Genomic DNA, 57,671 nt, shown 5'->3' on the forward strand with positions numbered 1-57,671 from the left:
AAACCCTGTCGCTGGACTCGGGGTTGAAGAAATTACAGCAACGGTATACCGATATGATATTGGTTTACTGAGTTTTCTGGGGATCCCTCAGGGGAAACCCGCCCTTTTCTTTCGCAAGACAGGACACTTTCATGGCTTACACCACTTTTTCACAGACGAAAAACAATCAGCTACTGGAGCCGATGTTCTTTGGCCAGCCGGTTAACGTGGCGCGCTACGATCAGCAAAAATATGACATCTTTGAAAAGCTGATTGAAAAACAACTCTCCTTCTTCTGGCGTCCGGAAGAAGTTGATGTTTCCCGCGACCGTATCGATTTCCAGGCGCTGCCGGAACACGAAAAACATATTTTTATCAGCAACCTGAAATACCAGACGCTGCTGGATTCCATCCAGGGCCGCAGCCCAAACGTCGCGCTGCTGCCGCTGATTTCCATTCCAGAACTGGAAACCTGGGTCGAGACGTGGGCGTTTTCCGAAACCATCCACTCGCGCTCTTACACCCACATCATCCGCAACATCGTTAACGATCCGGCGGTGGTGTTTGACGATATCGTCACCAACGAGCAGATCCTCAAGCGTGCGGAAGGCATCTCGCATTTCTATGATGAACTGATTGAGATGACCAGCTACTGGCACCTGCTGGGAGAAGGCACACACACCGTAAACGGCAAAACCGTTACCGTGAACCTGCGCGAGCTGAAAAAGAAACTTTACCTGTGCCTGATGAGCGTTAACGCGCTGGAAGCGATTCGCTTCTATGTCAGCTTCGCCTGCTCCTTTGCCTTTGCCGAACGCGAACTGATGGAAGGCAACGCCAAAATCATCCGCCTGATTGCCCGCGATGAAGCGCTGCACCTGACCGGCACTCAGCATATGCTGAACCTGCTGCGCTCTGGCGCTGACGATCCAGAAATGGCAGAGATTGCCGAAGAGTGCAAACAGGAATGCTATGATCTGTTCGTGCAGGCGGCATTACAGGAAAAAGAGTGGGCAGAATACCTGTTCCAGGGCGGTTCGATGATCGGCCTGAACAAAGACATTCTCTGCCAGTACGTCGAGTACATCACTAACATCCGCATGCAAGCGGTTGGCCTCGATCTGCCGTTCCAGACGCGTTCAAACCCGATTCCGTGGATCAACACCTGGCTGGTTTCCGATAACGTGCAGGTGGCGCCGCAGGAAGTGGAAGTCAGCTCCTACCTTGTCGGTCAGATCGATTCTGAAGTCGATACCGACGATCTGAGCAGCTTCCAGCTTTGATGAGCCGTGTAACGCTGCGCCTTTCCGGTACCGAGGTGTTGTGCCGGGATGAGCACCCTTCCCTGCTGGTGGCACTGGAGGCACAACAGGTGGAGGTGGAGTACCAGTGTCGCGAAGGCTACTGCGGTTCCTGCCGCTGTCGTCTGGTAGCAGGCCAGGTTGACTGGATTGCCAAGCCACTGGCCTTCGTTAACGAAGGGGAAATTTTGCCCTGCTGCTGTCGGGCGAAAGGCGATATTGAGATTGAGATGTAAAAAAGGGCCTTTACAGGCCCTTTCAGACTGCTGACTGTTTTATTTTTTCTTCAAAAACTGCACCGCTTTATCCGGAAAATCGGTGAACAGACCATCCACGTCCGCCTGTTTGTACAACACGTTATAGAGCTGATTAACATCGCTGGCGTACGGCGGAAGCTGATCCGCACGGACGGTAAACGGATGCACCTGCAAATGATTTTCATGCGCCTCTTTTACCATCTGCGTAAGCTTCACGTTGCCTGGAATTGAGCCATTAGCCACTAGCATATGGTAATCCGGGCCAATCCCGTCGGCATACTGCGCAATCTGCCGCATCGCGCCAGGTTGCAACATCCAGTCATAGTTGTAATTCACCCATTGACCATCCGGTTGTTTTTGCTGGGTTTCATGCCATTTGGTGTAGGCAATCAGTTGCACCAGATTGAGATCCATCCCCATCTTCGGCTCCAGCTCATGTTTAATGCGTTTCAGCTCGTCGGCATCAAAACATTGCAGGTAGACTTTGTCTTTTTTGCTGGTGTAACCGTACTTTTTCAGCACTTCCAGCGTCTTCGCGGCAATGTCCTTGCCTTCCTGATGATGAAACCACGGCGCTTTGATTTCCGGGTAGATACCGACATTTTTGCCAGTGGAGAGGTTCAATCCCTGCACAAACTCAATCTCTTCGGCAAAGGTATGAATGTGGAATTCCGATTTTCCCATCGGGAAGCGCCCCGGAAAGAGCTGCACTTTCTTGCCGTTTTCCACATCGAAGCCTTCGGTAAACTTCAGCGAACGAATTTCGTCCAGCGTAAAGTCGATGGCGTAAAAGCGGCCATCTTTACGGGCGCGCTGCGGAAAACGCTCCGCCACATCGGTCACGCGATCCAGATAGTGATCATGCAGGACAACCAACTGGTCGTCTTTGGTCATCACCAGATCCTGCTCGAGATAATCAGCACCCTGCGCGTAGGCCATCGCTTTGGCCGGTAATGTATGCTCCGGCAGATAGCCACTTGCGCCACGATGGGCAATCACGATTTTCTCTGCCGCCAGCGCCTGGCTGGCAAATAAACCGGCCAGCAGCAGGCCGGTTGTGATGCGGGTAAATGTGTTTTTCATCCGTTCTCCCTTTTACTGATGGCGCGCCAGTATCTCAGCATGGTGACGTTTTTCGCCCAGCATCACGATAATCAGCAACAAAACGGCGAGAATACTGCCGCCGATCATCACCATAAAACCGCCATCCCAGCCGAAGAAATCAACGGTATAACCAACAATTGCGCTGGCGGCGACAGAACCGCCGAGGTAGCCAAACAACCCGGTAAATCCGGCTGCCGTACCCGCCGCTTTTTTCGGCGCCAGCTCCAGCGCATGCAGGCCAATCAGCATCACCGGACCATAAATCAGGAAACCAATGACGATCATACAGGCCATATCTACCGTCGGATTGCCTGCCGGGTTCAGCCAGTAAACGATAGTCGCGATCGTCACCAAAGTCATAAAGAACACGCCGGTCGCACCGCGATTGCCACGGAATACTTTGTCCGACATCCAGCCGCAGAGCAGCGTGCCGGGAATACCCGCGTACTCATACAGAAAATAGGCCCACGAGGATTTATCCAGCGCGAAGTGCTTCACTTCTTTCAGGTAGGTTGGCGACCAGTCGAGAATACCGTAGCGCAGCAGGTATACGAACACATTAGCCACGGCGATGTACCACAGCAGCTTGTTCGGCAGAATGTACTGCATAAAAATCTGCTTCGCCGACAGCTCTTCTTCGTGCTTGTCGCTGTAATCGTCCGGATAGTCGTTTTTGTACTCTTCAATCGGTGGCAAACCACAGGATTGCGGGGTATCACGCATCAGAGCAAAGGCGATAATCGCCACCAGAATCGCGCCAAAGGCAGGCATATACAGCGCCGCATGCCAGTCGTTAAACCAGGCCATACCCAATAAAAACAGCAGTGGCGGAACGCCGCCGCCAACGTTATGCGCACAGTTCCACACAGAAACAACGCCGCCACGTTCCTTTTGCGACCACCAGTGCACCATCGTACGTCCGCACGGCGGCCACCCCATACCCTGGAACCAGCCGCATAGAAAAAGCAGCGCAAACATGATCATAATGCTTGAGGTAGCCCAGGGTACAAAGCCCATAAACAGCATCACGGCAGAAGCCAGGATCAGCCCGGCAGGCAGAAACATGCGCGGATTCGAACGATCCGATACCGAGCCCATGATAAATTTTGAAAAGCCGTAGGCAATCGAGATACCCGACAGCGCGAATCCCAGATCGCCACGGGAGAAGCCCTGTTCAACGAGGTATGGCATGGCCAGGGCAAAGTTTTTACGCACCAGATAGTAGGCAGCGTAACCAAAAAAAATGCCAAGGAAAATTTGCCAGCGCAGCCGCCGGTAAAGCGGGTCGATTTGCGCGTCCGGCAGACGCGAAAGATGGGGTGCGGGTTTAAAAATACTCAACATAGCGGCCTCCGTGGCGCGGTGAGACTCATTTCGTTCAGTCATGAGTGAAAACGAACATGACAAAAGTTATTCGCGGCGGATTGTAGAGAAAGTTTTACGTAGAGAAAACGTGTTGTCGCAATTAGTGTTACAGAAATATGACAATGGTCTAATTTCACGCATGGAAGCGCGTTTCACTTTCGTTATTTGCTCGAATATGCGCGATATCAAACAAACCATGCTTATAGTGTGGCTAAATGGTTGCATCTGAAAGTCAGCCACAGGGACACCAGGATGCATAACTCTCCTGATTACGATGTGATCATTATTGGCGGCGGAGCCACCGGTGCCGGGATAGCCCGTGATTGTGCCCTGCGCGGACTGCGCGCGGTACTGATAGAACGTCACGATATCGCCACCGGTGCAACCGGCCGCAATCATGGGCTACTGCATAGCGGCGCACGCTATGCGGTCACCGATAATGAATCTGCGCGCGAATGCATCGCAGAGAACCAAATCCTCAAACGCATTGCCCGCCACTGTGTTGAACCCACCGATGGTTTGTTCATTACGCTGCCGGAAGATAATTTGGTCTATCAAAGCCAGTTTATCGATTGCTGCAAGCAAGCAGGCATTCCGGCGCAGGCGATTTCGCCGCAGGAAGCGCTGCAGTTAGAACCGAGCGTTAACCCAACACTGCTCGGCGCCGTGCGCGTGCCGGATGGGACGGTTGATCCTTTCCGTCTGACCGCCAGCAATATGCTGGATGCGCGTGAGCATGGGGCAAAAATCCTTACCGGTCACGAAGTGTGCGGGTTGATTCGCCATGGTGATCGCGTGAGCGGTGTTAATCTCTGGCATCCGGCCAGCGGCGAAAACCTGCAACTTTACGCGCCAGTGGTGGTGAATGCTGCCGGGATCTGGGGCCAGCGCATCGCGGAATATGCCGATCTGCACATTCGCATGTTCCCGGCCAAAGGCGCGCTATTAATTCTCGATCACCGAATCAATCAGCGCGTTATTAACCGCTGCCGCAAACCTGCCGATGCCGATATTCTGGTGCCTGGCGACACCATTTCGCTGATCGGCACCACCTCCACGCACATTGATTACGCCGATATCGATAACGTCCGCGTGACGCCGGAAGAGGTGGATATTTTACTGCGCGAAGGGGAAAAACTGGCGCCGGTAATGGCGCAAACGCGCATTCTGCGCGCCTATGCAGGCGTACGTCCACTGGTAGCCAGCGACGACGACCCGAGCGGCCGCAATGTCAGCCGGGGCATTGTGCTGCTGGATCACGCACAGCGCGACGGGCTGGAAGGGTTTATCACTATTACTGGCGGTAAACTGATGACCTACCGCCTGATGGCCGAATGGGCAACGGACACTGTCTGCAGAAAACTGAACCACAGCGCGACCTGCACCACCGCCTCCACACCGCTGCCTGGCTCCCGGGAATCAACTGAGCAGACGCTGAAAAAAATCATCTCGCTGCCAACGCCGCTGCGCGGTTCTGCGGTCTATCGTCACGGCGATCGTACGCCTGGCTGGCTCGGCAGCGATCGCCACAACCGCAGCCTGGTCTGCGAATGTGAAGCCGTGACGGCGGGTGAAGTGCAGTACGCAGTGGAAAACATGAATGTCCATTCGCTGCTCGATTTGCGCCGCCGCACACGTGTCGGCATGGGCACCTGCCAGGGTGAGTTATGCGCCTGTCGCGCCGCCGGGCTGTTAAACCGTCTGCATGTTACCAGCGAAACCGAATCTCTCAGCCAGTTGAGTGATTTCCTTAATGAGCGCTGGAAAGGCGTGAAACCGGTGGCCTGGGGCGATGCCCTGCGCGAAAGCGAGTTTACTCGTTGGGTCTACCAGGGATTATGTGGTCTGGAAAAGGAGGCCGAAGATGAGATTTGATACGGTCATCATAGGTGGTGGGCTGGCAGGATTGCTGTGCGGCATTCGCCTGAGTGAAAGCGGGCAACGCTGCGCGATTATCAGCCGGGGCCAGAGCGCACTGAGTTTCTCTTCCGGCTCGCTGGATCTGTTCTCTTTTCTGCCTGACGGACAACCCGTTACCGACATCGACAGCGCGATTGCCTTGCTGGAGCAACAGCATGGTGCGCATCCTTACGCACTACTGGGTGCGAAAGCGGTGCGCCGCTACGCGCAGCAGGCGCAAACCCTGCTCGCCAACTGTAAACTGGCGTTGCAGGGGGAGATCGAGACACCGCACCAACGTGTGACGCCACTGGGCACGTTTCGCCGCGCCTGGCTTAGCCCGCAGGAAGTGCCGAGCAAAACGGATGCGCAGCAGCGAACTGCAGTGGTCGGCATTAGTGGGTTTCTTGATTTTCAGCCGCAACTGGCAGCAGGTGCGTTGCGTAAACGCGGCATCGATGCCCACGCCGAAGAGATTGAACTGCCGACGCTGAACAGGCTGCGCGATAACTCTAGCGAGTTCCGCTCGGTGAATATTGCCCGCGTGCTGGATGCGCCGGAAAATTATAGCGAGCTGTATGACGCGCTGCTGCCACTCAGCCAACAATACGGGATGCTCTGGCTACCCGCCTGCTTCGGCCTGACGGACAACCACGTATTTACGCAACTGAATAAACAATTAGCATGCCCGCTGCGCCTACTGCCGACGCTGCCGCCATCCGTACCGGGAATGCGCATGCAGTTATTATTGCAGCAGCGTTTTATTCAACAAGGTGGGAACTGGATGCCAGGCGACGAGGTGTTGCGTGCCGACATCAGCCACAACCATGTCACACAGATCTGGACCCGTAAGCATGAAGACATCCCTCTGCGCGCTCGCCACGTCGTGCTTGCCAGCGGCAGCTTCTTCAGCAATGGCCTGATCGCCGGGCGCGATCGCGTGCGGGAGGCGGTTTTTGATCTTGATGTAATGCAGAGCGACAAGCGCAGCGACTGGTATCGTGACGATGTGTTTGACAGCCAGCCATGGCAACAATTTGGCGTCCGGACCGACGCGCAACTGCGCGGCCTGTATCAGGGCGCTATCGTGGATAATCTTTATATCATTGGTTCGGTGCTGGGCGGGTTCGATGCGGTCGCCCAGGGATGCGGCGGCGGGGTTTGTGCCGTAACGGCGCTGCATGCCGCGCAGCAGATCATTGCACAGGGAGGAGAACAATGAACAGCACGCAGTTCGAAAGCTGTATTAAATGCACTGCATGCACCACTGCATGCCCGGTCAGCCGGGTCAACCCCAATTATCCCGGTCCGAAACAAGCCGGCCCCGATGGTGAACGGCTGCGTCTGAAAGATGCTGCGCTGTATGACGATGCGCTGAAGTATTGCACCAACTGTAAACGCTGTGAAACCGCCTGCCCTTCCGGGGTGAAGATTGGCGACATTATTCAGCGCGCCCGTGTCCAGTACGCAGCAAAACCGTTCTCACTGCGTAATGCCATCCTCAGCCATACGGATTTGATGGGCTCGCTGTCAACACCCTTTGCTCCGATCGTCAACACCGCTACGGCGTTAAAACCGGTACGTCAGTTGCTTGATAAGACGCTGAAAATCGATCACCACCGCACGCTGCCCAAATACTCTCACGGTACCTTTCGCCGCTGGTATCGTAGCATCGCCGCGCAACAGCGGGCATTTTCTCAACAGGTGGCGTTTTTCCACGGCTGCTATGTCAATTACAACCATCCACAGTTGGGTAAAGATCTGATCCGCCTGCTGAACGATATGGGGATTGGCGTACAGTTATTACAGCGGGAGAAATGTTGCGGTGTGCCGTTGATTGCCAATGGCTTCTACGCAAAAGCGAAAAAACAGGCGCAATTCAATGTGCACTCGCTGACGCAGACCATTGACCAGCAAGGCTTACCGGTAATCGCCACCTCTTCTACCTGCGCTTTCACCCTGCGAGATGAGTATCCGCACCTGCTGGATGTGGATAACAGCCACGTACGCTCACACATCGATCTGGCGACGCGCTGGATCTGGCGCATGCTGGATGAAGGGAAAAAACTGACGCTGCGCGAGACACCGTTGAAGGTGGTCTATCACACCCCATGTCATATGGAAAAAATGGGCTGGACGCACTATACGCTGGAGCTGCTGCGGCGCATTCCCGGGCTGGAACTGACGGTGCTGGACTCCCGCTGTTGCGGTATCGCTGGCACGTACGGTTTTAAAAGCGAGAACTACACAACTTCGCAGGCCATCGGCGCGCCACTGTTTGCCCAGATTGAGGCCAGCGGCGCCGACCTGGTGGTGACGGATTGTGAAACCTGTAAATGGCAGATAGAGATGTCCACCAGCAAGCGCTGCGAACATCCCATCACACTGCTGGCGCAAGCATTAGGGTAACGGCAAGCCGTTACCCTTTCTTTCAGAATTACACCGACAGGATTTCGACGACATTGATCCAGCCGTGATCGCTGGCCAAATCTTTACCTTCCAGCCAGCGACGCAGGATATTGAGCGCCATCATCGAGCACACTTCCTGACGCACAACCAGACCATGGCGATTGGTGTTGAATTTCACCCGTAGCGCCTGCGTCCCTTCCGGCGTCGCAAGCGCAAAGTTGAGGTGCTCCTCTTCCAGACCAGTGACAGTCAGCGCCAACCCGGCAAGATGCCGGTTGCGTAGTTCGGTCGTCCAGCGTGCGCTTTGCGCCAGTGCTTCCGCCTGCGACGGCAATACTTCACTGGCCAGCAGTGGCGCATCGGCGCGGGAAAGTTGCAGCGCGACCAGACCACCGGTGAACTGCTCGCTCAGGGTCAGACTGAGCTGGCGTTCGCGTAGCCGCGCGGCAAGCAGCGCCGGTAAGCCGATGGTGCCTTCAAAAATCAGGCTCTCTCCGGCGACACGTTTCACTTGCGTCCATACGGCTTCCATTGCCGCGCGATGCTCCGCCGGACCGGTCAGTTTCAGTTCAATAATCGGCATCGATGAGCGGTAACCCATCACCACGCCTTCAGGCAATTCGAGGTGCTCCAGGCTTTGCGCCAGATCGCTTTCTGAGCGACCAAAGGTGGTCAGGCGCAGACAAACTGGCGGCTCTGGCAGCGTAAAGCGCACACGCAGACGCGGCAGGATTTCGTGCTCGACCATCACCTTGAACTCAGACGGCACGCCGGGGGTAAAGAACATCAGACAACGGTTGAGCTGTACGGCAAAACCGCATGCGGTGCCGACCGGGTTATCCACCAGTTCCGCGCTGGCCGGGATTTCCGCCTGTTTGCGGTTGCTGGGCGTCATCACGCGGCCACGTTCACTAAAGAAACGCTCCATTTGCGCCAGCCAGGCTTCGTGCAGCACCAGCGCTTCACCTTTGGCCGTTGCCGCCGCCAGCGCACTCAGATCGTCGCTGGTTGGCCCAAGACCGCCGTTTACAATCAGTACATCCGCGTGTTCACTGCGTTCACGCAGAATAGCAACCAGATCATTGAGATTATCGCCGACGGTGTTGCGGCGCGTTAACGGCAGTCCCTGATTAAAGAAAAAGTCCGCCAGCCATGCCGCATTGGTATCCACAATCTGACCATGCAGCACTTCATCGCCGGTGGACAGCATCTCCACGTTTAACATTCTTATCTCCAGCAATCGAGGTTGAAACACTATAACGCATGTGCGGGGTAAAAAAGGCAATAACCTGGCACGCCGGGGAATCAGAAGCTGGCGCTTACGCCGACGTACGGACCATCAGCGACAGCGTTATTACGATGACCTTCTTTACAGGTCATATCGATATAGCGATAACCGGCTTCAACGGTCAGTGGGCGCATAATGGTGTAACGCGCACCAGCGTTCGCTTCCTGGTACTCTTTCACACCGCTGGAGAGCGAATCCGGTGAGTAATAATATTCGCCAAACAGGCTGAAGCTGCTGGCAATTTTCCATTGCAGGCCACCGCCGACCGCAATGGCATAACCGTCGCTGCCAGAATCCGGGCTGATATAAAGGCCTTTACCGCCGACCGTCGCCAGGAACGGCCCCAACGGAAGGTTATAGCCCAGCCCCAGACCGGCGACTTCACCATCATCTTCGCTATGCGCCCAGTTGCCGGTCACGGCAATACCGCTGGTTTCAGTACCCAAACCGAAACCTAAGTTGCTGTAATTTTTACCAAGCTGACCATTTAAACTCACAGCCTGTGCGCCGGCAGATGCCAGCAGCAGACTGGCTAACCCTAATAAAGCCACTTTTTTCATTTTTGATATCCGCACATTTCAAGCCAATTTCCCAAAGCTGCTGATTATATGCCTATTTTTCTTTTCGCATAATCAATAAAAAAGGGAGGATGCGCTAAACCACTCACTTTGCTAGCGCTTCGGCGTGCTATACCGTTGTGCTTATTTTTCATTATTATCAAGTAAATATCGATGCGGCAACGGACAATTGTCTGCCCGCTGATGCAAAATGACGGCGCGTACCTGATAACGCAGTGACCAGGGATAGGGCGTTGGAAAAGGCTACTGCACCGCACCATTAACGACGGCATTCGCCCACTGAAGCACCGCGCGCCGCGAGATTTTGATCCCTCCCTTTTTCAGCTCAGCAGGCATCGCCAGCCAGTGCAGCGGCTGCTGAAAACGAGCCAGTTTATCGCTCACCCATGCTGACAGTGCAGCCGCATCAACACCGCCTTCACACTCCACCACAGCCACCGGGCGCTGACCGAACTCGACATCATCAACCGGCACAACCATAACCTGCTGAACCTGTGGATGACGTGCGATCACGCGTTCCACCTCTTCCGGCTGAATCCCTTCCCCGCCGCTGAAGAAAAGGTTATCCAGCCGACCACGAATAGTGAGGCAACCGCCGTGGAGCATCCCGCGATCACGAGTGGCAAACCAGCCCTCTCTGTTCGTCAGCGGCAAAAGCTCGCCGTTACACCAGTACCCTGACGCCATGCTCTCCGCCCGCAGCCAGACCTCTTCATCAACGATTTTCACTTCGCGTCCGCGCAGGGCGTAACCGACATCTGGCGCGCCGTCGGCTTCTTTAGCGCAGACTGTCGAGGCAAACTCCGTCAGGCCATAGCCGCAAAAACAGCGAATACCGCGCTCACGCGCCTGCTGCGTCAGCGCTACCGGGATTGCTGCGCCGCCCAGTAGTACCGCTTTCAACGATACCGACGCATTGTCGTTGAGTAAGCGCCACAACTGCGTCGGCACCAACGAAGCGTGCGTGCAACCGACCAGCGCCTGTGACAAAGGTAATGCAGGCTGTACGGCGATCCGCGCCCCGGCCAGCAGCCAGCGCCACAAAATCCCCTGCCCGGAGACGTGAAACAGCGGCAGCGATAGCAGCCAGTCATCATTGTCAGCATAGGGAATCAACGCCAGTACTCCCTGGGCGCTGGCGAGGTGCGCATGAAACGTGTGAACGGCCGCTTTCGGCAGCCCGGTTGAGCCGGAAGTCAAAGTCATCGATGCCAGACGCTGCAGCTGCCACGCCACAGCATGCTCGCCAGCGAGTTCATGAAGCGCCAGTGCTTCCAGAGCAGGCCAGTCGCCGCCAGCATCTAAATCCAACGCAAAGCGCAACGTCAGTTGCGGTAAGAGTGCATCCAACAACACAGCAGGCAGTTGCGGGTTAACCGGCAAGACTCGTGCGCCGCACTGCAACAATGCCAGCCACGCCAGCAGCGTATCCGGATGATTACGCGCCCGCAGCATCACGCCATCACCGATGTTCACCCCCTGGCATGCAAAACCACTGGCCAGCGCATCAATACGTGCGCACAGTTCACACCAGTTCAGGGTTTGTTGTTCAAAGCGGGCCGCTATTTGATCGCCGCGAACCTTCCGCCAGTGCCGCCAGGGCCAGTCCGTAAAGGTCATAGTAGTGGTTCCAGTACCTCTGCCTGTAAACAGGGTAAGTCGCTCTCTGGCCAACTGCGCAGGAGCTGGCACTGCATCAGTTGTAAGGTATCCAGCCCGGGAATGGTGCCAGGCGTCAGCCAGGCGGCGATACGCGCGAGTTGCGTCAGGCCAAGGCTGGATTCAATGGACGAACTGATCACCACTGTCAGCCCGAGCGCTTTTGCTGCTGCGACCTGCTGTTGTACCCGCTGCAAACTGCCGGTCAGCGTAGGTTTAATCACCACCGCGCCCAATCCTTGCTGCGACGTAAGCTGAAAATCATCATCGCGCAGGCTTTCATCCCAGGCGATAGTGATCCCGCTTTCGCGGGCAAAGGCCAGCGACTCTGCGGAGGTTTTGCACGGCTCTTCGAGAAAGGCGATGCGCGAGCGATATTCCGGGTTTATATATTTGGCGAACTGCTGCGCTTTCAGCGGCGTCCAGGCGCGATTGGCGTCCAGGCGCAGGCGCAAATCAGGGATCGACTCCAGCAGCAAGTTAACCACCATGCCATCACGCACTGCTTCGTATAACCCGACCTTCACTTTCGCCACTTTCTCACCCGGTAAAGCAGCCAGTGCAGCAAAGAGATCGTCTGGATCGCCAGTACACAGCATGACAGCGCGAAAGTCCGCCTGTTGCGGTAATTCGCCGCGCAGTTCCGCCAGCGCACAACTCAAACCAAACGCCACCGACGGCAGTTCGGGCAGCGATAGCGTTTGATCTTCACGCCAGCCGCGCAGCCAACTGATTGCTGCTTGTTGCGCCTCGTCCAGCGTTTCATGGCTAAAGCCCGGCAGCGGGGAGATCTCTCCCCACCCTTCGCGCCCATCGGCTTGTAAATGGACAAATAAGCCATCGCGGGTTTTCAGGCGACGTTCGCGCAGCACGACACCCGCATCAAGCGGAATTTGCCAACGGTAAAGTTGCGCCTGTCGCATTATGGGTTCCGTTTGAATTTGCTGAAATCGGGCTGACGTTTCTGGTTAAAGGCGTTGCGTCCTTCCTGGCCCTCTTCGGTCATATAGAACAACATGGTGGCATTACCCGCCAGTTCTTGCAGACCCGCCTGGCCGTCGCAGTCAGCATTCAGCGCCGCTTTCAGGCAACGCAGCGCCATCGGGCTGTTTTGCAGCATTTCGCGGCACCAGCGCACGGTCTCTTTCTCCAGCTCCGTCACCGGCACCACCGTGTTCACCAACCCCATATCCAGCGCCTGTTGCGCATCATACTGACGGCAGAGGAACCAGATCTCGCGGGCTTTTTTCTGCCCGACAATGCGTGCCATATAAGACGCGCCCCAACCGCCATCAAAGGAGCCGACTTTCGGGCCGGTTTGACCGAAAATCGCGTTTTCAGCCGCAATGGTCAGATCGCACATCATGTGCAGTACATGGCCGCCGCCAATAGAATAGCCAGCCACCATCGCCACCACCGGTTTCGGGCAGGTACGGATCTGGCGCTGGAAATCGAGCACGTTAAGATGATGAACGCCGGAGTCATCCTGGTAACCGCCGTAATCACCGCGCACTTTCTGATCGCCGCCGGAGCAAAATGCTTTGTCACCTTCGCCGGTCAGAATGATAACGCCAATGCTGTCGTCATAACGCGCATCAGCCAGCGCCTGGATCATCTCTTTCACCGTCAGCGGACGGAACGCATTGCGTACCTGCGGGCGATTGATGGTGATTTTGGCAATCCCGTCGGCAGACTTCTGGTAACGAATGTCGGTGTAGCCTTCGGAACAGTCACGCCACTCAACCGGCGCGTAAAGCATGCTTTCATCTGGATAGATCATAGTGTGCCCTTTATCTCAAGACGCAGAATTCGCGCCAGGACGTCAGCAACGGCTGCGGGATTTTCCCGGTGCGCGTTGTGCCCGGCGGCAGGAATAGCGTGACAGTGGCCGGTGACTTGCGTCGCCAGCACCTGAAACTTACTGTCATATTCGCCGTATAAATAATGAACAGGAATGGAAAGCGCCCGTAATGTGCTACGAAGATCGGGCTGCTGCGCCAGCGATGTTGCTTCCAGCATGGCGGCAAGCGTTGCGCCATTGTTCCGGCTGCGCAATGCGACTAGCGCTGCGCGCTGCGGCTCGCTGAGCGAGGCAAAAACCGACTGCCGGTACCAGGCATCAAAGACGGCCTCCAGCGGCTGCTGACGAAAACGCGACGCCCATTGTCTGTCCGATACCAGACGTTGCTGGCGCAGAGTTTCATCAGGCGGGCCTGGGTGCCCACCTTCCACCACGACACCGCACAAACCGGCAGGATGCTGGCAGGCGTGATACATCGAAACACGCCCGCCCAGCGAATAACCTACCAGCCAGTAGTTTTGTATGTTGTAACGAACAAGCGTTGCCCGCAACAGCGCGTCCATCTCATCGAACGAGGTCACAAAGAGATCGGCGGAACCACCATGCCCAGGCAGATCGAGCAAAAGCCGGGGGAACGCCGTCAGCGTTTCACTGACCGCTTGCCACTCACGGTTATCGCCGGAAAAGCCGTGCAAAAATACCAGCCACGGCTGCGGCCTGTCGGAGGAGAAAGCAAGCCCGTGCAACATCACAACTGGCTCACCTGCGCCAGCAGCGTTTGCAACGCCTGCGCACCATCCGTGTCGTTGACCACCAGTTCAATCAGCGTAGCGCCAGGTTTGCGCCAGGCGCCGGATAACGCCTGCTCCAGCGCTTCCCAGCTTTCAGGACGGTGGTAATCAAGACCGAACATTGCCGCTGCGTGGTCAAAATGCACGTTCTGCGGCATCAGATAGAACTGCTCGCGCTCGGCGGGTGGTGTCGGCAACAGAGAAAAGATTTGCCCACCGTTGTTATTCACCACCAGCAGGACAAAAGGTGCCGGAACCTGACGCAACAACGCCAGCGCATTCAGATCATAGAGGGCAGAAAGATCACCAACCATTGCCAGCGTCGGACGGGCGCTGGCGCGCTGCACGCCTGCTGAAGTTGATAACAAACCGTCGATGCCGCTGGCACCGCGGTTGCTGAATACGGGATAACCTGCCGGGATCTGCCCGAGTGCATCCACCAGCCGTACCACCAGGCTGTTGCCGAGAAAAAGCTGCCCCTGTTCCGGTAAATAATCGGCAATGCGGTGCGCAAGCTGCGCTTCGCCAAAGGTTTCACGCTGTGCCGCGACCCTTTCCCACGCCTGTGCGGAGAGATGAGGTAGTTCCACGCACCAGGGCGCGCGCGGCTCCGCCGGATGTAGCGCCAGCCAACTGGCGACATCCGAAACCAGCCGACGTCCGCGATGGTGCGATGGATCCAGCCGCCCCTGTAGATTATCAATCAGCCAGTATTCTTGCGGTTCGCAGGTTGCCTGCCACTGTAGTAACCGTTTACCGGTCAGGCTACTGCCAAACTGCAACACAATTTGCGCCTGAGCCAGTTCTTCTGTCGCGCGGCTGTTGCCAAGCCACAGATCGGCGCATGGTAACGGCTGGCCAGTCTGGGATAAAACATCCCCCATTAATGGCCAACCAAGCGTTTTTGCCCATTCGGCCAGCAGCTTACCTTCGCTAGCACTCATACGACCGGCCACAATGACGCCGCGTTTTTGCCGCCAGAAAAACCAGTCACACTGCTTTTCGGTACTGACTTTGTTAGGTGTTTGCAGCCACGGTTTATTATTCTGCCACCAGTCGCCCAGCGCCAGTTGCCAGGCAAGACCGCTTTCATCCATTTCGCCATACAGGGGTTCAGCGAATGGACAGTTTATGTGTACCGCCCCGCCATGTAGCGAGCCGAGCGCGTTATCAATAGCCGACACCAGCCAGCGGGCCGGGATCTCCTGCGACGGGCGCGGCAGCGCGAGCGATTCAGCGGGATGCGAGGCAAACATCCCAGGCTGGCGGATAGCCTGGTTTGCCCCACAATCAATCAGCTCTGGCGGGCGATCGGCGGTGAGCAGTACCAGCTTTTCGCCGGTCAGACCGGCTTCGATCAGCGCGGGATAGAGATTTGCCACTGCCGTACCGGACGTCACGATAACCGCGACGGGCTCTTTGCTCGCTTTCGCCAGCCCCAGCGCAAGATGGCCTAAGCCGCGCTCATCAAAGTGCGTATGGTGAATAAAAGCGCTATTTTCCGCTGCCGCCAGCGTTAATGGGGTAGAACGCGAGCCGGGGGCGATACAAACATGCCTGACACCATGACGGGTAAGGGCCTCAAGGATCACCGTCGCCCAGCGTCGGTTAAATGAACTGATTGACATGAGTTTGTCCGGTATCAATATTGCTGTTAAGTATAAATAATCAGAAAAAATTTAATTTTGATATGAATCGGTTATGTGTGCGTAAGTTCTAATAAAGATCGCAGACCAGCCGCTTTATTGTCGATTTCCTGCCACTCTTGCTCGGCGTCCGATCCCGGCACAATGCCAGCGCCAGCGTACAGTCGAACGGTACTACCGCTGACTTTTGCTGAGCGTAACGCGACGCAGAATTCACTCTGCTGACGGGATAAATATCCCGCCGAACCGGCATACCATTCACGGGTGAACGGTTCGTGGCACTGAATAAAGTCCCACGCGGCGCGGCGCGGTAAGCCGGCGACGGCGGCTGTCGGCTGTAACAGTTGCAGGCATAATGCGTCGTCGGGCGTTTGTAAATCGCTCCAGATACAACGCCGTAGGTGCTGAACATTGCGCAGCCTGACGATCTGCGGCGGCAACACATCGAGGGCCGCGGTTTGCTGCTGCAAGCGTTGGCAGATATCTTCCACCACCAGCATATTTTCCCGCTGATTTTTATCGTCGCTCATCAGCCAGGCGGCCAGGTGCTGCGCCCGCAGATCGTCATCATGACCAGCTACCGTTCCGGCCAGCGCTTCGGTACGCAGTGCATTGCCGCGTCGCCGCCACAGACGTTCCGGCGAAGATCCTAAAAAAGCGTTCTGCGCATCAAAGGCCATCATAAAGTGGAAGCAGTGATAATTAACGCGGCGGCTGGCAGCCATCAGCGAAGCCGCATCCACGGCATTTGCATAGCAATAATCGGTCGCCCGGGCGAGCACCACTTTATCCAGCGCCGCGCTTTCGAGCGTCCCCAGCGCCTGCGCGATCAGGTTCTTCCATGCGTCACGCTCCGGGTAATGGCGCTGCTCAAGGCATGGTTGCTGCTTCAGGCTGGCAAGCGGGGTGAAAGGCGAGAGCGCCTGTAAAAACTCAGCAGCGCGCTCAGCATCGTCATACAGAGAGGTCTCGCTGTAGAGGTAAAGCCGTAATATCGCTCGGCCACCTTCACGACGCCACTCAAGGCGTGGCAAAAACAGGGCTCCCTGCGAAGGATCGAAAGCATTAAGCCCCCAGATACGAACATCTTCTTGCAGAGAGTGTAAAAATTGTTGAGCGAGAGGCAACGATGAGAAGTGGCAGAGCGCGCCAAGCACGGCTGTTTCCTCGTCTCCGCTACGCTGCTGCCAGTAAAATTGCGGCCAGACAGACTGACTGGCAAGCCATGCCAGTGGATCGAAAGCGTCGTTTAACGGGAAAGGCGCATCAAAAAAGTGAAAACCAGGCGACCGGGGAAAACGCTCGGTCAAGCGGCGATACAGATCGCCAAGCGCAGAGGAAATGGAAAGCACGCAAGCCCCTCCCTGTTAAAAACCACATAGTATACGGGGTACTTAACGTAATAACAGTACCCCCTTCCAGGGAGGGGAAGTGAAGCGTTAGCGGCGGGCCAGTAGCAGACCAAGTACCAGACCGACAGCAGCGCCGACACCAATGCCCTGCCACGGTTTTTCATGAACATAATCGTCGGCGCGATACACTGCTTTTTTCGCCCGATAGTAGTAGGTATCCGACGCCCTGCTGACGCGGTTCTTCACGTCATGCAGCGCCTGCTCGGCGCGGGCTTTAAGCTCGATGTACTTCTGGTCTGCAGGGTCGCCCGAGGAGCGAAGAACTTCTTCCAGCGTTTCGCTCAGCAGGGTCAGGTCGTCATCAATGTTTGAATCATAAGAGTGGTATGACATCGTTTGTCTCCATGTTATGCACCTGTCCGCTAACTATAGACAAACACTACGGGTTACGCCTGGCGGATCTCCCGCGCCATTCCGATATGCGCAATGCCGTCTTCATCATAGACATCTGTCACGGGCTGAAAGCCAAAGTGTGCATAAAAAGATTGCAGATGTGCCTGCGCTCCCAGGTATAGCGCCCGTTGCGGCCAATGCTGCACACAGGAATTCACGGCGCGTTCCATCAACTGGTAGCCCAGTTTTTCCCCTCTAACCTGAGCGCTGACAATCACCCGGCCAATCACCACGGGCGATAGATCATCATCACTTTTCAGAATCCTCGCATACGCCACCAGTTGATCCCCTTTCCAACCGAGGATATGTCGGTTTTCTCCTGTCAGATCCTCGCCATCCACGTCCAGATAGGGGCAGGTTTGCTCCACAACAAACACTTCGCAGCGCAGCTTCAGCGCGGCGTAGAGTTCAGCAACGGTGAGTTCAGAATGGTGCAGGTCTTGCCAGCGGATCATCTCTTGCTCCTTATTTGTTATCATCCGTTATACTCAATTTTTTGTGATTTGGGCAGAGCATAACTGTGGAACTGATTTTCCTTGGCACCTCCGCTGGCGTCCCGACACGCGCGCGTAACGTAACTGCGATGCTATTGAATTTACAGCATCCAACCCGCGCAGGGCTTTGGTTGTTTGATTGCGGAGAAGGCACGCAGCACCAGATGCTGCGGACGGCATTCCATCCTGGTAAGCTGGACAAAATTTTTATCACTCATCTGCATGGCGATCATTTGTTTGGTTTGCCGGGGTTGCTGTGCAGCCGCTCAATGGCCGGGAATGTTCAGCCGCTGGATATTTATGGCCCGCAAGGTATTCGCGAGTTTGTGGAAACAACCTTACGGCTGAGCGGTTCATGGACCGACTATCCGCTGACAATCCATGAAATAACGGCCGGGCTGGTAGTGGATGACGGTCTGCGCAAAGTTACGGCTTACCCGCTGGCGCACCCGGTGGAGTGCTACGGTTATCGTATTGAAGAGCACGATAAGCCCGGCACACTGGACGCAGCCGCGCTGGTCGCCGCAGGTGTAGCACCAGGGCCGCTGTTTCAGAAATTAAAAGCGGGTGAAACGGTGACGCTGGAAGATGGACGAACACTGCGCGGTACTGATTATCTTGCTCCGGCAGAGCCGGGTAAAAAGCTGGCGATTTTTGGCGATACCTCTCCCTGCCCTGCATCGCTTGAACTGGCGCATGGTGTGGATCTGCTGGTGCATGAAGCCACGCTGGAAAGTGCGATGGAGGAGAAAGCAAATAGTCGTGGTCACAGTTCAACGCGGCAGGCCGCGCAACTGGCGCTGAACACGGGCGCAGGCAGGCTGGTGATTACACACCTCAGTTCGCGCTATGACGAGAAAGGTAGCCAGGCGGTGCTGGCCGAATGCCAGGCACTCTTTGCGCAAACAACTCTGGCTGAGGATTTTGCGCTGGTTCACATTTGATTTTCATTTAAGCACTCTATTTTTTTCCCCACATGCCGATAATGGATATACGCAGGCATTTTCTATTGAGGGCATGATGGATAATTTCCAGAAAGACATCGATGACAGGGCGAATCTAACTCTGTCGAACCGGTTTGAGCTGTTGCTGTTTCGTCTCGGCACATCGTTGGATTCAACGAAATCAGAGCTGTTTGGCATCAACGTGTTTAAATTGCGCGAAATCGTGCCGATGCCCACCTTCACTCGCCCTGCTGGCATGAAGCCGCCCTTAATGGGGATGGTCAATATTCGCGACCAGGTGATCCCGGTGATTGACTTGTCTGCGGTTGCGGGCTGCAAGCCCACGACCGGCCTCAATATTTTGTTGATCACAGAATATGCCCGTAGCGTACAGGCCTTTGCAGTGGAGTCGGTAGATAACATCATTCGCCTGGACTGGAAACAAGTGCATACGGCAGAGAAAGCGATCAACGGTCGTTATATCACCAGCATTGCCTGCCTGGATGACGATAAGGACACTAACAATCTGGCGATGGTGCTGGATGTTGAGCAGATTCTGTATGACATTGTGCCTGCGGATCACGACGTTCATGGCGATCATGTACCGGACAAGAAATTCCATCTGAAACCGGGCTCGGTAGCGATTGTGGCGGAAGATTCCAAAGTGGCACGCGCCATGCTGGAAAAAGGCCTCAACTCGATGGAAATTCCGACCGACATGCATATCACCGGCAAAGATGCGTGGGAGAAGATCCAGCGTCTGGCGCAACAGGCCGACAGCGAAGGTGTACCGGTTAGCGATAAGATCGCCATGGTACTGACCGATCTTGAAATGCCGGAAATGGACGGTTTTACTTTAACGCGTCTGATAAAAACCGATCCGCGCCTGAAAAACATTCCGGTGGTGATCCACTCGTCACTCTCCGGTAGCGCGAACGAAGATCACGTACGTAAAGTACAGGCTGATGGCTATGTCGCGAAGTTCGAAATCAACGAGCTTTCGTCAGTGATTCAGGAAGTGCTCGACCGCGCCGCCAATAACATCCGCGGCCCGCTGATCAGCCACCACCAGGTTGCTTCACAGCCGTTACTGGCGAAATAATTTCCGCACCATAAAAAAACCGCCGGGTTTACAGCCCGGCGGTTTTTGTTTATGCGCTATACGCAATTACATCATCGGCAGCGCTAGCTGTACGATACTGATCAGCGGCTGCGGGTAAATACCCAACAGTAATACCAGCAACGCAGAGATCAGCACCACAATCCCGCCAGCACTGTAGGCCCAGTCGGAGGGCGCATCACGGTTCAGTTGCTGCGGAGCACTCAGATAGAGGCTTACCGCCACGCGCAAGTAGTAATACAAACCAATCGCCGAACCGACCACCACCGCGCCCGTCAACCACCACAGGTGCGCCTCGACGCCAACGGCAAGAATGTAGAACTTACCGATAAAGCCTAAAGTCATCGGAATGCCCGCCAGTGACAGCATCATCACCGTCAAAACCGCCGAGAGAATCGGACGGTGCCAGAACAAACCACGATAGGAGTAAAGCGATTCTGCGTCCGGGCCGCGATATGGGCTAGACATCAGGCTCACCACACCAAACGCACCAAGGCTGCTAAACAGGTAACCGGCCAGATAAACACCAACGGTTTCCATCGACATCTGGCCGTTCTGCAACGCAATCAGCGCCACCAGCAAATAGCCGAGGTGCGAGATGGAGGAGAAACCAAGCAGACGCTTGATGTTGGTCTGGCTCAGCGCCATCAGGTTACCGAAGATGATGGAAACAAAGGCAATAAGACCCAGTACCACACGAACGGCTTCGCTGTCGCTAATCGGCGCATAGAGGAACAAACGCATCAGCACGCCAAAGATGGCGATTTTGCTGGCAGTCGCCAGGAAGGTGGAGACTGGCGCAGGCGCGCCCTGATAAACGTCTGGCGTCCACAGGTGGAACGGCACCAGCGAGAGTTTGAAACCGAGACCGACAATCATCAGACCCAGCCCCGCCAGCAACAGCGGTTCCTGCAACATGCCTTCGCCGAGGCTCTTACCGATAGCAACAAATGCCAGATCCCCGGTTTGCGCGTACACCAGTGCGATACCGAACAGCAGGAAAGAAGAAGCTGCGGCAGACAGAATGGTGTACTTGATACTGGCTTCCAGCGAACGTTTCTGGCGGAAAGCATAACCCACCAGCCCGAACAGCGGCAGGGAGATCAGTTCAATACCAAGGAACAACGCCGCCATATGGTTGGCGTTAGCCAACAGAATGCCGCCCATTGCTGCAATCAGTACCAGCAGATAAAACTCTTCTTTGTTGTCGCTATACCCTTCCAGCCACGGATAGGCGAAGGTACAAGTGGCGAGGCTCGCCAGTAGCACCAGCCCGGTGTAGAGCATGGCGTAACCATCGACGCGCATCAGCGGCGTCACATCCATTGCTCCCGCCTGCCCAACAAACCACAGGGAGAGTAGCGCAACGTTCAGGCCGATGACCGACAGCGTGGCATTGAGGAAATGGTTGCGTCGCCACGCAATGGATAGCATCACAACCACCACCGTCAATCCGACGATCAGCAGCGGCAGCAGCGCAATCAGGTGTTGTGGAGTAATTGTCATGGCGATTTACGGCCTTGTAGTAGTAATAGAGTTAACAAACCACTGCTGGATATTACCCATCGCGGCATGCGAAGTATCCAGAATCGGCTGCGGATAAAAGCCAAGCAGTACCAGAAGTACAACCAGGATCAGGATCATAAACAGCTCGCGCAGTGACAGCCCCGGCAGTTCTTTGCTGGCCAGTTCGCTTTTCGCTTTACCGAAGTAGGCGCGATGCAACATTGCCAGTGAGTAAACCGATGCGAAAACCAGACCGAAGGTGGAAATCACCGTGATCATCGGCACAACCTTGTAGCTACCGAAGAGGATCATGAATTCACCGACGAAGTTACCGGTACCCGGCATACCCAACGTGGCGACAGCGAAGAACATCGACAGCGCCGGCAACCATTTAATCTTGCTCCACAGCCCGCCCATCATACGCATGTCTCGAGTATGCACACGTTCGTACAACTGACCACACAGGATAAACAGACCCGCCGCAGAGAGACCGTGCGCAATCATCTGGATAACCGCACCCTGATAGGCTAGCTGGCTACCGCTGTAGATAGCAATCATCACGAAGCCCATGTGTGACACCGAAGTGTAAGCAATCAGGCGTTTGATATCTGTCTGGGTGAATGCCATCCACGCACCGTAGAAAATACCGATGACCCCCAGCCACATGGCGATGGGCGCAAACTCTGCGGAAGCGTTCGGGAACAGCGGCAGCGAGAAGCGCAACAGACCGTAGGCCGCGGTTTTCAACAGAATCCCCGCCAGGTCAACGGAACCTGCGGTCGGTGCCTGCGAGTGCGCATCCGGTAACCAACCGTGCAGCGGCACTACCGGCATTTTCACCGCGAAGGCGATGAAGAAACCAAGCATCAGCAAATATTCGACGTGATCGGACATCTGCGTTTTCAGCAGATCTTCATAGTCGAATGTCCAGACACCGGTCGCGTTATAGTGCACCACTACCAGCGCCAGGATGGCAATCAACATGACCAGACCACTGGCCTGGGTATAGATGAAGAACTTGGTCGCAGCCGTAATACGCGTCTTCCCGTCGGAGGCTTTGTGGCCCCACAGTGCAATCAGGAAGTACATCGGCACCAACATCATTTCCCAGAAGAAGAAGAACAGGAACATGTCGATGGCAAGGAACACGCCGATAACGCCGCCCAGAATCCACATCAGGTTAAGATGGAAGAAGCCCTGATATTTCTCGATTTCACGCCAGGAGCAGAGTACCGCCAGCACACCGAGGAAAGCGGTCAGCACTACCATCAGCAACGACAAACCGTCCATCGCCAGATGAATATTGATGCCGAAGCGTGGGATCCACTCCAGTTTAAACTCTTCCTGCCAGGAAGGCAGACCGGTGGATTGCGTAAGAGAGTAGCCGCCCTGCATCCAGAGTTGCAGGGAAAGCGCCAGCGTCAGTCCCATGGTGATCAGGGCGATCCAGCGCGGCACCTTCACGCCGAAGCGTTCGGTCTGCCAGCAGAGAAAGCCGCCGATAAAGGGGATTAGTATTAGCCAGGGTAATAACATGGCGATGTATGTCCCTTATATTAATTCCTGTTCAGGCTACCTTGCTCGTCATAGCGAACCCCGGCTGTGCTCACAATCCTCACGTACTTTAATACGCTCCGGTTGCTCTGCGCAGGCGGTGTCCACTCTGACTTCGCCGATAACGCCTGTCTGTCAGGAATACTTACCTAAAATATGTTTTCACCGGAGACGGATCTTCTCGCCCCACAAATCACACAAATTCAGTCTGCAGGCCGGGTAAGCGTAGCGCCAGCCGGCCCACAAACTCAGCTCAGCGCAATACCATCAGCAACGCCAGCACCACGACTGCGCCAATGCTCATCGACGCGACATACCAGCGCAGATACCCGTTCTCGCTAAACAGCAGCCCTTTGCCTGCAAAGCGCGAAAGGATCGCCGGAATGTTCATTAGCGCGTTCAGCGGATCGCTCTTCAGCAGCCAGGCAATGCCAAGATACGGTTTCACGAAGATGCGATCGTACAGCGCATCGAAGCCCCAGGCATTGAACCACCAGGTCCCGAAGAAACGACCTGTCGCGCTGTTGGCAATCGAGTGCACCAGCGTACGTTTACCCAGCCACAGCCAGGCCGCCAGCAGAATACCGATGACAGCAACCGCACCGGACGCCACTTCCAGCATGACCACGCTGCCGTGCGCCAGCTCGGTGGTTTCTGGCAGAACGCCTCTCAGCGGTGGCACAATCATTGCGCCAATAAAGGTGGAGAGCACCAGCAGCACAATCAGCGGCAGATGATGGGTGATCCCCTTCCCTGCGTGAGCGTGAATCTGTTCTTTCCCGTGGAAGACAATGAAAATCAGGCGGAAGGTGTACAGCGATGTCATAAATGCGCCAACCAGACCGGCAATCATCAGATTGACATGACCGTTTGCTACCGCACCAGCAAGTATTTCGTCCTTACTGAAGAAGCCTGCGGTCAGCAATGGCAGCGCCGACAGCGCCGCGCCACCAACCAGGAAGCAAGCATATACCAGCGGAATCGACTTACGCAGACCACCCATTTTGAAAATGTTCTGCTCATGATGGCAGGCGAGGATCACCGAACCGGACGACAGGAACAGCAGTGCTTTAAAGAATGCATGCGTCATCAGGTGGAAAATCGCCGCGTCCCAGGCTTGAACGCCCAGCGCCAGGAACATGTAACCGATCTGGCTCATGGTTGAGTAAGCCAGTACGCGTTTGATATCCGTCTGCACCAGCGCGGCGAAACCAGCCATCAGCAGCGTTACCGCACCGACGATACCGACCAGATGCAGCACTTCCGGCGTCAGCAGGAACAACCCATGTGTACGGGCAATCAGATAAACACCGGCAGTCACCATGGTAGCGGCGTGGATCAGCGCGGAAACCGGCGTCGGACCAGCCATCGCGTCCGCCAGCCATGTTTGCAACGGCAGTTGCGCGGATTTACCGACCGCACCACCCAGCAACATCAGCGTCGCCCACATCAGCATGTTATTGCCGTTGGCGAAGTGCTGCGGCGCCAGTTCAACCATTTCGCGGAAGTTCAGCGTACCCAGTTCGTTGTAAAGGATGAACAGCGCGAAAGCGAGGAAGACGTCACCCACACGGGTAACGACGAATGCTTTCATCGCCGCAGCACCATTCTTCGGATCGGTATAGTAGAAGCCGATCAGCAGATAGGAGCACAGGCCCACGCCTTCCCAGCCGAGGTACATCAGCAGCAGGTTATCCGCCAGCACCAGTACCACCATGCTGGCGATAAACAGGTTGGTGTAGGCGAAGAAACGGGAATAACCCTCTTCTCCGCGCATATACCAGGAAGCGAACATATGAATCAGGAAACCCACGCCGGTGACGACCGAAAGCATGGTCAGAGACAGGCCGTCCAGCACCAGGTTGAAACCGATGTTGAAATCACCGACCGCCATCCACGTCCACAGCGGTTGCGAAAACGCCTGTTGACCGTTATTGAAAAAATCAACGCCAACAAGGGCGGTCACCAGTGCCGCGAGACCTATCGAGCCAACGCCAACGGTTGCAGAAAGATTCTCTGACCAGCGCCCACGGGAAAAGGCGAGTAAGACAAAGCCAATAAAAGGCAGAATAATGGTTAAGGCGAGCATGTTCATCCACGCATCTCACTTACTGAATCGATATTCAGATTCTGGCGGCGACGATGGAGTTGCAGCAGCAACGCCAGGCCAATACTCGCTTCCGCAGCCGCGAGGCTAATGGCGAGGATATACATCACCTGCCCGTCGGTCTGTCCCCAGTAACTGCCAGCAACCACGAAGGCCAGTGCAGCAGCGTTAATCATGATTTCCAGCCCAATCAGCATAAACAGCAGGTTGCGGCGGATAACCAGACCGGTCAGACCCAAAACAAACAAAATCGCTGCGAGGATCAGTCCATGTTGTAAGGGGATCATGCTTGCTCCTCCGTTTTTCTTTTCGCGCGGTCATCGGTGCGATTGCTCAGCACTTCACCGGCCCTGTCTTCGCGACCCAGATGGAAGGCCACAACCAGACCAGCAAGCAGCAGCATGGAGGCCAGCTCCACGGCCAAAACATAAGGGCCAAACAGCGTAATACCAACCGCTTTCGCGCTAATCGCTGCCCCGTCGATACCCTGATCGCTAACGCCCAGAATGGCGTAAATCATCACCCCAAGCAGCACCGCAGAGAGCAGCGCCGGGCCGATCCAGATTTGCGGCGACAGCCAGTTGCGCTCCTGCTCAACCACGGTATTACCAAGGTTCAGCATCATCACCACAAATACGAACAGCACCATGATGGCCCCGGCGTAAACGATGATCTCCAGTGCACCGGCGAAGTAAGCGCCGAGTGAAAAGAAGACCCCGGCAATAGCCAGCAGCGACACAATCAGGTACAGCAAGGCGTGCACCGGGTTGGTATGCGTTATTACGCGTACCGTCGTCAGGATGGCGACCAGGCCACAGATATAAAAAGCGAACTCCATTGCCCCTCTCCTTACGGTAACAGGCTCTTGACGTCGATAGGTTTGGCTTCGTTTTCCGCTTCACCTTTATCTTTGCCGTCGATTGCCATACCTGCCATCCGGTAGAAGTTATATTCCGGGTATTTGCCCGGACCGGAGATCAGCAGATCCTCTTTTTCGTACACCAGGTCCTGACGTTTGTATTCACCCATTTCGAAATCCGGGGTGAGCTGAATCGCCGTTGTCGGGCACGCCTCTTCGCACAAACCACAGAAAATGCAGCGTGAGAAGTTGATACGGAAAAACTCCGGATACCAGCGACCGTCCTGCATCTCCGCTTTTTGCAGCGAGATACAGCCTACCGGGCACGCTACCGCACAAAGGTTACAGGCAACGCAACGCTCGGAACCGTCCGGGTCGCGCGTCAGCACGATACGTCCACGGTAACGCGGCGGCAGATAAACCGGCTCTTCAGGGTACATACGGGTTTCGCGCTTCGCGAAAGCATGCAGGCCAATCATCCAGATACTACGGACCTGGGTGCCGAAGCCCACGAGTAATTCTTTTAAAGTCATGGTCTTTTCACCCCTTATTGCGCCTGCCAGAGAATGACAGCCGCTGTTCCCAGCAAGTTGAGTAGCGTCAACGGCAGACAGATTTTCCAGCCGAACGACATCACCTGATCATAACGAGGACGCGGCAGTGCGGCGCGAATCAAAATGAACATCATCATAAAGAACGCGGTTTTCAGCGCGAACCAGATGAAAGGCGGTAACAACGGCCCCTGCCAGCCACCGAAGAACAGCGTGACCATCAGCGCGGAAATGGTGACGATACCGATATATTCACCGACGAAGAACAGACCGAATTTCATCCCGGAATATTCAATGTGGTAACCATCCGCCAGTTCCTGCTCAGCTTCCGGCTGGTCAAACGGGTGACGGTGACACACCGCCACGCCTGCGATAGCAAAGGTCAGAAAACCGAAGAACTGCGGAATGACGTTCCACAAACCTGCCTGGTTGTTGACGATATCGGTCATGTTGAATGAACCGGCCTGCGCCACCACGCCCATCAGGGAAAGCCCAAGGAACACTTCATAGCTCAGAGTTTGCGCAGAAGCACGCATCGCACCGAGCAGTGAGTATTTGTTGTTACTCGACCAGCCAGCGAATAGCACCGCGTAAACCGCCAATCCTGCCATCATTAAGAAGAACAGGATGCCGATGTTCAGATCCGCCACGACCCAGGTCGGGCTGACCGGCACAATAGCGAACGCTAACAGCAACGAGGTGAAGGCGATCATCGGCGCGAGGGTGAAGATCACACGATCGGAGAAGCGCGGGATCCAGTCCTCTTTAAAGAACATTTTGATCATATCCGCAACCAACTGGAGTGAACCACCCCAGCCAACGCGGTTCGGTCCGTAGCGGTTCTGGAACAAACCGAGCAGGCGTCGTTCGCCAAAGCTCATGAACGCACCGCAGGTGACCACCACCAGCAGAATGACAACGGCTTTCAGGATGCTCAGCAAAATGTCGATAACATCCGGTGTTAACCAGCTCATGCTTGCGCCTCCCGCAGATTTTCAAGACGTGCTCCGGCCAGCACCGGCGCGATACCCTGCATCCCCATCGGCAGACCAACCTGCCCTGCTGTCAGACCTTCGGAAACCTGCAATGGCAGGCTGATGGTCTGACCTTCCCAGGTGAAGGAGATATGCGCGCCCGCGTTAACGCCAAGCTTCGCAGCGTCGGCCGGGTTCAGCTTGATGTATGGTTGCGGCATACGGCTCTGGAATACCGGAGCACGCTGCGACATTTCATCGCTACCAAACAAGTGGTAGTACGGCGCGATACGCCATTTACCCTCTTGCGCTTCGAAGGTTCCCGGAATGGAAGTGAAGTATTCCAGCCCACTTTCGCTGGCCTCAATCAAACGTACGCCCGGATCGCCGTGACGCAGGTGTCCACCCACTTCTGCCTGGAATTTGTTCCATGCCTGCGGGGAGTTCCAGCCCGGTGCCCACGCAAACGGAATTTGAGAACGCGGAGCGGACGGCTGGTTGTTCCCTTCCATAGAGAAGGCGAACATGGTGTCTTTATCCTGCGGCTGGCGCGGTTCGTGCACGCTGATATTGGCGCGCATGGCGGTACGTCCACTGTAACGATGCGGTTCACGGGCCAGTTTCTGACCGCGGATGCGGAAGCTGGCGTCCGGCGCCGCTTCTTTAATCCCTGCCAGTTGCGGCAACGCTTCAACGGCGGCGTCAATCACATGGTCAAGCTGCGTCCAGTCGACTTCGCGGTTTTCAACGGTGCTGTGCAGCGAATGCAGCCAGCGCCAGCTCTCCAGCATAATGGTTTTGCTGTCGTAGTAGGTCGGATCGTAAACCTGGAAGAAACGCTGCGCGCGACCTTCGTTATTGATTACCGTACCGTCACTTTCTGCAAAGCTGGCCGCGGAGAGCACCAGATGAGCCTGCTCCATGATTGCCGTACGCTGATGATCAATCACCAATACCAGCGGTGCTTTCGCCAGCGCGGCATCCACGCGTGCAGCAGAAGCATGGCGGTGCAGATCATTTTCCAGCACCACAACAGCATCAGCGTGGCCGTATTCCAGCTCCGCCAGCGCGTCATCAAGGCTGCCGCCGCCAATCAGGCCCAGGCCCATGCTGTTCACCGAACGAGCAATCATGGTGATGCCGACATCGGCACCGCGCCCTTTCAGCGCTTTTGCCACGTTGGCAGCAGCCTGAATCACTTCCACGCTACCGGCGTTCGTCCCGGAAATAATCAGCGGTTTCTTCGCGCCGGCCAACGCCTGGACAATCACATCGATTTTGTTTTTCAGGTCGCTGCTCAGACCGTCAACCGCCGGCGCCGTCTCATCCAGCGCGTGAGCGATGGCGAAACCTAAACGCGCCTGATCTTCGACCGGTGCGCAATAGGTCCACGCAGCGACATCATCCAGACGGGTGCTGTCGACGTTGGTAACAAACAGCGGATGTTTGGCGCGCTGACCGATGTTCATGATCGCCGCAATCTGCCAGTCGGCGACTTTCTGCGCCGCCGCCATTTCTCGGGCTTTGCCTTTCACGGCCTGACGCACCGCCAGCGCAACGCGCGCGCCGGTCTGCGTGATGTCTTCGCCGAGGACCAGCACCGCATCATAAGATTCGATTTCGCGCAGGGCCGGGGTACGGATGCCGCCTTCGCGCAGCACTTTCAGCGCCAGTTCCAGACGCTCCTGCTCACCTTTGGCGATGCCAGTGTAGAAATTATCCGCACCGACCAGCGCGCGCAGGGCAAAATTGCTCTCCACGCTGGCGCGCGGCGAACCAATGCCTATTACTTTCTTCGACTGACGCAGAATGTCCGCCGCGCCCTGCATCGCCTGCTCAGCATTCAGGGTGATCAGATCATCGCCACGGCGCTGTACCGGCTGACGAGGCCTGTCTTTCAGGTTGACATAGCCATAACCGAAACGGCCACGGTCGCAAAGGAAGTAGTGGTTAACGGTACCGTTGTAACGGTTTTCGATGCGGCGCAGTTCGCCGTACCGTTCACCCGGACTGGTATTGCAACCCAGTGAACACTGCTGGCAGATGCTCGGCGCAAACTGCATATCCCACTTACGGTTGTAACGCTCAGAGTGCGTTTTGTCGGTGAAGACGCCAGTGGGGCAGATTTCCACCAGGTTGCCGGAGAACTCACTTTCCAGCGTGCCATCTTCCGGACGGCCAAAGTAGACGTTATCGTGCGCGCCATACACGCCAAGATCCGTGCCGTCTGCGTAGTCTTTGTAATAACGCACACAACGGTAGCAGGCGATACAGCGGTTCATTTCGTGTGAGATGAACGGGCCAAGATCCTGATTACGGTGAGTACGTTTAGTAAAACGATAGCGACGGAAGCTATGACCTGTCATGACGGTCATATCTTGCAGGTGGCAGTTGCCGCCCTCTTCGCAGACCGGGCAATCGTGCGGGTGGTTGGTCATTAACCACTCCACTACGCTTTCACGGAACTGCTTCGCTTCATCGTCATCGATGGAAATAAAAGTACCGTCGGATGCCGGTGTCATACAGGACATCACCAGGCGGCCACGCGTGTCTTCCGCGTTTTGATATTGCTTCACCGCACACTGGCGGCACGCACCCACGCTCCCAAGCGCCGGATGCCAGCAAAAATAAGGAATATCAAGGCCTAAGGAAAGACAAGCCTCAAGAAGGTTGTCTGCTCCGTTTACCTCGTATTCTTTGCCGTCTACATGAATAGTAGCCATTAGCATGCTTCCAGTTGGCCTGAATAACCTTTGTCCTTCGCGCCGTATCAGCGTTGTTACATCGCGAAGATTGCAGGTCTTTCTCAGGTATTAATCAAATTTTTTTCCGGCCTCGCCCAGGCGAGTAACCCCAATTACCAGCGCGCTTTCAGCAAGTTTGGCTGGATACCGCCAATCGCATGGGTATTGCTGAATTGCTGTTTAATGCCCGCTTCGAATTCTTCGCGGAAATATTTAATTGCGCTCTGTAAGGGTTCAACCGCACCCGGCGCATGCGCGCAGAAGGTTTTACCTGGCCCAAGTTGTCGACACAGTTGCTCAAGTGTCTCGATGTCCCCAGGCTGGCCTTCACCACGCTCCAGCGCACGCAGAATTTTTACGCTCCACGGCAGGCCATCGCGGCATGGCGTACACCAGCCGCAGGATTCGCGGGCGAAAAACTCTTCCAGATTACGCACCAGCGGCACCATGCCAATCTCATGATCGACGGCCATGGCCAGCGCCGTTCCCAGACGGCTGCCCGCTTTGCCGATGCTTTCGAATTCCATTGGCAGATCGAGGTGCGCTTCGGTCAGGAAGTCTGTCCCCGCGCCACCAGGCTGCCAGGCTTTGAATTTCAGGCCATCGCGCATGCCACCGGCATAATCTTCGAGGATTTCACGCGCGGTCGTACCAAACGGCAGTTCCCACAGGCCCGGGTTTTTCACGCGACCGGAGAAACCCATCAGCTTGGTGCCCGCATCTTTGCTGGTCGAAATGTTCTGATACCATTCAACACCGTTAGCCAGAATGGCTGGCACGTTGCACAGGGTTTCAACGTTGTTGACGCAAGTCGGTTTACCCCATGCGCCGGAGCTTGCCGGGAACGGCGGCTTGGAGCGCGGGTTCGCGCGGCGACCTTCCAGCGAGTTAATCAGCGCGGTCTCTTCACCGCAGATATAGCGCCCGGCCCCGGTGTGAACGAACAGTTCAAAATCAAAACCGCTACCGAGGATATTTTTACCCAGCAAACCCGCTTCGGTCGCTTCGGCAATGGCGCGACGCAGATGTACTGCTGCTTCTATATATTCGCCACGCAGGAAGATGTAGCCACGGTAAGCTTTCAGCGCAAAGGCGGAAATCAGCATGCCTTCCACCAGCAGGTGCGGCAACTGCTCCATCAACAGACGGTCTTTATAGGTACCCGGCTCCATTTCATCAGCATTACACAGCAGGTAACGGATGTTCATGGATTCGTCTTTCGGCATCAGGCTCCACTTCAGCCCCGTGGAGAAGCCAGCGCCGCCACGGCCTTTAAGGCCGGAATCTTTTACCGCATTGACGATCTCGTCCGGCGCCATGCCAGAAAGCGCTTTACGCGCACCAGCATAACCATTTTTACTCTGGTATTCCTCCAGCCAGACCGGCTGCTTGTCGTCACGCAGCCGCCAGGTCAGCGGATGAGTTTCGGGAGTACGGATAACTGTTTTCATTTATACCGCTCCAGCAGTTCGGGAATGCCTTCCGGAGTCAGATGCGCGTGAGTGTCCTCATCAATCATCATGTTCGGCCCTTTATCGCAGTTGCCCAGACAGCAGGTCGGCAGCAGCGTAAAGCGGCCGTCGAAAGTGGTCTGGCCCGGCTTGATCTTCAGGTGGCTTTCAATCGCCGACTGAATGCCCTGATAACCGGTGATATGGCAAACCACGCTGTCGCAATAGCGGATCACGTGGCGACCGACTGGCTGACGGAAGATCTGGCTGTAGAACGTTGCCACGCCTTCGACATCGCTCGCCGGGATCCCCAGAACATCAGCAATGGCATAAATCGCGCCGTCCGGCACCCAGCCACGCTGCTTCTGAACAATCTTCAGCGCTTCAATGGACGCCGCACGCGGGTCTTCATAGTGGTGCTTTTCGTGCTCAATTGCCTCACGCTCTGCCGCACTCAGCTCAAAAGCCTCGGTTTGTGGTTGTTGATTCTCGTGCATAATTAGCGGTCCACATCTGACATAACAAAATCGATACTACCCAGATAGACGATCAGGTCGGATACCAGGCTGCCGCGGATCGCCGACGGGATTTGCTGCAAATGCGCAAAGCTCGGTGTACGAACGCGCGTGCGGTAGCTCATGGTGCTGCCGTCGCTGGTCAGGTAGTAACTGTTAATACCCTTGGTTGCCTCAATCATCTGGAAGGATTCGTTGGCTGGCATTACCGGGCCCCACGAAACCTGCAGGAAGTGAGTAATCAGGGTTTCGATATGTTGCAGCGTGCGCTCTTTCGGCGGCGGCGTCGTCAGCGGATGATCCGCTTTGAACGGACCTTCCGGCATATTGTTAAGACACTGCTCAAGAATACGCAGGCTCTGGCGCAGCTCTTCGACTTTCAGCATCACGCGGGTATAGCAGTCGCTGACGCCACCACCCACCGGGATTTCAAAGTCGAAGTTTTCATAGCCGGAGTATGGACGCGCTTTACGCACGTCAAAGTTGATGCCGGTAGCACGCAGACCCGCGCCGGTAGTGCCCCACTCCAGCGCTTCTTTCGCGCCGTAAGCGGCAACACCCTGCGAACGGCCTTTCAGGATGGTGTTACGCAGCGCCGCTTTCTCATAAGAGGCCAGACGTTTCGGCATCCAGTCGAGGAATTCACGCAGCAAACGATCCCAGCCACGCGGCAAATCGTGTGCCACGCCGCCAATACGGAACCACGCCGGGTGCATACGGAAACCGGTGATCGCTTCCACCAGATCGTAGATTTTCTGGCGATCGGTAAAGGCGAAGAACACCGGGGTCATTGCGCCCACGTCCTGAATAAAGGTAGAGATATAAAGCAGATGGCTGTTGATGCGGAACAGTTCAGAGAGCATCACGCGGATCACATTGACGCGATCTGGTACGGTGATCCCCGCCAGTTTCTCTACCGCCAGCACATATGGCATTTCGTTAACGCAGCCACCGAGGTACTCAATACGGTCGGTATAAGGAATGTAGCTGTGCCAGGATTGGCGCTCGCCCATTTTTTCCGCGCCGCGGTGGTGGTAACCGATATCCGGTACGCAGTCGACAATCTCTTCACCGTCGAGTTGCAGAATAATGCGGAAAGCACCGTGCGCAGACGGGTGGTTCGGACCGAGGTTGAGGAACATAAAGTCCTCATTGTCGGTGCCGCGCTTCATGCCCCAGTCTTCCGGCTTAAAGGTCAGCGCTTCCATTTCTAAATCCTGCTTGGCTTTGGTCAGCTCAAACGGATCGAATTCGGTGGCGCGCGCCGGGTAATCTTTACGCAGCGGATGCCCGGTCCAGGTCTGCGGCATCATGATGCGCGTCAGGTGCGGGTGACCGTTAAAGGTAACGCCAAACATTTCCCAGGTTTCACGCTCGTACCAGTTGGCGTTGGGGAAAAGTTTGGTAAACGTCGGCACGTTCAGATCGTTTTCAGAAAGCGCCACCTTGAGCATGATGTCGCGGTTGCGATCGATCGAAATCAGGTGATAGAAAACGGAAAAATCCGCGGCGGGTAAACCGGCGCGGTGTGTACGTAGACGCTCGTCCATGCCGTGCAGATCGAACAGCATGACGTAAGGTTTCGGCAGCTTCTTCAGGAAATCGCCAACTTCCAGCAATTGCTCACGCTTCACCCAAACTACGGGTACCCCGGTGCGGGTCGCCTGAACAGTAAAGGCATCCGGCCCAAAACGGTTGCGCAATTCGCCAATGACCGGATCATCCAGATGATCCCGAGTCTGCCATGCGGCTTCTTGCGCGGTTAAATCGGTCATATTGTTCACCATTGCAAAGGGTCCGTGGTGACTGTCGGGTATGGCTTCGCGTTATTGGATTATTGAAATGCGAAGTTTTTTTCCATTACCCACAGGCGCACATTAAATCTCGTCCGGCGTACGCAGATTGGTAACGGCAATGCGTTCTCCGCGCTTACGGTCGCGTTCCGACTGCATATTGGCGCGGTACACGCCCTGATCGCCAACCACCCAGGAGAGAGGACGACGTTCTTTACCAATCGATTCCTGTAACAACATCAGCGCCTGCATATATGCTTCAGGACGCGGCGGACAGCCAGGGATATAAACATCCACCGGGATAAATTTGTCGACGCCCTGCACGACAGAGTAGATATCGTACATACCGCCAGAGTTCGCGCAGGCTCCCATTGAGATAACCCATTTTGGTTCCAGCATCTGGTCATAAAGACGCTGAATGACAGGTGCCATTTTGGTAAAGCAGGTACCGGCGACGACCATAAGGTCCGCCTGACGAGGAGAAGCACGCAGTACTTCCGCACCAAAACGCGCGACGTCGTGAACAGCTGTAAAGGAAGTCACCATCTCTACATAGCAGCACGATAGACCAAAGTTATATGGCCAAATTGAGTTTTTACGGCCCCAGTTCACCATATCGTGCAGGGCATTTTCGAGTTTGCCCATGTAAACGCTACGGTTGATTTCTTGTTCCAGGGGGTCGGTTACGATCTCCTGTTTTTGCAGGGGGTAACGGTCGTTCTCACCGTTAGGATCTATGCGGGTGAGCGTATAATCCATCTTATTGCCTCGCGGTTAGCGTTGACGATCAGTGTAGCTGCCAGTCTCTGGGTTGATATGCTCACGGCGCGAACGCACGGGCGTCCAATCCAGCGCGCCAATACGCACCAGATAAACCAGACCAGCCAACAGCACTAAAATAAAAATTGCAGCTTCGACAAAACCGACCCAACCACTCTCGCGAATGGAGGTTGACCATGCATAGAGGTAAAGCGCTTCCACATCGAAGATGACGAAGAACATGGCCACCAGGTAGAACTTGGCGGAGAGACGTAAGCGCGCGGAACCGACAGAATCGATACCGGATTCGAAAGGAACGTTTTTGTGCCTTGCGCGTGCGCGGCCGCCTAAAAAACGACCGCCAACCAGCATCAGGCAACAAAGCCCTATGGCGACAATAAGAAAGATAGCGAATGCCCAGTGATGAGCGATGATTTCAGTGGATGTTGACATACGCATTGCTTTACTCAAAAGGTAGCGTTAATACCTCTGCTCTTGCTGGCAGATGACGCCACATCGATTCACGGGGAGGAATAAAACCACACATTAACTGTGAAAAAAAGGCGAAAACAGCTAAACGATGTGGGTTTTACTCCTTTCTATAACCTTTTGTCAACTTTAACAAAAGTTTACTCACATTAGTTTACATCAACCGCAATTCATTAACATTTAGTGCCGTTTTCTTGATCGGCCTCATAACCTACTGACCAAAAAAACCAGGTGTTGAATCGTGTCCGTTGTGAGCTTTTCCTGATATTACTCGCTTATTTTGACAGGATTTTGTCCGGATTCCTCCCCCTCATTGGGAGTATTTTCTTGATCTGAGACACGCTTTTGTTAATTCATCGCAAAAAACGGCAACAATCCGGCTTGATTTTTAACATGAACTTAAGGCATGGAAGACTATAGTTGATAAAGAGATATCTTGCTGTGAGGAGTATTAACTTCTTGAAAGGAAATATGATTTAGAGGGGCAATAAGTCATCAAAGAAATGTTCCGATATAAAACGAACCAGTGGCAGCAATTTCACTGCCAGCGGTTCATTTTTGCACTTACATTTTGTTACCAGTTTAAGGCTGTGTCCCGTAATTGGTCGTGGTGGCGACGTTTGGGGACCCAAATGAGCCGTGAGCAACGCAGTCATGCGTAAAAATGACCCTCAGCGCCACTCGCGCACAATTATGGGACACAGCCTGGTGTAAAATGTTAGCCAAAATCCCCTTCTACGATGAGCGGATCACCGCCTTCTTCAGCCCCAGGATTCCCGTAATGCCACGGATTCTGGTAGTGTTCCATAGCCTGAAAGATAACCTGCGCCAGTTCATTCTGGCTGAGGGGATTATAGCCTAGCAGATATTCCGTATCAGGTAACAGCGGCAGGCCGTCGGCGCGGCTTAATACCCGCAAATCAGGACTCATCATTTCAACAGGACGGGCGGTGACACCAAGCCCGGCTTTCACTGCCGCTTTCACGGCAGAAAGCGATGAAGCCACATAAGCCAGGCGCCATGGAATATCGGCACTATTGAGCGCATTAATCACCATATCGCGAAACGAACTGGGTTCATCCAGCAATACAAGTGGAATGGCCTCTCCTTTCTGCAGAACATATTCAGCCGAACAATACCAGTGCGTTGGGGATGTACGTAATGTCAGGCAATCAAACTGCCCATAACAATGCGTTGTCACCACCAGGTCAAGGTTTTGATCCTGGAGGCGATCGCCAGATAACGGGTTGCGCTTTACGCGCACATCCAGCGCCAGTTTTGGATATACCGAGCTAATACGATTAAGCAGGAAAGGCAAAATGGTATCGGCTGATTCATCAGAAGCGCCAATAGTTAATACGCCCTGCAAATTGCTAAACATCAGCGATGTACAAGCTTCATCATTAAAACGTAAGATCTTTCGCGCATAACCCAGTAGTTGAATACCGTGCTCAGTTAAAAGCTTATTACGGCCATGACGGGCAAAAAGTTCTTTTCCCACTAACTGTTCCAGCCGCTGCATTTGCTGGCTTACGGCAGACTGGGTGCGACATACCGCAGCCGCAGCCGCAGCAAAGGTGTTCAGATCAGCGACCGCAACGAAAGTTCTCAGCAGATCGAGGTCGAGATTCAGTATCGGACGATTTGCATTTATCATATTTTTTCACTTACGGGTTGCTCACGCAGAGTGACCCGGGTTTATGCTGTGCTCGTAAGATTAAGTAATTCCATTTAAAAAGTGCATCCTGCACGTCATGACTCATCAAAGCCTGACTGTAAGTTCTCGTGTTTATAGTTCGCTGTCTAACGCAAGCTGAACCTGTTGGCTTTATTTCGCATACTCCATTCCTTCTGGATATATAAACCATGATAAACCTTGCGAATGCTTTTAAGAAAACAACCTGTTTATGCACATCACTGGCTATACATAGCACAAGTATCATATACCATAAGGCTATATAATCGGACTGAAGTAAAAGCGAATAATAACAAGCAACTAAAATTAAGAAACACCCCTTAACTAAAGCATGGCTTTTCACATCAGTACCATTTTATTGCTCTTTGAGTTTAACCTAAAACCTTTATATTTATAAGCATTATTACGAATAATCTGAACCTGCAATTGGTATCATGTCCGACCTCTCGTTATAATATTAGAGACGAACATAGTTCCCATTCTCAATATTAATCAGCTATTAATTGACCGTGGTTCTAACTATTAATAACGCTTAACATTGCGTTTACAGTACAAACATACTCTTCCGGGAAATGGATGGTCCCATCTCTCCATCATCCAGATTTTGCGAAAAATTCTCTGTCGGTTTGCGTACTGCTTTTTTAAACCGAACTAAGCAAACGAGTTTTATTAGCGATAAATTACAAATTTTTATGTATTTATGATATTAAATACTGAAAATTAACGTAAATGCAGTTTAATAGCAAGGATTAAATAAAAGAAAACAGTTAAAAAAACGTTAACCACCGAGAAAATTACCACAAAATCTTCTTCTGCTAACCCTTCTAAACTGGCGGGCGTGGGAGTACATTGTTCCGTGCTCACTTCCACGGCAGGCAGTGGCTCACATAGCTAAAAGGTCAAAGGTTCATGTCCTCCATCGAAAAATCCAGCAAATTAGACAATGTCTGTTACGACATCCGTGGCCCGGTTCTGAAAGAAGCAAAGCGTCTGGAAGAAGAAGGCAATAAAGTTCTTAAACTTAACATCGGCAACCCCGCACCATTCGGCTTCGAAGCGCCGGATGAAATTCTGGTCGATGTGATTCGTAACCTGCCAGGCGCGCAAGGCTATTGCGATTCCAAAGGGCTTTATTCAGCCCGCAAAGCGATCATGCAGTATTATCAGGCGCGCGATATGCGCGAAGTGACCGTTGAAGATATTTATATTGGTAACGGTGTTTCTGAACTGATTGTTCAGTCGATGCAGGCACTGCTTAACAGTGGTGACGAGATGCTGGTTCCCGCCCCGGATTACCCGCTGTGGACAGCGGCCGTATCGCTTTCTGGTGGTAAAGCCGTGCATTATCTGTGTGACGAGTCTGCTGGCTGGTTCCCGGATCTTGACGATATTCGCGCAAAAATCACACCGCGTACCCGTGGTATTGTGATTATCAACCCGAACAACCCTACCGGTGCGGTTTATTCAAAAGAACTGTTGATGGAGTTGGTTGAGATTGCGCGTCAGCACAACCTGATCATCTTCGCCGATGAGATCTACGACAAAATTCTTTACGATGCGGCCGAGCACCACTCTATCGCCGCACTGGCGCCGGATCTGTTCACTATTACCTTTAATGGTCTGTCAAAAACCTACCGTGTGGCCGGCTTCCGTCAGGGTTGGATGGTATTGAGCGGGCCGAAAAAACACGCTAAAAGCTATATAGAAGGGCTGGAAATGCTGGCCTCGATGCGCCTTTGCGCCAACGTTCCTGCACAGTACGCCATTCAGACTGCACTCGGCGGTTACCAGAGTATCAGTGAATTTATCGTGCCGGGCGGTCGTTTGTATGAACAGCGTAACCGTGCATGGGAATTGATTAATGAAATCCCAGGTGTTTCCTGTGTGAAGCCAAGCGGCGCACTCTATATGTTCCCGAAAATTGACGCGAAACGGTTTAATATTCACGACGATCAAAAGATGGTGCTCGACTTCCTGCTCCAGGAAAAAGTGCTGTTGGTACAAGGTACCGCGTTCAACTGGCCATGGCCGGATCACGTACGCATCGTGACACTGCCGCGCGAAGACGATCTGGAAATGGCGATCAGCCGTTTTGGCCGTTTCCTCTCAGGTTATCATCAGTGATCTCCGTCGGGGGAGGATTTGCATCTTCCCCCACTCTCTGCGCACAATGACTCAGGTCGCAGCCACAGACAAGGTTAACTATGAGTCAGAGCCATTTCTTCGCCCATCTTTCCCGCCTTAAACTGATCAATCGTTGGCCACTGATGCGCAACGTACGTACCGAAAATGTGTCCGAGCACAGTCTGCAAGTGGCGATGGTCGCCCATGCGCTGGCGTCAATAAAAAACCGTAAATTCAATGGCCAACTGAATGCCGAGCGTATTGCGCTGCTGGCTATGTACCACGACGCGTCGGAAGTTCTGACCGGCGATCTGCCCACCCCGGTAAAGTATTTCAATTCACAAATTGCACAGGAATATAAAGCGATCGAAAAGATTGCCCAGCAAAAGCTGGTTGAAATGGTGCCGGAAGAGTTGCAGGATATTTTTGCGCCGCTGATTGATGAGCATCACTACAGCACGGAAGAAAAAGCGATCGTGAAACAGGCGGATGCGCTATGCGCCTATCTGAAATGTCTGGAAGAGTTATCCGCCGGCAACAATGAGTTCAGGCTGGCAAAATCTCGCCTCGAAAAAACCCTTGATGCCCGCCGCAGCCCGGAAATGGACTATTTTATGCAAGTCTTTGTGCCCAGTTTCCATTTATCGCTGGATGAAATCAGCCAGGATTCACCGCTGTAACTCGTCTTTGCCGGGTGAACGCCACCCGGCAAACGCGTCAAAACGGAAACAACATCGGGATCAACACCGCGCAAACTACCATCACCAGCAGAGTAAACGGCACGCCAACCTTAACAAAATCACTAAACTGATAATTACCAGGCCCAAGCACCAGCGTGTTGACCGGTGATGACACTGGCGTCATAAATGCGGCTGATGCCGCCATTGCCACCATCATGACAAACGGATACGGCGAAACGCCCATTGATTTTGCCGCCGCCAGCGCGATCGGCGCCATTAGCACCGCAGTGGCGGTGTTCGAGATAAACAGCCCGATGACCGCGCACATGAGAAACAGGCAGATCAGCATAACGTGCGGCCCGTAACCTCCACCGATATCCATCAACCCTTTAACCGCCAGAGCCACGCCGCCGGTTTTTTGCAGCGCCAGCGCAAAAGGCATCATTCCGACAATCAAAATAATACTCGGCCAGTGAATGGCCTTGTAAGCACTTTCAGCATCAATACAGCGGAATTTCCCCATTAGCATACAGGCGATAATTGCAGCAATCGTATTGGGAATTTCATCGGTAAGCATCAGAGCGACCATCAGCACCAAGCAAAAAATCGCATGTGGTGCCTGGCTGTGAGCGGGCGAAGCTGCGCTCTCTTCAACCGGTAAATTGAGTATTACAAAGTCGCGCCCGTGAGAACCCAACTGACGGATCAGTTTCCAGTTGCCGACGACTAGGAAAATATCGCCCAGTTCCAGGGTGGTATCCGTAACCACACCGTCAATCGCCTCGCCGTTGCGCTTCAGGCCAACCACGTTTAAACCGTAGCGACTCCGAAAACCGATTTCGCGAACCGTCTTACCGATCAGTTCAGAATCCGGAATTAACGATACTTCCGCCATCCCCACATCCAGCGCCTGATCGGAAAAATATTCACCACGCAGCACCATAGGCTCCAGCAACTGCTCGGCGCAGAATTCACGCAAATCCACTTCAGCAGCAGACATGTCAATCAGCAGAACGTCACGGGCACGAAACTCGGAGACACCGTTAACGTTGACAATCACCCGCCGAAAACGCCTCCAGCGTTCGACGCCGATAACATTCGCGCCATAACGTTCGCGAAGTCGCAAATCATCAAGGCGCTGTCCGATCAAAGGAGATCCAGGGCGAATAGCGAGGCGGCGCGCCCGCCCGGTAAGGCGGTACTCTTTAATCAGTTCACGAAATGAACGATGCTTCCAACCATCACGCTGCGCTTGCTCATCATTCCCTTTCAGCATAAAACGCATCAGCAACATATAGATGATCCCCAGCAGCAGGATCACGAGGCCCAGCGGCGTCATGCTAAAAAAGCCGAACCCTTTCATGCCTTCTCGTAACAGCTCGCTGTTCACCACCAGGTTAGGCGGCGTTGCCACCAGTGTCATCATGCCGCTGATAAGCCCGGCGAAACTGAGTGGCATCATCAGACGGGAAGGCGAAATCTGCATGCGTAGCGAAACACTCATGACCACCGGTATAAAAATCGCCACCACACCGGTCGAACTCATGAAAGCGCCCAGCCCGGCAACGGTAAACATGAGCAGAACCAGCATTTTCACTTCGCTGCTGCCAGCCATATCAACCAGCCAGGCACCCATATTCGCCGCCACGCCAGTACGCACCAGACCATCGCCAATAATAAACAGTGCGGCAATCAGGATCACATTGGGATCACTAAAACCAGAGAAGGCTTCGGGCAGAGTCAGTGTGCCGCTTAAGACAAAGGCGACAATCACAAACAGCGCCACCGCGTCCATGCGTACTTTCCCCGTTGCGAAAAGCACAACGGTAATCGCCAGCAGACACAGCACCCAGATCAGTTCACCGTTCACAACCTATCCTTGTCAGTTGATGGAGGGAAAATAGTGCCATAAAAAAACCCCACAAATGTGGGGTTAAATCATGGACTCAGGTGTTCAGCGTGACAATCACCGTTCCGTCTGACTGTTTCACAACATTCAGCGCTTCGAGGCTGGTAAGCACGAAATCGGCTTCATCAAGCCGGGGAGAATCGGCCGGAACATTTACCGCAATGACGTGGCACCCTGCCGCCAGCCCTGACAAAACGCCCGCAGCGGCATCTTCAACCACCACGCAATCCCGTGGTGCCAGGCCCAGCCGCTCTGCGCCAAGCAGATAAGCATCCGGAGCAGGTTTTCCCTGTTTAACCTGCTCAGCGGTGATAAACACTTCCGGCGCAGGCAGACCGGCTGCGCGGTGACGAGCGTGAGCAACCGGCACGGAACCAGAGGTGACAATCGCCCACGGAATGCCTGCCGAATCGAGGTGCTCAAGTAATGCGATAGCGCCCGGTAACGGTGCTATCCCATCGGTATCTGCCGCTTCGATGGCTTCCAGCCGGGTAAACTCGGCGGCAATTTCATCTTCCGATTTTCCCGGCATAAAGTGACGCAGCGAGGTAATAGCCTGTTTGCCATGGATGAAATTCAGCACTTCATCATGCGCGATGCCAAACCTGTCGGCCCAACTACACCATGCCCGCTCAACAACGGACAAAGAATTAACCAACGTGCCATCCAGATCAAACAGAAATCCTTTGCACTGCACACTCACCTCCTCAGGCATTGATAATCTGATTAATTTCGTTGCTGCTCAGATGATACTGGCGCGGGCAGGAGTGCCATACGCTCAGCATGCGCTGATATTTTTCCCACATCGGTGTTTGCGCATTAAAGCCGTGCGTACCGGCATCGAAATGGGTGTAGCGACCTTCAATGTTAACCATAAAACGCACATAGCCGAGGTAACGCGCTTCCGTTGCCGCGTCAAAGCCAAGGAAAGTCACACGGCGTTCATCAATGGTATTGGCGTCTTTCAGGTTGGTCCAGGAGACATGGAGCGCATGATACATCTCCATAATATCGATAATAATGCGGCAGGTTTCTTCTTTCAGCTCGCCGAACTCGCGATCCAGCTCGCGCATTTGCAGACCATAGCCACGCTCAATAATGGTCTGTAAACGGCGGTAGCGTTCTGCATTCGCCGGATCCATCATGGTCATCATTTTATACTGATTGGATAAGATCAGACGTTGGGCATTAGTCATTTCCATCTTTCGACTCCTGTGGCTCATCGGCACTTTAAATATGATGTTTCGAGTTTACATGCTGAAAACGATGGCTTTCTTGATTTGCCGGGGGTGTTGTGTAGATCAAAATAAAAAAGAAGCCACCACAATGATGTCTTCTTTTTATACAGACTATTCAGACTGCGATTCCTGATGGTGTTACAGATCATCAAGAAATGTTTTATCCAGCTGTTTGAAAGCACGCTTAAGGGTGTCTGCCAGCGCCTGATAATCAGGTTTTCCTTCCACCGGTGCCAGCGCCTGTCCCGCTTCCTGGAGTTTGCCGCGCACTTCGTAAAACCAGTGCAGAATAGAGGGTGGTAGTGGCGTGACGGAGCGTTTACCCAGCCACCATAGCCCCTGCATTGGCAGGCTCAGGGCAAAAAGCGCGGTTGCCACTGCCGGGCCAAGCTGACCGCCAAGCGCGATTTGCCAGCATAGAGTGAAGACCGCCAGCGGCGGCATAAAGCGGATAGCATGACGCGTTGCGCGGATCACGCGATTCTCAACAAACATCGGAGCGAGGCGTTTTTCCATGGGCCAGGTCTTCGCATAACGCTGACCCCGACGAAACAAACTGAAGAAACTGACGGGTCGATTCTCAGAAGTGGACATGGCTTTACCTCAACTTCACATATAAAAATTAAAAAATTTGTGCAAAACAACAACTACAAATGACAACGTTAAAATTTTTTGTCAATCCCACCAGCTATCAGGTATCCTGTGGCAGCCTGACCAGGGCCTGTAGACGACAATCGTCAAATGGTCAAATTTAAAGCTCATTATGCCACTGTCTGAAATTTGCGCAAAATAGCTTAAAATCTTATGTATTCTTCCATCATGCCAAAAAATATATTCAGCATGATGTTAATCATAAATGTCAGCGTCAACCTGCGCTACGCTGTGCGACTCACTGACCTTTTTTAGCCACGTATCATAAATAGGTACTTCCATGTCGAGTAAGTTAGTACTGGTTCTGAACTGCGGTAGTTCCTCACTGAAATTTGCTATCATCGATGCATCTAATGGTGACGAATACCTTTCTGGTTTAGCCGAATGCTTCCATCTCCCTGAAGCACGCATCAAGTGGAAAATCGATGGCGGTAAACAAGAAGCGGCTTTAGGTGCAGGTGCCGCTCACAGTGAGGCGCTGAACTTTATCGTTAACACTATTCTGGCACAAAAACCAGAACTGTCTGCACAGTTGACTGCTATTGGTCACCGCATCGTGCATGGTGGCGAAAAATACACCAGTTCTGTTGTTATCGACGAAACGGTTATTCAGGGTATCAAAGATGCCGCTTCTTTTGCACCGCTGCATAACCCAGCTCACCTGATCGGTATCGCTGAAGCGCTGAAATCCTTCCCGAAACTGAAGGGCAAAAACGTCGCTGTCTTCGACACCGCGTTCCACACCACGATGCCGGAAGAGTCCTATCTGTACGCACTGCCGTACAAACTGTACAAAGAGCACGGCATACGTCGCTACGGCGCACACGGCACCAGCCACTTCTATGTGACTCAGGAAGCAGCCAAAGTGCTGAACAAACCGGTTGAAGAGCTGAACATCATCACTTGCCACCTCGGCAACGGTGGTTCTGTTTCTGCAATTCGCAACGGCAAATGTGTTGATACCTCGATGGGGCTGACCCCGCTGGAAGGTCTGGTAATGGGTACCCGTTCCGGTGATATCGACCCGGCTATCGTGTTCCATCTGCATGACACTCTGGGCATGAGCGTTGAAGCAATCAACAAAATGCTGACCAAAGAGTCCGGCCTGCTGGGTCTGACTGAAGTCACCAGCGACTGTCGTTATGTAGAAGACAACTACAAAGAGAAAGAAGACGCAAAACGTGCGATGGACGTTTACTGCCACCGCCTGGCAAAATACATCGGTTCTTACACTGCGCTGATGGATGGCCGTCTTGACGCCGTTGTCTTCACCGGTGGTATCGGTGAAAACGCCGCAATGGTACGTGAACTCTCCCTGGGGCGCCTGGGCGTACTGGGCTTTGAAATTGACCACGAACGTAACCTGGCTGCCCGTTTCGGCAAGTCTGGCTTTATCAACAAAGAAGGCACCCGTCCTGCCGTTGTTATCCCAACCAACGAAGAACTGGTTATTGCGCAAGACGCGAGCCGCCTGACTGCCTGATTACCCACACCGCCAGCCAACGCTGGCGGTGCTGTTTTGTAACCCGTCTGCAACGACGGTAACGAAAGAGGATTAACCGTGTCCCGTATTATTATGCTGATCCCTACCGGAACCAGCGTCGGCCTGACCAGCGTCAGCCTTGGCGTTATCCGCGCTATGGAACGCAAAGGCGTTCGTCTGAGCGTCTTTAAACCGATCGCCCAACCGCGTGCTGGTGGCGATGCTCCGGACCAGACCACCACCATCGTGCGTGCGACTTCTGGCCTGCCAGCGGCTGAACCGCTGAAAATGAGCCACGTTGAATCGCTGCTCTCCAGCAACCAGAAAGACGTGCTGATGGAAGAGATCATCGCGCGTTACCACGAAAGCAGCAAAGACGCTGAAGTCGTGCTGGTTGAAGGTCTGGTGCCAACCCGCAAACACCAGTTTGCCGATTCGCTGAACTTTGAAATTGCCAAAACGCTGAACGCAGAAATCGTGTTTGTGATGTCTCAGGGTACTGACACACAGGAACAGTTGAAAGAGCGTATCGAACTGACCCGTAACAGCTTCGGCGGCACAAAAAATACCAATATCATCGGCGTTATCGTTAACAAACTGAACGCTCCGGTTGACGATCAGGGCCGTACTCGCCCGGATCTGTCAGAAATTTTTGATGACTCTTCCAAAGCGAAAGTCATACACGTTGATGCGACAAAACTGCAGGAAACCAGCCCACTGCCGGTGCTCGGTGCTATTCCATGGAGCTTCGATCTGATTGCCACGCGTGCAATCGATATGGCGCGTCACTTGAATGCTACCATCGTCAACGAAGGCGACATCAAAACCCGCCGCGTGAAATCCGTGACTTTCTGTGCGCGCAGCATTCCGCACATGCTGGAACACTTCCGCCCGGGTTCTCTGCTGGTGACTTCCGCAGACCGTCCGGATGTGCTGGTTGCTGCCTGCCTGGCCGCAATGAACGGCGTGGAAATCGGTGCTCTGCTGCTGACTGGCGGCTATGAAATGGAAGCCAGCGTTCGCAAGCTGTGTGAACGTGCATTCGCTACCGGCCTGCCGGTATTTATGGTGAACACCAACACCTGGCAGACCTCTCTGAGCCTGCAAAGCTTCAATCTGGAAGTTCCGGTTGACGATAGCGAACGTGTCGAAAACGTTCAGGAATACGTTGCCCGTTACATCAATGCACAGTGGATTGACTCCCTGAGCGCGACTTCCGAGCGCAGCCGCCGTCTCTCTCCGCCAGCCTTCCGTTACCAGCTCACTGAGCTGGCACGCAAAGCAGGCAAACGCGTTGTTCTGCCGGAAGGCGACGAGCCGCGTACCGTTAAAGCCGCTGCGATTTGTGCTGAACGCGGCATCGCGACCTGTATCCTGCTGGGTAACCCGGACGAGATCAACCGCGTTGCGGCGGCTCAAGGCGTTGAACTGGGTAGCGGTATCGAAATCGTCGATCCGGACGTCGTCCGTGAAAGCTATGTTGCTCGTCTGGTTGAGCTGCGTAAGAGCAAGGGCATGACCGAAGCCGTTGCCCGCGAACAGTTGGAAGATAACGTAGTTCTCGGCACGCTGATGCTGGAACAGGATGAAGTTGATGGTCTGGTTTCCGGTGCTGTTCACACTACCGCAAACACCATTCGTCCGCCGCTGCAACTGATCAAAACCGCACCGGGTAGCTCGCTGGTTTCTTCCGTGTTCTTCATGCTGCTGCCGGAACAGGTTTACGTTTACGGCGACTGTGCGATCAACCCGGATCCGACCGCTGAACAACTGGCTGAAATCGCGATTCAGTCTGCTGATTCTGCTATCGCTTTCGGTATTGAGCCGCGCGTGGCGATGCTCTCCTACTCCACCGGTAACTCCGGCGCAGGTAGCGATGTAGAGAAAGTGCGTGAAGCGACCCGTCTGGCGCAGGAAAAACGTCCTGACCTGGTTATCGATGGTCCGTTGCAGTACGACGCCGCAGTAATGGCTGACGTTGCGAAATCCAAAGCGCCGAACTCTCCGGTTGCCGGTCGCGCTACTGTGTTCATCTTCCCGGATCTGAACACCGGTAACACCACCTACAAAGCGGTACAACGTTCTGCCGACCTGATCTCCATCGGGCCAATGCTGCAGGGTATGCGCAAACCGGTTAACGACCTGTCCCGTGGCGCTCTGGTAGACGATATCGTCTACACCATTGCTCTGACCGCAATTCAGGCGTCTCAGCAGCAGTAATTGTGTCGGATGAGGCCGCGCATTATCCGCCCTACGGGTTCTGTAGGCCGCATAAGCGTTAACGCCATCCGGCAATAATCAAAAGGCGATCTCCGGGTCGCCTTTTTTATTGCCAACTGAAAAGCACGCCCTGTGGGCGTACTCAATGCCGCCTTCTATGAAGGCGGATTATTACTTACAGCAGCTCCCGCGCGGCGGATACAATGTCATGCGCCGTCAGCCCATACTCTTTTTGTAGAAAATCCTGCGTTCCCACCTGACCATAGCGCTCTTTCACGCCCACGCGCCGCATCGGCACCGGGCACGTTTCCACTAACACTTCCGCCACGGCCGAACCCAGCCCGTTATGAATGCTGTGATTCTCACAGGTGACAATCCGCCTGGTCTTCTCGGCGTAGTTCTTCACCAGCATGCGGTCGATAGGTTTTAAGGTAAACATATCAATTACCGCCGCACTAACACCTTCCTGCCCCAGTTGCTGCGCTGCCGCAAGCGCCTCAGCCACCATTATGCCGTTGGCAATCAGCGTAATATCCGTACCGTCACGCAGAACATTGCCTTTGCCGATGGTGAAGTGTGAACCTGGCTGATAAATAGTGGGCGCCTGTTTACGAATGGTGCGCACCCAGTAGAACCCTTCCAGGTGAGCCAGTTGGTTCAGAATATCGGCAAACATCACCGCATCCGTCACCTCCAGCACCACTGAATGAGCCAGACCGCGCACAATCCCCATATCTTCAAACGACATGTGTGTACCACCATTGTGGCAGGCGGTCACACCGGCATCGGAGGCGATGACTTTGACATTGTTACGCTGATAATCGAGCGACATAAACAACTGGTCGAAACAGCGGCGGCTGGCAAATGCCGTAAAGGTATGCACAAAGGGTTTGCGTCCGGTCAACGCCAGACCCGCTGCCGTACCAATGACATTTGCCTCCATGATGCCGCAGTTGATCACCTGTTGCGGATACTTTTTATGCACACCATCCATTGCCATCGAACTCATCAGATCGGCTTCCAGCGCGATAATGTCGCTGCCTGCTTCAATCTGATCGCTGATAAAACCGGCATAAATTTTGCGCATCTCGATACTGTCTTTGCTACCGATTTCGGCCACCTTAATCATGCGCCGCCTCCAGTTGTTCGATGGTTTCGTTAAGCGCCTGCTTCATCTCTTCTGTCAGGCGTAAGTGGTGCGAGTTACTCATCTTTTCGAGATACGGCACCCCTTGCCCTTTAATGCTGTCAAGGATCACCAACCGTGGTCGGGCATCGGCAGTCGGAACCGGCTTCACCACTTCCAGAAGCGCGGCGATGTCATCACCCTTCACCGTATAGACATCAAAACCGAAGGCGCGGAATTTCCCCTCCAGATCAAAAGCGCAAATGATCTCATCCAGCTCGCCGTCCAGTTGCTGCTTATTCCAGTCCACAAACACCGTCAAGTTGTTGAGCTTGTGATGAGCAATAAACTGGAACGCTTCCCAACACTGCCCTTCGTTCAACTCGCCATCACCAACGATGCAAAACACACGGTTGGGCCTGCCCGCCAGTTTATGTCCCAGTGCCATTCCTCCGGCAATAGAAATGCCCTGACCAAGCGATCCAGTGGTCGCATCCACGCCCCGGGTTTTTAAGCGATCCGGATGGCTTGGCAAGCGGGTGCCGTTCTCATTGAGCGTTTGCAGCATCTCCTGTGGGAAATAGCCTTTCAGCGCCAGCGTGCTGTAAAGCGCCGGGCCAGCATGGCCTTTCGACAGCACGAAGTAATCGCGCTCCGGCCAGTCCGGATCGGCCGGATCAATTCGCATGACGTCGCCATACAGTACGCCAAGCGTTTCCACCACTGACATACTGCCGCCATAGTGACCAAAGCCCAGGTGTGTCAATGCTTTCAGGGTTTCGATGCGAATATCCCGCGCAAACTGTTTCACTTCTGCAATTGTGCTCATGACTTCGCTCCGCTCTTTTCTTCCGTGCCATTGGCAGCAGGTTTACCCTTCGACATCAGATTCCAGATGACCAATGCGACGAATACCGCCACCACCAGCCCGGTAATCGCCAGCGGCGACAGGTAACGCGCCAGATTGCCCAATACAATGCCGATAAAGCCAAAGTCAGCATCAGAGAAGGTCGTATTGGCAAAGCCCAGCGCACCGAGCACCGGCAACAGCAAGACTGGCAGGAAAGTGATGAGTAATCCGTTGGCGAAGGCGCCGATCATCGCACCACGTCGTCCGCCGGTAGCGTTACCAAACACACCCGCCGTCGCACCGGTGAAGAAATGCGGTACCACGCCAGGCAGGATAAGTACCAGTTTCATCTGGCCGAGCAGGAATAACCCTACCAGCCCGCCGAGAAAACTGAACAGGAAGCCGACCAGCACCGCATTTGGCGCATAGGGATAAACCACCGGGCAATCCAGGGCAGGGCGAGCGTTGGGCACCAGTTTTTCGGAAAAACCGGTAAAAGCAGGTACAATTTCCGCCAGAATCAGACGTACGCCTTGCAGGATAATAAATACGCCAGCAGCAAAGGTGATGGCCTGAATAATCGCGTAGACGAGGAAGTTCTGCCCGGCGCTGAGTTGACTCTCAACGTAATCACGCCCGGCGCAAACAGCTAAGATCATGTAAATAATGATCATCGTCAGCGAGATGGAGATCGAGCTATCACGCAGGAAGCTCAGGTTTTTCGGCAGGTTCATCTCTTCCGTTGAGCGTGAGCCCTTACCGCATTTACTGCCGATCCAGCCAGACAGCACGTAGCCAAGCGTACCGAAATGGCCGAACGCGATGTCATCGTTGCCGGTGATCCGTTTCATATAACGCTGCGCTATCGCCGGGAAGAACGCCATCACCAGGCCAAGGATCAGCGAACCAGTGAACACCAGTCCGACACCTTCAAAGCCAGCGACGGTGAGGATCACCCCAATCATGCACGCCATATAAAAGGTGTGGTGTCCGGTCAGAAAAATATATTTCAGACGCGTAAAGCGCGCGACAATAATATTCGCCACCATGCCGAACGCCATGATCAACGCCGTTGATGCACCATATTTCTCCAGCGCAATTGAAACAATCGCTTCGTTATTTGGAATGATCCCCTGAATATTAAAAGCATGTTCAAACATGCCACCCAGTGGATTTAACGAGCCGACTAATACTGTTGCACCACCGCCCAGTACGATAAAACCGAGAATCGTTTTGACCGTGCCTTTCACGACATCGGAAAAGGATTTTTTCTGCGCTACCAGGCCAATCAGCGCAATTAATCCCACCAATATGGAAGGGACTTTCAATATATCAACAACAAAGTTTAGCGTTTCAAGGATAAACATATCCACCTCGCTTTATGCATGCCGCACCGTTGTGCAGCGCATCCGGTTGATGTTAACGGTTGGCGAAGAAAGCGCTGATTTTCGCTTCCAGTTCATTGATATCAATGATGTTGCTGAGGACAACTAACTGGTTTTCCGGCACGCTGGCGCTGGCGGCAATATCTTTTGCCATGACAAACACATCGGCGGCACCGGGTGTGGCTGAAGAGAGGTCGGAATGCTCGACCTCAGCTTCGATATTCAGTTTTTTGAGAACTTTCTTAATATTCATTTCGACCATAAAGCTACTGCCCAGGCCGGATCCGCAAATTGCCATTATTTTCATTGTATTTACCTTTTTTGAGTAGAGTACGACCGCATCACCCATAGCAGGCAATGTGTAATCACTGGTGAAAAATAAAAAATCAGAAACGCTGAATAATGTTTTTAATTTCCTCCAGGCTGTTTGCACGATGTAATTGCGCCATATCCTTATCACTTGAAAATAGTTCCGCCAACGCGGCGATCATTTCAATATGGCTATGTTTATCCGGCGCGGCCAACATAATGATAGTGTCAACCGGATCCGCATCCTCTGCGCCAAAATCGACGCCGCGAGACAATTTTAATAACGATAATCCTAACCCTTTAGCCCCCTCTTCCGGCCTGGCATGCGGCATTGCCAGCCCCGGTGCCAGTACATAGTACGGCCCCAGTTTCTGGTGCTGGGCGACAATGGCTGTCACATAATCCGGCGCGATCGTGCCGGATGTGAGCAGCGGTCTGGCACAAATCTCCAGCGCCTGCGGCCAATTCTCCACGCCATCAAGCACCTGAATCGTCTTGTCGTTAAGCCATTGGTCTAACACTTCACACTCCTTATCAGGGATAAGATGGGCAAACTTTATGCAAGTCAGCGTCGCTTATCCGTGATGATAGTCGCAAAGATAGCGCTACCAACAGTAATGATCGAAAAATGTGATAGCGCTATCAGATATGAAAACGCAGGGGAATTCGCAGAAAAAGCAGGGCTTTCCGGCGTATACTGCCTTGAGATGACTCATAACTCAGCGCCTGAGATATCAGGGCTGTCAGGAAACGGAATGGCAATTACCCGAAAACGTCGGAGCACAGGAAAAGTCACCCTTGCCGATGTCGCCCAGCTTGCTGGCGTCGGCACCATGACGGTCTCGCGGGCATTACGTACCCCGGAACAGGTTTCAGATAAATTGCGTGAGAAGATAGATGCTGCCGTGCAGGCGTTGGGGTATATGCCCAATCTGGCGGCCAGCGCGCTGGCTTCGGCGTCATCCTGGACTATCGCGATGGTGGTACCGAGCCTTGCCGAATCCGGCTGCTCGGAGATGTTCGCCGGTTTGCAGCAGGTTTTGCAGCCTGCCGGCTATCAGATCATGCTTGCCGAGTCGCAACACCGACTGGAGCAGGAAGAGAAATTGCTGGAAACGCTGCTCGCGTCTAATCTGGCCGCCGCCATTCTGCTCAGCGTTGAGCACAGCGACATGGTACGCCACTGGCTGAAAAACGCCTCCATTCCGGTGATGGAAATTGGCGCAGTGCGCGCTGATCCGATTGATATGAATATTGGCATCGATAACGTTGCTGCGATGTTCGAGCTGACGCAAATGCTGGTACAGCGAGGGTACCAGAATATCGGCCTGTTGTGCGCCAACCAGGAACAATGGATTTTCCAGCAGCATTTGCAGGGCTGGTACAAAGCGATGCTGCGCCACCATATGTCGCCGAACCGGGTTATTAATGCCGCCGCACCGCCGGTTTTCTCCACGGGCGCGGCACAACTGCCGGAGTTTTTGCTGGCGTGGCCGGAACTGGATGCGCTGGTGTGTGTCTCGGATGAACTGGCCTGCGGCGCACTGTACGAGTGCCAGCGGCGCCGTATTAAGGTACCGGATGATCTAGCGATAGTCGGCTTCGGCGACAGCGACGTCAGCCGGGTATGCCAGCCGCCGTTGACCACTATTTCCGTGCCGCACCGCAAGATTGGTATTGAAGCAGGCCGCGCGCTGCTGGCACGCCTGAATGATGAAACCTGGGAGAACAAAACGCCGATAGCACCGACGTTTTGCCTGCGTGATAGCTGCTAGGCTGTGTCCCGTAATTGGTCGTGGTGGCGACGCTGGGCACAGCCTAGTCGGCTTCCGGGGTTTTTTCCGCATCGTTGCTGGCATTGCGGCTCATCCATAACGCAAGCGCTTTCAGGGAATCAGGAGTAAATTCATCACAGCGGGTAGTGATCTCTTCCGGTGTCATCCAGAAGACCTCGCTCACCTCTTCTTCCTGCAACGCGAAAGGCCCGTGAGAAACACAACTGAACAATCCGCCCCAGACGCGGCAATGTTCATCTTCAAAGTAGAACTGGCCATGTTCGGCGAAGGGAACACCGGCAATACCCAGCTCTTCTTCAGCTTCACGGCGTGCGGAATCCAGTAAAATTTCACCGGCCTGCACCACACCACCAGCGGTGGCATCCAGCATACCGGGCATGAAATCTTTGATTTCGGTACGACGCTGCACCAGAATTTTGCCCATTCCATCATGCACCACAATGTAGGTTGCGCGATGACGCAAACACTGCGCCCGCATCTGTTGCCGGCTTGATTGCGCGATCACTTCATTGTCTTCATTGACAATATCCACCCACTCCATGCCTGCAAAATGACTCTGTTCCACCATCGGGAAATCTTCTCTTTGTGGCGCTCTTTTGGCGCGTTTCGGTTGAAAGGTAAATTACGGATTAATCGCGACCTGCGCAATAATCCGCTGATCATTAAGTGCGATCACGCGCAATACGCCCTCTTCCAGCATGCCATAACTGGCGGCAAACCCACCTTTGGGAATACTCACCGAGCCGGGATTGAAGTGGAAAATGTCGCCCCGCTGTTCCGCTACCGGAATGTGCGTATGGCCATAAACCAGCACATCTCCTGTCGCCAGCGGCGGTACATTATCCGGGCCAAGCAGATGTCCATGTGTCAGAAACAGACGGCGTTCTGCTAACAGCACTTGCTGCCAGGGCGCGGTAATCGGGAAATGCAGTAACATTTGATCCACTTCGCTGTCACAGTTACCGCGCACGGCGATGATGTGGCTGGCCTGCTCATTAAGCCGCTCAGCCACTTGCGCCGGTGCATACCCCTGCGGCAGCGCGTTGCGCGGCCCGTGATTCAACACATCGCCGAGGATCACCAGCCAGTGTGCATCGCTTTGAGCAAACAGTTCCAGTACGCGCTCCGTCGCGGGCAACGACCCATGAATGTCCGATGCAAACATCAGTTTCATCACTGCACCTCATGTGGAAGAAAACAGCCCATGATAACGGAAGTCTGCGGGCTTATCAGCCTGAACGCTTAGCGGAAAGTGCAACATAGCGCTGAACGGACGAGCGCTGCCACTGGAATGTGGCATACTCCGCCAGCAGCTCCGGCACCGTATCGCCATTCATCACCAGCCGGTTGAGCATCAATGCCAGATCGACATCCGCAATACACCACTCGCCAAACAGATTCGACTTACCGTGCGCCAGCAGATCGCCAGCGATAGCAAACAATTTTTCCGCACTCACCTGCCCACCAACGCTGAGCGGCGCTTTCTTCTCGCCAGCGAAAACGACCTCTGTCGAGCGCTCTTCACGGATAGGCATTAAATCGCTACGCAGCCAGGCCTGGATTTGCCGGGCTCGGGCGCGTTTTTGCAAGTCGTGTGGGTAGATGCGCTCCCATTCCGGCGGCGCGAAACGCTCTTCGAGATATTCCGCAATCGCCGTCGATTCGCTGAGTTCGAAGCCCTCAATCGCCAGAACCGGCACACGATGCGTCAGGTGGTAACCCGGCCAACCCGGCGTATGCTGAGCGCCGCTGGCCAGATCGACGGTTTTAAGCGAAAAAGGTAAACCTTTTTCATGCAGCGCGACATATGCCGATAGAACATACGGGGAGAAATAATTGGCATCGGACCATAACGTGATAGCCGGTTCGTTCATAACATCCTCGTTTAATGATGAGCTTTTTCTTCAAAATATAACGTCCTGTTCAGGCTGTCACTTAATGAAAACTCAGCAGCCAGAGGGAACATCTATACTCTGGGAGTGACGATTATTCTTAGAGCCTGGCCCATTAGGCTATTAGACCTGGAGTATTGATGATAGACCTCTATTTCGCACCCACACCAAACGGCCATAAAGTAACACTATTTCTGGAAGAAAGCGGGCTAGAATACCGCCTGATCCGCGTCGATATCAGCAAAGGCGACCAGTTTCGTCCGGATTTTCTGATTATCTCCCCGAACAATAAAATCCCGGCTATTGTCGATCATATGCCAGCCGATGGCGGCGCGCCGTTGAGCGTGTTTGAATCTGGCGCGATTCTGCTTTATCTGGCGGAAAAAACGGGAAAATTACTCAGCGATGAACTGCGTGAACGCCATATCACCTTGCAGTGGCTTTTCTGGCAGGTTGCCGGTTTGGGCCCAATGCTCGGGCAAAACCATCACTTTAACCACTTTGCGCCGCAGCCAGTACCATATGCCATTGAGCGCTATCAGGTCGAAACCCAGCGTCTGTATCAGGTCTTGAATAAGCGGCTGGAGCGGGTGCCATGGCTGGCAGGCGAGCATTATAGCATTGCGGATATTGCCGCCTGGCCGTGGATCCACTCTCACCAGCGCCAGCACGTGAATCTTGAGGATTATCCCGCCGTGTTTAACTGGTATGAGCGCATCCGTACCCGTCCGGCTACCGAGCGGGCGCTGCAAAAAGCACAGCAGCTATGAAAGCCAGGTAACCTGTTCTGATAGTTAAAAAAATCCGTGAAATGTGTTCGGTATCGCATGCGAATTTGAGCCGCTCACTTATGCTGAAATGGAACATCACCAAAGGAGGGAAACATGAAGATACTGATTACTGGCGGGACTGGCCTGATTGGTCGTCATCTCATCCCTCGGCTGCTGGAGCTTGGGCATGCCGTTACCGTTGTCACACGCAGCCCGGCCAAAGCGCAACAGCTACTTGATGGCCGCGTGACGCTGTGGAAAGGGCTAAACGATCACACTCATCTCAATGAGTTTGATGCAGTGATCAACCTGGCAGGCGAGCCGATCGCCGATAAACGCTGGAGCGAAGAACAGAAGCAGCGTCTGTGCAACAGCCGCTGGCAGATAACGCAACAGCTAGCGGATTTGATTAAGGCCAGCGACACACCGCCGCACGTGCTGATTTCTGGATCTGCGACAGGCTACTACGGCGATCTCGGTGAAGTGGTGGTCACGGAAGAGGAACCACCACATAACGAGTTCACCCACAAACTTTGCGACCGTTGGGAGCAAATTGCCTGCGAAGCGCAAAGCGAACGCACCCGCGTTTGCCTGCTGCGTACCGGTGTGGTGTTCGCACCACAGGGCGGGATCCTCGGCAAGCTGCTGCCGCTGTTTCGTCTCGGTCTCGGCGGCCCAATTGGCAATGGCCGTCAGTATCTGGCGTGGATCCATATCGACGATATGCTAAACGGCATTCTCTGGCTGCTGGATAACGATCTGCGCGGGCCGTTCAATATGGTTTCACCCTATCCGGTGCGCAATGAGCAGTTTGCTCACACACTCGGCCATGTGCTGCACCGACCGGCCATTATGCGCGCGCCCGCTTTTGCCGTGCGCCTGATGATGGGCGAATCCTCCGTTCTGGTGCTTGGCGGCCAACGCGCACTGCCGAAACGCCTCGAAGCCGCCGGTTTCGCTTTCCGCTGGTACGATCTGGAAGAGGCGCTGGAAGATATTGTAACCTCTTAATTTTCGTGGCTCCGCCAGCGCGTTTGCAGTGGTAAGATAAGACGCGTTACCACCGTAAGGGCGCTGGCATGACGTTGTACACTTCCCGTTTGATCCTCTCCTCGTTTGAACCTTCCGACTGGCCATTTTTCCTGCAACTGCGCAGGAATAGCAGCGTGATGCGCTATATGGGCGAGATCGCCTCTGAAGATCATATCCGCACCTTGTTTGACGATCGTCTTGCCGATCGTCACGCTTTTATTATTCGCAACGAGCAGCATGCTTCGGTGGGTGATATCGGTCTGCGTATCAGCCAGCACAACCCACAGGAAGCCGATGTCGGCTACGCAATTGCACCCGCAGCGCAGGGGCAAGGCATTGCATCAGAAGCGCTACAGGCGCTGTGCAATTACGCGTTTGATAGCAAGGTACAGGCACTTAACGCCTGGGTGCTGGCAGAGAATCAGGGGTCGGTGAGAGTACTGGAAAAAAGCGGTTTTCAGCGTGTACAGGTGCTGGAAAAAGCCTACCTGCTGCACGGCGAATACCATGACGACTGGATTTACCGGCGAGAAAAAGCATAGATTGAGGCCGCCTGTACGGCGGCCTTATATCACTTCAGTGAACCCTTGAGGAACTGTTGCAAACGCGTGCTTTTCGGGTTACCGAACAGCTCATCCGGCGCGCCCTCTTCTTCAATCTTGCCCTGGTGCAGGAAGATAACGTGGGTGGAAACATGGCGGGCAAAGCCCATTTCATGCGTTACCACCACCATGGTTTTCCCCTCTTCCGCCAGTTGCTGCATAATGC

Annotated in this window: 54 protein-coding genes (1 of these 54 running past the window's edge); 15 read left to right on the top strand and 39 right to left on the bottom strand. The window is 54.2% G+C overall.

Annotated features, from left to right (window positions below):
- The first annotated feature begins 131 nt into the window (after window positions 1–131).
- Window positions 132–1,262, top strand: coding sequence for a class Ia ribonucleoside-diphosphate reductase subunit beta (gene nrdB / locus GA0061070_RS11890; RefSeq protein WP_090136356.1), 1,131 nt, complete (start codon window positions 132–134; stop codon window positions 1,260–1,262).
- Window positions 1,262–1,516, top strand: coding sequence for a class I ribonucleotide reductase maintenance protein YfaE (gene yfaE, locus GA0061070_RS11895; RefSeq protein WP_090136357.1), 255 nt, complete (start codon window positions 1,262–1,264; stop codon window positions 1,514–1,516). Before nrdB ends, yfaE begins: the two co-directional genes overlap by 1 nt.
- Before the next feature lie 39 nt (window positions 1,517–1,555).
- On the opposite strand, the gene glpQ is transcribed toward yfaE, so the two are convergent.
- Both glpQ and glpT read right to left on the bottom strand, forming a co-directional pair.
- On the bottom strand, window positions 1,556–2,620 hold the full coding sequence (gene glpQ / locus GA0061070_RS11900) for a glycerophosphodiester phosphodiesterase (protein ID WP_090136358.1): 1,065 nt from the start codon (window positions 2,618–2,620) through the stop codon (window positions 1,556–1,558).
- Between the two features lie 12 nt (window positions 2,621–2,632).
- A complete protein-coding gene (gene glpT, locus GA0061070_RS11905) occupies window positions 2,633–3,985 on the bottom strand; it encodes a glycerol-3-phosphate transporter (protein ID WP_090136359.1) in 1,353 nt (450 codons plus the stop codon).
- Between the two features lie 273 nt (window positions 3,986–4,258).
- Between glpT and glpA the strand changes: the two genes are divergently transcribed.
- The 3 genes from glpA to glpC are packed head-to-tail and all read left to right on the top strand — an operon-like array spanning window position 4,259 to window position 8,314.
- On the top strand, window positions 4,259–5,881 hold the full coding sequence (glpA, locus tag GA0061070_RS11910) for an anaerobic glycerol-3-phosphate dehydrogenase subunit A (RefSeq protein WP_090136360.1): 1,623 nt from the start codon (window positions 4,259–4,261) through the stop codon (window positions 5,879–5,881).
- Window positions 5,871–7,127, top strand: a complete 1,257-nt coding sequence (gene glpB / locus GA0061070_RS11915) for a glycerol-3-phosphate dehydrogenase subunit GlpB (protein WP_090136361.1) — start codon at window positions 5,871–5,873, stop codon at window positions 7,125–7,127. The genes glpA and glpB overlap by 11 nt, the downstream gene beginning before the upstream one ends.
- Entirely contained in the window at window positions 7,124–8,314 is a 1,191-nt protein-coding gene (glpC, locus tag GA0061070_RS11920; RefSeq protein ID WP_090136362.1) for an anaerobic glycerol-3-phosphate dehydrogenase subunit GlpC, read from the top strand. The genes glpB and glpC overlap by 4 nt, the downstream gene beginning before the upstream one ends.
- Window positions 8,315–8,342: 28 nt before the next feature.
- Here the strand turns inward: glpC and GA0061070_RS11925 are convergent, their stop codons facing one another.
- The 10 genes from GA0061070_RS11925 to GA0061070_RS11970 form a co-directional block, all read right to left on the bottom strand.
- Entirely contained in the window at window positions 8,343–9,539 is a 1,197-nt protein-coding gene (locus GA0061070_RS11925; protein WP_090136363.1) for a nicotinamide mononucleotide deamidase-related protein YfaY, read from the bottom strand.
- 80 nt (window positions 9,540–9,619) lie between these two features.
- Entirely contained in the window at window positions 9,620–10,162 is a 543-nt protein-coding gene (locus GA0061070_RS11930) for a YfaZ family outer membrane protein (RefSeq protein WP_090136364.1), read from the bottom strand.
- A gap of 261 nt (window positions 10,163–10,423) precedes the next feature.
- Window positions 10,424–11,800, bottom strand: coding sequence for an o-succinylbenzoate--CoA ligase (menE, locus tag GA0061070_RS11935; RefSeq protein WP_090136365.1), 1,377 nt, complete (start codon window positions 11,798–11,800; stop codon window positions 10,424–10,426).
- A complete protein-coding gene (gene menC / locus GA0061070_RS11940) occupies window positions 11,797–12,762 on the bottom strand; it encodes an o-succinylbenzoate synthase (protein ID WP_090136366.1) in 966 nt (321 codons plus the stop codon). The genes menE and menC overlap by 4 nt, the downstream gene beginning before the upstream one ends.
- Window positions 12,762–13,619, bottom strand: coding sequence for a 1,4-dihydroxy-2-naphthoyl-CoA synthase (menB, locus tag GA0061070_RS11945; RefSeq protein ID WP_090136367.1), 858 nt, complete (start codon window positions 13,617–13,619; stop codon window positions 12,762–12,764). The genes menC and menB overlap by 1 nt, the downstream gene beginning before the upstream one ends.
- On the bottom strand, window positions 13,616–14,392 hold the full coding sequence (gene menH, locus GA0061070_RS11950; protein WP_090136368.1) for a 2-succinyl-6-hydroxy-2,4-cyclohexadiene-1-carboxylate synthase: 777 nt from the start codon (window positions 14,390–14,392) through the stop codon (window positions 13,616–13,618). Before menH ends, menB begins: the two co-directional genes overlap by 4 nt.
- The gene (gene menD / locus GA0061070_RS11955) at window positions 14,389–16,059 is read right to left on the bottom strand and encodes a 2-succinyl-5-enolpyruvyl-6-hydroxy-3-cyclohexene-1-carboxylic-acid synthase (RefSeq protein WP_090136369.1); all 1,671 of its coding nucleotides are present in this window, start codon (window positions 16,057–16,059) and stop codon (window positions 14,389–14,391) included. Before menD ends, menH begins: the two co-directional genes overlap by 4 nt.
- Window positions 16,060–16,130: 71 nt before the next feature.
- Window positions 16,131–17,429: an isochorismate synthase MenF gene (gene menF / locus GA0061070_RS11960; protein WP_090136370.1), complete on the bottom strand. Its 1,299-nt coding sequence runs from the start codon at window positions 17,427–17,429 to the stop codon at window positions 16,131–16,133.
- A gap of 87 nt (window positions 17,430–17,516) precedes the next feature.
- Window positions 17,517–17,822 (bottom strand): stress response protein ElaB, encoded by a 306-nt coding sequence (gene elaB / locus GA0061070_RS11965; RefSeq protein ID WP_090136371.1) that lies wholly within the window; start codon window positions 17,820–17,822, stop codon window positions 17,517–17,519.
- Window positions 17,823–17,875: 53 nt separating this feature from the next.
- Complete coding sequence (locus tag GA0061070_RS11970) at window positions 17,876–18,337, bottom strand: GNAT family N-acetyltransferase (RefSeq protein WP_090136372.1); 462 nt, start codon at window positions 18,335–18,337, stop codon at window positions 17,876–17,878.
- Window positions 18,338–18,402: 65 nt separating this feature from the next.
- Between GA0061070_RS11970 and rbn the strand changes: the two genes are divergently transcribed.
- Together rbn and GA0061070_RS11980 are read left to right on the top strand one after the other, a co-directional pair.
- Window positions 18,403–19,320: a ribonuclease BN gene (gene rbn / locus GA0061070_RS11975; protein WP_090136373.1), complete on the top strand. Its 918-nt coding sequence runs from the start codon at window positions 18,403–18,405 to the stop codon at window positions 19,318–19,320.
- Between the two features lie 76 nt (window positions 19,321–19,396).
- Window positions 19,397–20,422, top strand: coding sequence for a chemotaxis protein (locus GA0061070_RS11980; protein ID WP_090136413.1), 1,026 nt, complete (start codon window positions 19,397–19,399; stop codon window positions 20,420–20,422).
- Between the two features lie 66 nt (window positions 20,423–20,488).
- On the opposite strand, the gene nuoN is transcribed toward GA0061070_RS11980, so the two are convergent.
- From nuoN to lrhA, 14 genes are all read right to left on the bottom strand, one after another.
- A complete protein-coding gene (nuoN, locus tag GA0061070_RS11985; RefSeq protein ID WP_090136374.1) occupies window positions 20,489–21,946 on the bottom strand; it encodes an NADH-quinone oxidoreductase subunit NuoN in 1,458 nt (485 codons plus the stop codon).
- Between the two features lie 6 nt (window positions 21,947–21,952).
- Window positions 21,953–23,482, bottom strand: a complete 1,530-nt coding sequence (nuoM, locus tag GA0061070_RS11990; protein ID WP_090136375.1) for an NADH-quinone oxidoreductase subunit M — start codon at window positions 23,480–23,482, stop codon at window positions 21,953–21,955.
- Window positions 23,483–23,753: 271 nt separating this feature from the next.
- Window positions 23,754–25,595: an NADH-quinone oxidoreductase subunit L gene (gene nuoL, locus GA0061070_RS11995; RefSeq protein WP_090136376.1), complete on the bottom strand. Its 1,842-nt coding sequence runs from the start codon at window positions 25,593–25,595 to the stop codon at window positions 23,754–23,756.
- Window positions 25,592–25,894 (bottom strand): NADH-quinone oxidoreductase subunit NuoK, encoded by a 303-nt coding sequence (gene nuoK, locus GA0061070_RS12000; protein WP_002463445.1) that lies wholly within the window; start codon window positions 25,892–25,894, stop codon window positions 25,592–25,594. The genes nuoL and nuoK overlap by 4 nt, the downstream gene beginning before the upstream one ends.
- Window positions 25,891–26,445 carry an NADH-quinone oxidoreductase subunit J gene (gene nuoJ / locus GA0061070_RS12005; RefSeq protein WP_090136377.1) on the bottom strand — a complete coding sequence of 185 codons (555 nt, stop codon included), beginning with the start codon at window positions 26,443–26,445 and terminating at the stop codon, window positions 25,891–25,893. The genes nuoK and nuoJ overlap by 4 nt, the downstream gene beginning before the upstream one ends.
- A gap of 11 nt (window positions 26,446–26,456) precedes the next feature.
- On the bottom strand, window positions 26,457–26,999 hold the full coding sequence (nuoI, locus tag GA0061070_RS12010) for an NADH-quinone oxidoreductase subunit NuoI (protein WP_035942165.1): 543 nt from the start codon (window positions 26,997–26,999) through the stop codon (window positions 26,457–26,459).
- A gap of 14 nt (window positions 27,000–27,013) precedes the next feature.
- Window positions 27,014–27,991: an NADH-quinone oxidoreductase subunit NuoH gene (gene nuoH, locus GA0061070_RS12015; protein ID WP_090136378.1), complete on the bottom strand. Its 978-nt coding sequence runs from the start codon at window positions 27,989–27,991 to the stop codon at window positions 27,014–27,016.
- A complete protein-coding gene (nuoG, locus tag GA0061070_RS12020; RefSeq protein WP_139109758.1) occupies window positions 27,988–30,714 on the bottom strand; it encodes an NADH-quinone oxidoreductase subunit NuoG in 2,727 nt (908 codons plus the stop codon). Before nuoG ends, nuoH begins: the two co-directional genes overlap by 4 nt.
- A gap of 134 nt (window positions 30,715–30,848) precedes the next feature.
- Window positions 30,849–32,186, bottom strand: coding sequence for an NADH-quinone oxidoreductase subunit NuoF (gene nuoF, locus GA0061070_RS12025; RefSeq protein ID WP_090136380.1), 1,338 nt, complete (start codon window positions 32,184–32,186; stop codon window positions 30,849–30,851).
- Window positions 32,183–32,683 (bottom strand): NADH-quinone oxidoreductase subunit NuoE, encoded by a 501-nt coding sequence (nuoE, locus tag GA0061070_RS12030; protein WP_007371090.1) that lies wholly within the window; start codon window positions 32,681–32,683, stop codon window positions 32,183–32,185. Before nuoE ends, nuoF begins: the two co-directional genes overlap by 4 nt.
- Before the next feature lie 2 nt (window positions 32,684–32,685).
- Window positions 32,686–34,488 (bottom strand): NADH-quinone oxidoreductase subunit C/D, encoded by a 1,803-nt coding sequence (gene nuoC, locus GA0061070_RS12035; protein ID WP_090136381.1) that lies wholly within the window; start codon window positions 34,486–34,488, stop codon window positions 32,686–32,688.
- 90 nt (window positions 34,489–34,578) lie between these two features.
- Entirely contained in the window at window positions 34,579–35,253 is a 675-nt protein-coding gene (nuoB, locus tag GA0061070_RS12040; RefSeq protein ID WP_007371088.1) for an NADH-quinone oxidoreductase subunit NuoB, read from the bottom strand.
- 15 nt (window positions 35,254–35,268) lie between these two features.
- Complete coding sequence (nuoA, locus tag GA0061070_RS12045) at window positions 35,269–35,712, bottom strand: NADH-quinone oxidoreductase subunit NuoA (RefSeq protein ID WP_035889801.1); 444 nt, start codon at window positions 35,710–35,712, stop codon at window positions 35,269–35,271.
- Between the two features lie 748 nt (window positions 35,713–36,460).
- A complete protein-coding gene (gene lrhA / locus GA0061070_RS12050; protein WP_090136382.1) occupies window positions 36,461–37,399 on the bottom strand; it encodes a transcriptional regulator LrhA in 939 nt (312 codons plus the stop codon).
- A 948-nt stretch (window positions 37,400–38,347) separates the two neighbouring features.
- Between lrhA and GA0061070_RS12055 the strand changes: the two genes are divergently transcribed.
- Both GA0061070_RS12055 and yfbR read left to right on the top strand, forming a co-directional pair.
- Complete coding sequence (locus GA0061070_RS12055; protein ID WP_090136383.1) at window positions 38,348–39,562, top strand: pyridoxal phosphate-dependent aminotransferase; 1,215 nt, start codon at window positions 38,348–38,350, stop codon at window positions 39,560–39,562.
- An 80-nt stretch (window positions 39,563–39,642) separates the two neighbouring features.
- Complete coding sequence (yfbR, locus tag GA0061070_RS12060; RefSeq protein ID WP_090136384.1) at window positions 39,643–40,242, top strand: 5'-deoxynucleotidase; 600 nt, start codon at window positions 39,643–39,645, stop codon at window positions 40,240–40,242.
- A 37-nt stretch (window positions 40,243–40,279) separates the two neighbouring features.
- On the opposite strand, the gene GA0061070_RS12065 is transcribed toward yfbR, so the two are convergent.
- The 4 genes from GA0061070_RS12065 to yfbV all read right to left on the bottom strand — a co-directional run bounded on the left by GA0061070_RS12065 (window position 40,280) and on the right by yfbV (window position 43,983).
- Window positions 40,280–42,112 carry an SLC13 family permease gene (locus GA0061070_RS12065; RefSeq protein WP_090136385.1) on the bottom strand — a complete coding sequence of 611 codons (1,833 nt, stop codon included), beginning with the start codon at window positions 42,110–42,112 and terminating at the stop codon, window positions 40,280–40,282.
- A 76-nt stretch (window positions 42,113–42,188) separates the two neighbouring features.
- Window positions 42,189–42,866: a sugar phosphatase gene (locus tag GA0061070_RS12070; RefSeq protein ID WP_279616086.1), complete on the bottom strand. Its 678-nt coding sequence runs from the start codon at window positions 42,864–42,866 to the stop codon at window positions 42,189–42,191.
- Complete coding sequence (locus tag GA0061070_RS12075; protein WP_090136387.1) at window positions 42,859–43,353, bottom strand: YfbU family protein; 495 nt, start codon at window positions 43,351–43,353, stop codon at window positions 42,859–42,861. The genes GA0061070_RS12070 and GA0061070_RS12075 overlap by 8 nt, the downstream gene beginning before the upstream one ends.
- A gap of 174 nt (window positions 43,354–43,527) precedes the next feature.
- A complete protein-coding gene (gene yfbV, locus GA0061070_RS12080) occupies window positions 43,528–43,983 on the bottom strand; it encodes a terminus macrodomain insulation protein YfbV (protein ID WP_043952894.1) in 456 nt (151 codons plus the stop codon).
- A gap of 337 nt (window positions 43,984–44,320) precedes the next feature.
- Between yfbV and ackA the strand changes: the two genes are divergently transcribed.
- Window positions 44,321–45,523 (top strand): acetate kinase, encoded by a 1,203-nt coding sequence (ackA, locus tag GA0061070_RS12085; protein WP_090136388.1) that lies wholly within the window; start codon window positions 44,321–44,323, stop codon window positions 45,521–45,523.
- A 78-nt stretch (window positions 45,524–45,601) separates the two neighbouring features.
- Window positions 45,602–47,743 (top strand): phosphate acetyltransferase, encoded by a 2,142-nt coding sequence (gene pta / locus GA0061070_RS12090; protein ID WP_090136389.1) that lies wholly within the window; start codon window positions 45,602–45,604, stop codon window positions 47,741–47,743.
- Between the two features lie 175 nt (window positions 47,744–47,918).
- On the opposite strand, the gene GA0061070_RS12095 is transcribed toward pta, so the two are convergent.
- From GA0061070_RS12095 to GA0061070_RS12115, 5 genes are all read right to left on the bottom strand, one after another.
- Window positions 47,919–48,872, bottom strand: a complete 954-nt coding sequence (locus tag GA0061070_RS12095; RefSeq protein WP_090136390.1) for a transketolase family protein — start codon at window positions 48,870–48,872, stop codon at window positions 47,919–47,921.
- A complete protein-coding gene (locus tag GA0061070_RS12100; RefSeq protein WP_090136391.1) occupies window positions 48,865–49,698 on the bottom strand; it encodes a transketolase in 834 nt (277 codons plus the stop codon). Before GA0061070_RS12100 ends, GA0061070_RS12095 begins: the two co-directional genes overlap by 8 nt.
- Window positions 49,695–51,086, bottom strand: coding sequence for a PTS ascorbate transporter subunit IIC (locus GA0061070_RS12105; RefSeq protein WP_090136392.1), 1,392 nt, complete (start codon window positions 51,084–51,086; stop codon window positions 49,695–49,697). Before GA0061070_RS12105 ends, GA0061070_RS12100 begins: the two co-directional genes overlap by 4 nt.
- 52 nt (window positions 51,087–51,138) lie before the next feature.
- Window positions 51,139–51,411 (bottom strand): PTS sugar transporter subunit IIB, encoded by a 273-nt coding sequence (locus GA0061070_RS12110; RefSeq protein WP_007371072.1) that lies wholly within the window; start codon window positions 51,409–51,411, stop codon window positions 51,139–51,141.
- Window positions 51,412–51,490: 79 nt separating this feature from the next.
- On the bottom strand, window positions 51,491–51,934 hold the full coding sequence (locus GA0061070_RS12115; protein ID WP_090136393.1) for a PTS sugar transporter subunit IIA: 444 nt from the start codon (window positions 51,932–51,934) through the stop codon (window positions 51,491–51,493).
- Window positions 51,935–52,168: 234 nt separating this feature from the next.
- Between GA0061070_RS12115 and GA0061070_RS12120 the strand changes: the two genes are divergently transcribed.
- A complete protein-coding gene (locus GA0061070_RS12120) occupies window positions 52,169–53,188 on the top strand; it encodes a LacI family DNA-binding transcriptional regulator (RefSeq protein ID WP_074777078.1) in 1,020 nt (339 codons plus the stop codon).
- A gap of 43 nt (window positions 53,189–53,231) precedes the next feature.
- Here the strand turns inward: GA0061070_RS12120 and yfcD are convergent, their stop codons facing one another.
- Genes yfcD through yfcF form a run of 3 tightly spaced genes read right to left on the bottom strand, consistent with a single transcriptional unit; the run spans window position 53,232 to window position 55,083 of the window.
- Window positions 53,232–53,777 (bottom strand): NUDIX hydrolase YfcD, encoded by a 546-nt coding sequence (yfcD, locus tag GA0061070_RS12125; protein WP_090136394.1) that lies wholly within the window; start codon window positions 53,775–53,777, stop codon window positions 53,232–53,234.
- A 54-nt stretch (window positions 53,778–53,831) separates the two neighbouring features.
- A complete protein-coding gene (yfcE, locus tag GA0061070_RS12130) occupies window positions 53,832–54,383 on the bottom strand; it encodes a phosphodiesterase (RefSeq protein WP_139109759.1) in 552 nt (183 codons plus the stop codon).
- Between the two features lie 55 nt (window positions 54,384–54,438).
- Window positions 54,439–55,083, bottom strand: a complete 645-nt coding sequence (yfcF, locus tag GA0061070_RS12135; RefSeq protein ID WP_090136396.1) for a glutathione transferase — start codon at window positions 55,081–55,083, stop codon at window positions 54,439–54,441.
- 158 nt (window positions 55,084–55,241) lie between these two features.
- On the opposite strand from yfcF, the gene yfcG reads away from it, so the two are divergent.
- The 3 genes from yfcG (at window position 55,242) to GA0061070_RS12150 (ending at window position 57,445) form a co-directional block, all read left to right on the top strand.
- Window positions 55,242–55,871, top strand: a complete 630-nt coding sequence (yfcG, locus tag GA0061070_RS12140) for a GSH-dependent disulfide bond oxidoreductase (protein ID WP_090136397.1) — start codon at window positions 55,242–55,244, stop codon at window positions 55,869–55,871.
- A 114-nt stretch (window positions 55,872–55,985) separates the two neighbouring features.
- A complete protein-coding gene (locus GA0061070_RS12145) occupies window positions 55,986–56,882 on the top strand; it encodes a TIGR01777 family oxidoreductase (protein WP_090136398.1) in 897 nt (298 codons plus the stop codon).
- Between the two features lie 68 nt (window positions 56,883–56,950).
- The gene (locus GA0061070_RS12150; protein WP_090136399.1) at window positions 56,951–57,445 is read left to right on the top strand and encodes a GNAT family N-acetyltransferase; all 495 of its coding nucleotides are present in this window, start codon (window positions 56,951–56,953) and stop codon (window positions 57,443–57,445) included.
- A 29-nt stretch (window positions 57,446–57,474) separates the two neighbouring features.
- Here the strand turns inward: GA0061070_RS12150 and hisP are convergent, their stop codons facing one another.
- A protein-coding gene (gene hisP, locus GA0061070_RS12155; RefSeq protein WP_007371063.1) for a histidine ABC transporter ATP-binding protein HisP crosses the window boundary here: on the bottom strand, window positions 57,475–57,671 show its final stretch. 577 nt of this gene lie beyond the right edge of the window; only the last 197 of its 774 coding nucleotides appear in the window; its start codon lies beyond the right edge, outside the window; its stop codon occupies window positions 57,475–57,477.

Source organism: Kosakonia oryziphila, from assembly GCF_900094795.1.
Classification (GTDB): domain Bacteria; phylum Pseudomonadota; class Gammaproteobacteria; order Enterobacterales; family Enterobacteriaceae; genus Kosakonia; species Kosakonia oryziphila.

Bases quoted from the DNA above. Each gene is read 5' to 3' on its own strand.
- nrdB (WP_090136356.1), top strand. From the start codon at position 132: ATGGCTTACACCACTTTTTCACAGACGAAAAACAATCAGCTACTGGAG.
- yfaE (WP_090136357.1), top strand. From the start codon at position 1,262: ATGAGCCGTGTAACGCTGCGCCTTTCCGGTACCGAGGTGTTGTGCCGG.
- glpQ (WP_090136358.1), bottom strand. From the start codon at position 2,620: ATGAAAAACACATTTACCCGCATCACAACCGGCCTGCTGCTGGCCGGT.
- glpT (WP_090136359.1), bottom strand. From the start codon at position 3,985: ATGTTGAGTATTTTTAAACCCGCACCCCATCTTTCGCGTCTGCCGGAC.
- glpA (WP_090136360.1), top strand. From the start codon at position 4,259: ATGCATAACTCTCCTGATTACGATGTGATCATTATTGGCGGCGGAGCC.
- glpB (WP_090136361.1), top strand. From the start codon at position 5,871: ATGAGATTTGATACGGTCATCATAGGTGGTGGGCTGGCAGGATTGCTG.
- glpC (WP_090136362.1), top strand. From the start codon at position 7,124: ATGAACAGCACGCAGTTCGAAAGCTGTATTAAATGCACTGCATGCACC.
- GA0061070_RS11925 (WP_090136363.1), bottom strand. From the start codon at position 9,539: ATGTTAAACGTGGAGATGCTGTCCACCGGCGATGAAGTGCTGCATGGT.
- GA0061070_RS11930 (WP_090136364.1), bottom strand. From the start codon at position 10,162: ATGAAAAAAGTGGCTTTATTAGGGTTAGCCAGTCTGCTGCTGGCATCT.
- menE (WP_090136365.1), bottom strand. From the start codon at position 11,800: ATGACCTTTACGGACTGGCCCTGGCGGCACTGGCGGAAGGTTCGCGGC.
- menC (WP_090136366.1), bottom strand. From the start codon at position 12,762: ATGCGACAGGCGCAACTTTACCGTTGGCAAATTCCGCTTGATGCGGGT.
- menB (WP_090136367.1), bottom strand. From the start codon at position 13,619: ATGATCTATCCAGATGAAAGCATGCTTTACGCGCCGGTTGAGTGGCGT.
- menD (WP_090136369.1), bottom strand. From the start codon at position 16,059: ATGTCAATCAGTTCATTTAACCGACGCTGGGCGACGGTGATCCTTGAG.
- elaB (WP_090136371.1), bottom strand. From the start codon at position 17,822: ATGTCATACCACTCTTATGATTCAAACATTGATGACGACCTGACCCTG.
- GA0061070_RS11970 (WP_090136372.1), bottom strand. From the start codon at position 18,337: ATGATCCGCTGGCAAGACCTGCACCATTCTGAACTCACCGTTGCTGAA.
- GA0061070_RS11980 (WP_090136413.1), top strand. From the start codon at position 19,397: ATGGATAATTTCCAGAAAGACATCGATGACAGGGCGAATCTAACTCTG.
- nuoN (WP_090136374.1), bottom strand. From the start codon at position 21,946: ATGACAATTACTCCACAACACCTGATTGCGCTGCTGCCGCTGCTGATC.
- nuoM (WP_090136375.1), bottom strand. From the start codon at position 23,482: ATGTTATTACCCTGGCTAATACTAATCCCCTTTATCGGCGGCTTTCTC.
- nuoL (WP_090136376.1), bottom strand. From the start codon at position 25,595: ATGAACATGCTCGCCTTAACCATTATTCTGCCTTTTATTGGCTTTGTC.
- nuoK (WP_002463445.1), bottom strand. From the start codon at position 25,894: ATGATCCCCTTACAACATGGACTGATCCTCGCAGCGATTTTGTTTGTT.
- nuoJ (WP_090136377.1), bottom strand. From the start codon at position 26,445: ATGGAGTTCGCTTTTTATATCTGTGGCCTGGTCGCCATCCTGACGACG.
- nuoI (WP_035942165.1), bottom strand. From the start codon at position 26,999: ATGACTTTAAAAGAATTACTCGTGGGCTTCGGCACCCAGGTCCGTAGT.
- nuoH (WP_090136378.1), bottom strand. From the start codon at position 27,991: ATGAGCTGGTTAACACCGGATGTTATCGACATTTTGCTGAGCATCCTG.
- nuoG (WP_139109758.1), bottom strand. From the start codon at position 30,714: ATGGCTACTATTCATGTAGACGGCAAAGAATACGAGGTAAACGGAGCA.
- nuoF (WP_090136380.1), bottom strand. From the start codon at position 32,186: ATGAAAACAGTTATCCGTACTCCCGAAACTCATCCGCTGACCTGGCGG.
- nuoE (WP_007371090.1), bottom strand. From the start codon at position 32,683: ATGCACGAGAATCAACAACCACAAACCGAGGCTTTTGAGCTGAGTGCG.
- nuoC (WP_090136381.1), bottom strand. From the start codon at position 34,488: ATGGTGAACAATATGACCGATTTAACCGCGCAAGAAGCCGCATGGCAG.
- nuoB (WP_007371088.1), bottom strand. From the start codon at position 35,253: ATGGATTATACGCTCACCCGCATAGATCCTAACGGTGAGAACGACCGT.
- nuoA (WP_035889801.1), bottom strand. From the start codon at position 35,712: ATGCGTATGTCAACATCCACTGAAATCATCGCTCATCACTGGGCATTC.
- lrhA (WP_090136382.1), bottom strand. From the start codon at position 37,399: ATGATAAATGCAAATCGTCCGATACTGAATCTCGACCTCGATCTGCTG.
- GA0061070_RS12055 (WP_090136383.1), top strand. From the start codon at position 38,348: ATGTCCTCCATCGAAAAATCCAGCAAATTAGACAATGTCTGTTACGAC.
- yfbR (WP_090136384.1), top strand. From the start codon at position 39,643: ATGAGTCAGAGCCATTTCTTCGCCCATCTTTCCCGCCTTAAACTGATC.
- GA0061070_RS12070 (WP_279616086.1), bottom strand. From the start codon at position 42,866: ATGCCTGAGGAGGTGAGTGTGCAGTGCAAAGGATTTCTGTTTGATCTG.
- GA0061070_RS12075 (WP_090136387.1), bottom strand. From the start codon at position 43,353: ATGGAAATGACTAATGCCCAACGTCTGATCTTATCCAATCAGTATAAA.
- yfbV (WP_043952894.1), bottom strand. From the start codon at position 43,983: ATGTCCACTTCTGAGAATCGACCCGTCAGTTTCTTCAGTTTGTTTCGT.
- ackA (WP_090136388.1), top strand. From the start codon at position 44,321: ATGTCGAGTAAGTTAGTACTGGTTCTGAACTGCGGTAGTTCCTCACTG.
- GA0061070_RS12095 (WP_090136390.1), bottom strand. From the start codon at position 48,872: ATGATTAAGGTGGCCGAAATCGGTAGCAAAGACAGTATCGAGATGCGC.
- GA0061070_RS12100 (WP_090136391.1), bottom strand. From the start codon at position 49,698: ATGAGCACAATTGCAGAAGTGAAACAGTTTGCGCGGGATATTCGCATC.
- GA0061070_RS12105 (WP_090136392.1), bottom strand. From the start codon at position 51,086: ATGTTTATCCTTGAAACGCTAAACTTTGTTGTTGATATATTGAAAGTC.
- GA0061070_RS12110 (WP_007371072.1), bottom strand. From the start codon at position 51,411: ATGAAAATAATGGCAATTTGCGGATCCGGCCTGGGCAGTAGCTTTATG.
- GA0061070_RS12120 (WP_074777078.1), top strand. From the start codon at position 52,169: ATGGCAATTACCCGAAAACGTCGGAGCACAGGAAAAGTCACCCTTGCC.
- yfcD (WP_090136394.1), bottom strand. From the start codon at position 53,777: ATGGTGGAACAGAGTCATTTTGCAGGCATGGAGTGGGTGGATATTGTC.
- yfcE (WP_139109759.1), bottom strand. From the start codon at position 54,383: ATGAAACTGATGTTTGCATCGGACATTCATGGGTCGTTGCCCGCGACG.
- yfcF (WP_090136396.1), bottom strand. From the start codon at position 55,083: ATGAACGAACCGGCTATCACGTTATGGTCCGATGCCAATTATTTCTCC.
- yfcG (WP_090136397.1), top strand. From the start codon at position 55,242: ATGATAGACCTCTATTTCGCACCCACACCAAACGGCCATAAAGTAACA.
- GA0061070_RS12145 (WP_090136398.1), top strand. From the start codon at position 55,986: ATGAAGATACTGATTACTGGCGGGACTGGCCTGATTGGTCGTCATCTC.
- GA0061070_RS12150 (WP_090136399.1), top strand. From the start codon at position 56,951: ATGACGTTGTACACTTCCCGTTTGATCCTCTCCTCGTTTGAACCTTCC.